Here is a 45,927-nt window from a genome sequence, read left to right on the forward strand (position 1 = left end):
GACGAAATTGAACACCTTGTCGTTCTTGCCGATGAACGCAAAGGGAATCGGATTGTTGTGCATCAACGGATTATCCGTGGCGACGATGGTCGAGCGCTGCTCCACGACATTGTTGTCCTGGTCGTAGAAAGTGATGATCACCTTGATGTTCCGCAGCGGCAGGTCTTTCGTCAAATTGACGACTTTGCCGCTGATGGTGTAGTTGCCGACTTCGTCGATGGTCCAATCGACGTCTACGATGTCGATGGCTTTCGTGTTTTGATCGGCCAGTTCCTGGCGCATCTGGCGCTCTTGCGAACGGCTGCGGACTTCATCTTTAGGAAGGTAGCCCTCCAAGCCGTTGATCGAATCGGAATCGGCGGAAACGACGTGCACTTTGTACCAATTCTTACGGTTGTCGTTCATGATCAGCAGGCGCGTGTCCCGCGGCAGCTTGGCCAACACCTTGGCGGTCGGCAACGGGTCGGCGAGCAGCTCAGTGGTTTCGGCCAAGACCGTCGCCGACTCGATAAAGTGCGGCAAGACTTTTTCGGAGGGATGCCAACTGTGGGTCACTTTGATGCCGAGAAGGATGATGAAGAGCACGATGATAACCAATCCCAACGCCGCCAGTAAATTGCTGGAGCGTTTCAGGTGCCGGATATCAGCCTCGATTTCCTTGTCAACCGCTTGCGCGTTCGAATCGGGCTGCTTAGTGTTCTCTTCGGTCATCCCCATTCCTCCCCAAGCATGAGCGAAACCCGCGGGCCATCACGATGGCATCGGAGTCTCTATTGCTTGCGTATATCCACGAACTTGCCGTTCACCAATACTTCCACACGCTCACGACCGTCGTCCACCACCGAACGATAGTCAATCTCGCCGTCGTGGTCGAGGTCGTACTCTAATTTAACAGGCTGACCGTCCCGATACACCACGAACGCATCAAACCGGCCGTCGGCATTGGTGTCCTCACGAGCCGCCAAGAGAGTACCTTGCTCCCATTGTTCGATCAAATCCTGCCGGCCATCACGGTCGAAATCATACGCTATTTCACCGTCTTTCACCAACGAAATTTTCGAGACGACCCATCCCGGACGGGCGGCAACCACGGAAATCGCGGCGAAAGTTAAAACCAATAAAACCGTGAGAACGCGTTGCTGCACTTTCGGGGCCGTCCATCGTTGTTCGGCGTATGTCAAATTGCTCCTGCCATTAGAGCTACAGGATGAACGATACCACGGCGCAAAGTCAAGTATCCGTCCGCTCTGACCCGATTGAGGTTGACACCTTTCGCGGCTCCGTGTTAGCCAAGCAAATCACGGCTCGGGGGGGCGATGAGCGCAGAAAAGAAACACAATTTCGGGATTATCGAGGATGCGGTCGATTGGCTCGCCTCGCTGTCGGTGACGGTTTACAGCCTCATCGCTCTTGGCGTCGGTACATTAATCGGCACCGTATTCCCCCAAGTCGGCATCACGATCCCCGCGCAGGTGTTGACGCAGAAACTCGAATATCCGGTTTGGCGAATTCTGCACCTGCTGGGATTTACCGACGTTTTTCACAGCTTCTGGTTTCTCTTCCTCGTCGCCCTGCTGATGCTCAACCTGATCGCCTGCACGTGGCGTTACATCAAACGCGTGCGCCGGCTGTTGGCGAGCGGGGGCGAAGTGCTCGACGAAAGCACGGAGCGCGGCGCCCACAGTATCGTTCGGATCAAAACCGCGGCGGTCGACCAAAAGGGCATCACGGCGTCGCTGGGTTCTCTCGGCCGCGTGCGAAGCACGGCGCAAGGCGACCAAACCCATTTGTTTGTCGATAGCCGGCCCTGGGCGCGTTATGGAATCGTGGTGGTTCACCTGAGCGTTTTGCTGATTCTGGCCGGCGCAATGGTGAAGTTGATGGCCGCTGTGGAAGGGCACATCATGCTTCCCGAGGGCGGCAGTCTCAGTCTGTTCCGCTCCGACGACAACGACTTGCTGCGTCTGCCCTTCGACATCGAGTGCCGACGTTTCCAAGTGGATTTCTATGAAGGTTCCCAGCGGCCGAAGGAATTCGTGAGCGACCTTGTCGTCTGGAAGGACGGCGTCGAGCAGATGGCGAAGACGATACAAGTTAACGACCCGCTGGGGATTGGGGGTTTTCGTTTTTTCCAAGCCACTTACGGTAAAGAGCGCTTTCCGATCATCGACATCACTGTCGGCGGCGCCCAGCGGGAACTGCCTGTGGTGTTCGGGCAGATTCAATCGATTCCCGGTACGCGGGACGGTTTTATTCTCAACCACTCCCGCAACAACGAAGGGACGACCGAACTGCACATTCAAGTTCAGTCCGGCGGCGAAAGCTTCGACGGTTGGCTGCGGCAGGGTGGCGAGACCGTGCAGCTCGGTGAATTCGGCTTCGCGTTTCGGGGCGTGAAGGAGGGCTATTACACGGGCTTGCTTGTCTCCGCCGACCCGAGCATCTCGTTTCTCTGGGCGGGTTTCAGTTTATTTTTCATCGGCCTGTTTTGGGTGATGTATTTTTCCCATCGCCGCATTTGGGTACGTATCGGTCCGCGGGAGACGGTTGTGGCGGCCTCGTCGTCGCGCAACCGCGAGGCCTTGGCAAGGTGGTTGGAAGCGGAATCCGCCACGTGGAAGAAGGGCTGATTAATGGGCGCGTTACTTCGCGAGATCATCTCGGGTTTAAGCAGCGGCAAGGCGTATCCCACAAGCGCAGCCCTTTTCGATCTGGCGTTTCTGGTGTTCGTCGTTGCGACGGTCGGCTACCTCGTGTACGTCGCCACACGGCGCGAGGCCGCTTGGAAAACAGGCTTTGGTTTCGGCTTGCTGGCGGCGTTGGCTCTGACTCTCGCGTTGATGTTTCGCTGGATCGCCGCGGGCTGGGCTCACCCGCCGTTCACCAATCTTTATGAATCACTCGTATTCTTTGTGTGGGGCATCATTGTCGTATATCTCTTTGTAGAGTGGCGTTACCAGGTGAAGATCGCGGGGGCGTTTGTCGTGCCGCTGGCGTGTTTGGCGATGGGGCTGGCGAGCCTTTCGCCCAACAAGGGAATCGAACCGCTGGTACCGGCGCTGCAATCGGTGTGGCTGCACTTGCACGTCGCGGTGGCCAGCATCGGCTACGCGGCCTTTTTGACGGCCTTTGTATTCGCCGCGCTCTTTTTGCTCAAAGATAGGGTTCGACTGAACTGGTTTATCGCGGTCGCGGCGGGTTTCGCGATATTCGCGGCCTTAGCGGCAACCCGGGGACAAGTGCTGTTCGGCGTTTTCCCCATGACCAAGATCGTGTCGCACGGCGCCGAATGGATGCCGGTTCCCTTGGAAGGCGGCACGCCCGGCCAATACGAGCAGATCAACCTGCCGGTTGCGGGCATCTTTCTGCTGTTCTCCTTGTTACCCTTTTTGTTTGCGTTATTGGCCACGATCCCGGCCTTGCTCACCAACGAGCAGCGCGCGCAGGAACGGTTGCCGCTGATCGGCCTGGCGACCGCTTGGGTCTTGCTCACCGGCGTGCTCGTGGGGATTCCGGTGCTGGTTTCCGGACGGTTCGACACGCACATGGCGGCGAATCCGTACTCTTACGCGATGCTGGTGTCGGCTTGGCTCTTCGCGTTACTGGTGCTCCTTTTTTGCTGGCGGTATGAAGAATTGCTGGCCGCTTTACCCGACGCCAAAACCCTTGATCGCCTGGGTTACAACTCGATCATGGTCGGCTTTCCGCTGATGACGTTGGTGATCGTGACCGGCGCCATCTGGGCCAATAAGGCCTGGGGCCGCCCATGGGGATGGGACCCCAAAGAGACCGCCAGCCTCGTGACGTGGATCATCTACCTGCTTTACTTGCACACCCGTTTGACCGCCGGGTGGTCCGGCCGGCGCAGCAACCTGGTCGCGATCGTCGGTTTTCTCTCGGTCGTTTTCACTTACCTGGGCGTCAATCTGCTATTGTCCGGATTGCATGCATACGCCACGGGGTAAGCGATGCGAATACACGAAGCGACCTTTTTGACCAGCGCCGTCGACCCGGGGGGATACCCGCCCGCCGACCGGCCGGAAATCGCTTTCGCCGGTCGCAGCAACGTCGGCAAAAGCACGCTGATCAATGCGCTCTGCGGCCGCAAGGCGTTGGCGAAAGTCAGCCAGACGCCGGGCAAGACGCGGCTGATTAACTTCTTCGACATCGACGAACGCTTCTACTTGGTCGACCTACCGGGCTTCGGCTACGCGAAGGTTTCCAAAATCGAACGACGCAAGTGGGCGCCGATGATGGGGCGCTATCTCGAATCGCGCGATACAATTTGCGCCGTCGTGTTGTTGGTCGATTTGCGGCGCGGTCTTGGTGACCTCGATCTACAATTGCTGGACTACCTCGACGGCCTGGGCCGCCAGGTCGTGTTGACCTTCACCAAAGCCGACAAGCTCAAAGGCAACGCACGTCGCAACCAAGTGCAGAAAGTCTGTCGCGAAGCCGGTCTCACGCCGGATGTCGCGGTCATCACATCGGGCTCCCGACGCGAGGGGCTCGAGGCGCTCTGGCAGCGGCTGGAAGCGTACCTGTAAGGGGAATCATGGCCTTCTCCCCCCGCCGCTGGCGACGACGTTTGGTGGCGGTCGCTTTCGGCATTGTCCTTGGATTCTTGGTGATGGACGTCGCGGTGCGGCTCGGCGGCTACGACTGGGAATTGATCGAGCAGATCCTCTACTACCAGAACGCCGATTTACTCAGCCAACGGATGGTGGACGACCCGCAACTGATCTATCGCCTCCGACCGGGGCAACACCATTACCGTCAGACGCCGCACAGCCAGGTCGGCTACACGGTCACCGTGAACTCGCTGGGCGCGCGGGGGGCGGAGATCGCCGCGGAGAAGCCGCCGCAAGTTTTTCGCGTCGTGACTTTGGGCGGCTCCAACGTGTACGGCCTCGGGCTGTCGGACGAGGATACCTGGCCCGCTCAACTCGAGCAGGTGCTCGATCGCGATTACGACGGCGACTTCGAGGTGGTCAATTTCGGCGCCCCGGCTTACGTGCCGCAGCAGATGGTCGCGCTTGGTCGTGAGGCGTTGGAGAAACTCGACCCCGATGTGATCCTTTTTGGGCTCAGTAACCTTGGCCCGCCGCCCTTTGTTCAAGGGGAACCGGTCGCGCCCTATTTTCGACGCGATGGCGAACTGTACGAAGGTCTTCTTAGCAAGGATTGCCCGCCGCCGCCACGAATCCTGCCGCGCGGCGTGCTTCTGACGGCGCTCCGCCATTCCGCGTTGGCCCGCTTCTTTCACGCCCGGCATTTGGTTGAAGCGGAGTGCGACTGGAACGGCAACTACGATCTGGAAGAGCGCAACATCCGCCTGGCCAGGGAATTCTTCGCCGACAGCGCGGCACGCGGCGTGCCGGTCGTCGTTTTTTTGTTCCCCGGTTATGCCCGCAACGCGTTCGACTACAACCGTTACACCGTGGACACGTCGGTGCCTGTGCTCACGCTGGAGGCGGAAGACCGCGGGCCGGAATACCGAAACATTCATCCGCCGAAATACGTTTTTACGTGGTATGCGCAAAGCATTGCGGCGTGGTTGGCCGGACGCGGGTTGCTCGATTAGCCGCCGCACACCGGGCAGGCAGGCTGTCGTTTGAGGGCGAGCGTTTCGTAACGTTTTTCCCAAATATCAAACAGGCGCATGACACTGCAGTCGACCGGTTCCCCAAGCAGGAGGCGCAGCGCCTCCGTGGCCTGCTGAGCCGCGACGATGGCGGGCAGGGTGCCGATAATGCCGTTTCGGCTGCTGTGCGGAATTGCGGACTCGTCTGGGTCCTGCGGGTAAACGCAGCGCAGACAGGGGCCGTCACGCGGCACGATCACCATGACGCTGCCGGAGGTGCCCACCGCGCCGCCGTAAATCCAGGGCACGTTGCGCCGCACGCAAGCCTCATTGAGGGCGAAGCGGGTGGGGAAGTTGTCGGTGGCGTCGACGACCAGATCGATGCCGTCCAGCAGGTTCTCCAAGCTTTGCGCGTTGATTTCCTCGACCCGCGCATCGACGACGATGTCGGAATTAGCCCGACGCACCACGTCGGCCGCCGCAACCGCCTTCGCCGTGCCGTCGCGCACGTCCTGCTCGAAAAAGAGAACCTGCCGGTGGAGGTTGCTCAGTTCCGGCGTGTCGTGGTCGACCAATCGCATATGGCCCACGCCGGCCCGCGCCAACAAGGTCGCCGCGTGGCCGCCCAACCCGCCGCACCCGGCGATCAGCACTGCCGATTTCGCGAGGCGCTCCTGACCGCCGGAACCCCAGAAGGGCAGCAATTCCTGTGCGTGATATCGTCCTTTGCCTGCGGTCATGGCGGTCAATATGGCATTAAAGCGCGCGGTCGATCCAGCCGCCGGCCAACACTCGCTCGTCGTCGTAGAGCACCGCCGCCTGGCCGGGCGTCACGGCGCGTTGGGGCTCAGCAAACTCCACGCGAAACCGGTCGTCATCCAGCGGCGTCACCCGCGCCGGTACCGCCTTGTGGCGATAGCGAATCTGTACCTGGCAATCCCGGGCTTCCGGCGTCGCCAGCCAACGCGCTCCCGCGGTTTCCAAACCCCGAGCCATCAACGCGTTGGCGTCCGTCGTCAGTACGACGCGGCGCTGCACGGCATCGATTTCGCGGACCCAAGCTCGCTCGCCAAGAGCGATTCCCAGCCCGTGGCGTTGGCCGATGGTGTACTGGTGCAGCCCCGTGTGTTGTCCCACGACGTTGCCCTCGTCATCGAGGACCGGTCCGGCTTGCGCCGGTTCGTCGAAAAAGCGTCGCAACTCTTCGGGGAAGGTTCGATCATTGGTGGCAAAGCAGGCGTCCTGGCTGTCGGATCGCTCGGCGCTCATCAAGCCGCGCTCGCGGGCAATGTCCCGCACTTGTTGCTTGGTCAACGCGCCCAGCAGCATCAGACAGGCGGCGCGCTGCGCTTCGCTCAGGGCGAACAAGAAGTACGATTGATCTTTTTCGCGCGAGAGGCCGCGCCACAATTCGACCGCGCCGTTTTTCGCCGGTCGCAGGCGGGCGTAATGTCCGGTGGCGATCAGGGGGATGCCCAAGCTGCGGGCGAATTCCGAGAGCAATCCGAATTTGATTTCTTCGTTGCAGATAACACACGGATTAGGCGTGCGGCCGCGGGCGTATTCCTGCCATGCCGGGCGCAGAACCTTCTCTGCAAAGCGTTCGCGACCGTCCACGACGTGATGCGCGATGCCGAGTTGCTCCGCTACACCGCGGGCTGCGGAAATCGCTTCCGGTGCGCCGCACTGGCCGGTGTCGAACAGTTGCAGCGTGACGCCGACGCACTCGTAACCTTCCTCAAGCAACAGATGCGTGGCCACGCTGCTGTCCACACCGCCGCTCATGGCCACAGCCACGCGCTGCTTAGTCGACATCGGCATCCTCCTTGGGATGGCGCAGCGTTTCATTCATGGCGCCGGTGCGGTAGCCCTCGAGGTCGAAGGCCACGAAGGCGTATCCAAGGGCCTTCAATTCGGCGACGAGCGAGGTACGTCGCAAGGGGGCGAGCAACGCGGTAAATAGCTCGGGATCGGTTTCCACACGCAACAGGTCGCCGTGGTCGCGAGCCCGCGCGGGCCAGATATCGGCGGCGCGCAGTGTCTCTTCGGCCGCCTCGATTCGCCGCAGGCGCGCCTCGGTGATTTCGGTGTCGTAGGGCAGGCGGGAGATCAAGCACGCGGCGGCGGGCTTGTTCCACACCGGCAGGTTGCGAGCCTTCGCCATCCGGCGGATTTCGGTTTTACCGATATCGAGTTCGTAGAAGGGCGAGCGCACACCCAGTTCCCGCACCGCCTGGAAGCCGGGCCGGTAGTCGCCGCGGTCGTCGGCGTTGGTGCCCTCGACGACGGTGGGCAATCCCGCGGCGGCAGCGGCTTCCATAATGGTGCTGAACAGAACCTTCTTGCAGTGATAGCAGCGCCGGCGGTCGTTGGCCTGCATGCCCGGATCGTTCAGGGGATCCACGTGGATGAGTTGGGTCTCAACGCCGAGTTGTGCGGCCAGCGTCAGCGCTTCGTCGATTTCCCGAGCGGTGTGGCTGGGTGCGTGGCAGATGACCGCCAGCACGCGGTCGCCCAGAACCTCGCACGCCACCGATAGCAGCACCGTGCTGTCCACGCCTCCGGAGAAGGCGACGGTCACGCCGTCCAGGGTGGCGAAATGCGATTTGAGTCGCTCGATTGTCGATACGGAATCGGGTTCTTTTTTCATACTTATTCTCAATAAGCGACGTGTTTTTTGGTGCCGCTCGGCCTGTGAATTAAGTGCTCTGTGGCCGTTTGCGAGCCACCCCTCCTTTGGATAATATACACCGTCGATTCGGCCAAGGAGGTTATCGCTTTGCCGCGAAAAAAACAAATTTCAGTGGCGCGTCTAAAAGTCATAAGTTCACAACACTGGTTCTCGCTGATTGTTTTCATTTGCTTACCGGCGATGCTGATACTCGCCAGTTGCGCCGACAGCGCCGACAACAACAACGACGACGGGATTGCCGACGACGACAGCGCATTGGTCGACGACGATGATAGCGCGCCCGTCGACGACGACGCCACCGACGACGACACATTTGCCGATGACGACGATGACTCGCCGCCGGTTGTTTATCCGGCGCTGCTGCCGGGTCCGGGCGAGCCGGGGTATGACGCCGAGCTCGAAGCCAAGGCTCGCATGTACGACCGCTCGCACTTGGTATTCAACTGCGCCGGCCACGGCATCAATGCCGACGTGTCGGTCAACCTTGAAGACGAGGAAGACCGGCTGCTCATCGAAGAGTTCATTCAGGAAACCGACGGCTGGGATTTCGAAGCGTTTTCGGGCAAGACCGTAGACGAAGTCGTCGACACCTTCCACAAAGTCGCCGGCCTTTACGGTGGAGTGGGCATTGCAGCCGACGCCTACCGCTACGGCGTGATGCGCGACCAAGGCTACACCGAGGACGAGGTCGACTTGGCGCGCGGCTTTTTGCAGCGCGACATCGAAACCATGTTCATCGCCTTTGAGATCACCGGTATCCCGGGCATCATTCCCCGCGGCATCTGCAAAATCGACACACCCGGCTACTGCGCCGACTTGGAGACCACGCCGCTGTTTGACGAGTTCGGCGATCCACTTCCCGAAGAGAAAAACAACGGCACGTGGCGCGAAGATAACACGCCCGATAACCGCTACCCCGGTTACAAGTGGGAAGACTCGTGCTCCCGCGATATGTACCTCGGTTGGGCCAACGCGGTCGGCGCGGTGTGGGAAGTCATTCAAGACGATCCGACTTTCGCCCAGGAAGATAAGGACAAACTCCAGCAATTCGCCGGCGACATGGGACGCGAACTCATGAAGCTTCGCCCCGCGCCGCCGTGGGGTGAGTTCGACCTGGAAATCTACGACGCGGACGGTCGCACGACGTACCACGGTTACTTGAACGAAAACGCCTACGACCGAGTGTACCTGCCGTTTATTCCCCTGAAAGACGGCTTGTTCGCCACGATGGCCGTGGGCATTGTCTCCGCACTGACCTACGTGTCGGAAGACCCGGTACTCGTCGACTATCTATACGACCATCTGCTCGGCGAGCGGGGACTCGACCGCGTTATTCAGAACCATCAACTCGGTCTGAACCTCTGGTGGCAAACGAACTTCAGCGGCTCGAATATGGCCTTCGAGGGGGCGCTTATGGCGGCGCGCTATGTCGCCACGTCGGAGGCGCGCGACCGCATTCGCTGGTCGATCAAGGTTCACATGTACGAGAACGGCCTGTTGCTGCTGAGCCGCCAGCCGGAAGAGTACGCCTACAGTCTCTTCGATTTCGTATACGCCGCGGCGATCGGTGGCTCCTCGGCTTACGCGCCCGCGTTGGAGCCGGCCGATTACGACGCCGTGGCTCGCGGTGTCCAAACCCTGCGCGAGTTTCCGGATCCGCCGTTTTGGGATTACGAAGTCGTCAACTGCGACGAAGACGAACTGGCGGCGCATTTGTGTGAACTCAACGACGGCACGATCGTCCATCCGCTGGGTGAGGTGGGGCGCAAGGGAACATTGATTTGCCAAGAGCCGATTCCACAACGCGTGCGGCCGCCGAGCAATTACCGTTGGCGCTCGGATCCTTACACGCCCAACGGCGGCGGCGACGGCAGCGGCATGCTTCCCGGCGTCGATTTCCGCTGGGCTTATTGGTACGCTCGCTGGGTGAAGTAACAAGAATCTGAAATAGAAAAGGCCGGGCACGAAGCCCGGCCTTTTTTGTTTGTGTTGTTGCGGTTACTAGCAGCCGCACCCGCCCTCATCGTCGTTATCATCATCATCGTCGGCCGGCGGATTAATGTCACCGGCGTCATCGTCGCCACTATCGGTGTCGTCGTCGTCACCGTCGGTGTCGTCATCAGCGTCATCGTCGTCAGTATTAGCGGCTATTTTGTACGAAACGGTGTCGCCGTCATCTTCCTGGCCATCGCTTACCGTGAGTTCGAAGGTGTATTCACCCGCTTCGATCGGCACGAAGGACGTGAGGTCCACCGCGGTGTCGGCGATATCGACGTTGGGGCCGTCAAACAGCGTCCACACGTACGTCAGCGGATCATCGTCGTAGTCCATCGACGCGGAGCCGTCCAGCGTCATCGTGTCGCCGACGGCGCCTTCCTGGTCCTCGCCCGCGTTGGCGAAGGGCCGCACGTTCGTTTGTGTGTACCGGAATACCGAAAGGTCGATGCCAACCGAATAGGCGATTTTCGGGTTGGCCCATTTAAGCTGGAAGATCGGGTTGCCGAGTTCCTCGATGGTTTCATCGTAATTCCAGGTATCCCCGCCGTCGTCGGTATAAAGGAGCACGGGCAAGAAGCTGATGAAGCTTTGGCCGGCGCCGCCGACGAAGCCCACATCGCCGATTTCGGGCTGGAACGACAAGGCCGCAGCCGCCCACTTCTGCACGTTGCCCATGTCTTGGGGCAGCGTATCGGAGACGTCTTCCCAGTTTTCGCCGTCGGTGGTGCGCCAGAGCGCCAGGGGCGTCGCGCCCGAGTGCGGCTCGCCGATGATGAAGCCGTTGTCGCTATCGATCATCTCGATGTTCAGGAAGCTGTAGTTCGGTTGACTCAGCATCAGGGTCCAGGTGGCGCCGCCGTCGTCGGTTCGCCATGCCATGCCCGCCGTGCCTTTGCTTGCGGAAGCGTTTTGCTCCCGATATTCCATGCGATACACCGGGTCCTTGGCCAGCCGGGCCATGTGCAGCAAATATTCGACCCGTTGCTGCGGGTCTTCGATCGATAGGGCGTCCTTTTCGTCCTCGGGCAATCCCGAAGCTAGAAAGCCGGTGTCTTGATCGAGGAATTTTACCGCGTTGAAGAAGGTCAGCAGGTTGCCGGGGGCGCTGATTTTATTCCACGTGGCGCCGCCGTCCTGCGTGCGTACCAACAAATGCGGCATACCGGCTGCGTATCCGACGGATTCATCCACGAAGTCCATCATCATGATCATGTTGAACATGGCCGGGCCGTTGAGTTCGGCTTCGTTAAAGGTCTGGCCGCCGTCTTCGGTGTAAAGAATATACGGCTTCATTTGAAAGATGCACTTGAACAAGCACTCGGGTGCGGGCGTATTTTCGATGCACTCATCATCGACGCCGAAACCGGCGTACGCGGCGCGGTCAGGCGAAGCGGCGTCGTTGGCGAGCGTGAAGGAAAACAATTCAAGTATGGAGCATTCGTTGCCGCCGCCGACCGAGGTCTGAATGATCGGATCCCAATTCGAGCCCCCGTCGACGCTCTTCCAGCCGCTGTCCATATCGAAGCCGCCGACTTGCTGCAAGCCTGCGGTGTACAGGTTGTCGATGTCGCCGATTCCCAAGCTCAAGAACACGGCATTGGATAATCCTGGAGGCCCTCCAAGCGAGTGCAGCTTCTCCCACTCGCCGTATTCGGCCTGCGCCGTCGTGGCGGCGGTGAGGGCAATCATCAAGAAAATCAAGAACGCATATTTTTTCATCATGGCTCCTTCGGTGCGACCAAGAGGTGGTCGTAAAGCGCATTCAAAACGGTGCCATTTACCGGTAAAAGCGGCGGAAAGTCAAATAAACGATGTCTCAATCGTTTCTATTATTGAGATTCGGCCGTGGCAGGTCGGCGTCCCAAAAGGCGTCGTCGCGATCCAGACTTGCGTTGGCGAAACGCGCGGCGGCAAAAAGAAAGTCGCTGGAACGATTAATGAATTTCTGCACCAGGGGGTCCACATCTTCAGCGGCGGCGAGGGTGACAATCAGCCGCTCGGCGCGGCGGCAGACGGTGCGGGCCACGTGCAGAAACGCCGCGCATTGTGAGCCGCCGGGCAGAATAAAGCGCGACAGCGGGCCGGTCGTCTTTTCGAAATGGTCGATGGCCTCTTCCAAGAAAGCGACGTCTTCCGGCGCAATTCCGGGAGGCGTAATGTCTGAGTCGGGCGGTGTGGCCAGGTTGGACGAACAATTGAAGAAGCGGTTTTGCAGATAGGTCAGCGCGGGGCCGAGGGTCGAATCTTGGGTACAAGCCCGCGCCACACCCACCCACGAATTGGCCTCGTCGATGGTGCCGTAGGCTTGGACGCGCAGGGAATCCTTGGAAACGCGGCGGTTATCCACGAGCGATGTTTGCCCCTTGTCACCCTTGCGCGTGTAGATTTGCGATCCCATGGCATCCTCGCGGTTTCGGTTGCATTCGAAATGTAGTGGGCTCGCGCGGGCAGTCAAGTAAGCGTGATGTTCGGTGCGGCTTTATCCGGCGCGGGACGCGGCTGGGTCAACGCGAGCCCGACGGCCAAGAGGATCACCGCCCTGGCTCCATGTCGGTCTTTCGCCGACCCAGGCCCAGGAAACGAGGATCCCCACCACAGGTTGGATGAAGATGGTGATGGCGACCTTCGAGGTCGTGTCTTCCCGCAGCGCGATGTACCACCAGGTGTAGCCGCCGACCGTGCAAATGAGTGACAGATACACGACAAGAACAAACCAATCGACTGACGTGAGTGCGCCGAGCTTCGGCCAAAAGCCGAGAAAAGATAGGGCGATGCCATTTACGAGCGAGCCGCTCAGCAAGGCGTAAGTAACGATCTTCAGCGGCGGATTTCGATACAACAGCTCTTTACCGAGAACGGAGAAGATCGCCTCGAAGAAAACGCCGCCGGCGATGAGAAAAACCGACAACGGATTGATCGCACCGCCGGTGCGCCAAAATTCCGAGAGCGTGATCGCGCCGCCGAAAGCGATCAGCAACGCGACCGCGGTGCGCCGGCCGACCTTTTCACGCAAGTACAAATAAGCGCCAAGCGAAACGAGCAGGGGCTCCGCCGAGGTGAGAATCGCCGCGTCCGACGACCGGCCCATGCTGACGCCGGTGTACATTAACAGGGGGCAGAGGGTGAAAGTCGAAACGCCGATGACGACGCACCGCCCGAAATCGCCCAGGGTGATGCCTAGCCCGCCGCGGGCGTACGTGATCAGCAGCAACGGCACGACGGCGACCAGGTAACGCGTCGAGGTGACCAGGAAGTACGGCGCGTGCTGCATCAAGTCTTTGGTGCCCGCGTAGGTCCCGGCCCACAGGACGTTCATCAGCACGAGCATGAGGAGGGTGGAGCGCTTCACGATAGTTTGCGGCGCGCGCGGTTAGAGTTTATCGAAAGAACTTTTGGCCGCGTAGCAAATCGGACACGTCCAGTTATCCGGCAGGTTCTCGAACGCGGTGCCGGGCGGGAAGCCGCGCGCGGGGTCGCCTTTTGCCGGGTCGTAGACATAGCCGCAATTCACGCAGACATATTTTTCAGGCATACGGTCTCCTAATCCTGAATGACCGCCAACGCCGTGTTGACGTTGCCGAAAGGCGCACTGACCTGAATGCCCGCCACATGATCGCGCATCGCATCGCGCAGTTCACGGGCGATCGTGATGCCGACGGCGCGGGCTTCTTCCTTGGTAGCGGCGCCGGCCATACGCTTCATAACGGCTTCGGGCACGTGCACGCCGGGCACTTCATTGTTCATGAACTCGGCGTTGCGAAGGCTGGCAAGCGGCCAGATCCCGGCGAGGATCGGGATGCGCGAATCGCCGACGCGTTCCACGAAACGCAGCAGAACTTCCGGGTCGAAAACCGGTTGGGTGATGCAATACTCGGCCCCCGCTTCAATCTTCTGGTGAAAACGATCGACCTCGCGTTCTTGATCCAAATGGGTCGGATCCGTGCCCACGCCGATGATGAAGCACGTAGGCGGCCGCACCGGGTGGCCGCCGATATCCACGCCGCGATTAAGCCGCGCGGCGATCTTCGTGTAGCCGATCGAATCCAGGTCGAAAACCGCCGTTGCGAAAGGGTAGTCGCCAAGCTTCGGCGGGTCGCCAGTGATGATCAAAATATTGTTAATGCCCGCCGCGGCGCAGCCCAACAGGTCCGATTGCATGCCGATCACGTTGCGGTCGCGGCAAGTCAGGTGCAGGATCACCTCGATGCCGACGTTCTGTTGAATCTGCATCGCGGCGATCAGCGGGCTGACGCGGCTGGAGGCGCGCGGCCCGTCGGGAATGTTGATGGCGTCCACGCCCTGGATGTGGCACGTCCTTGCCCGTTCGATGGTGCGGGTCAAGTCGTATCCCAGCGGGGGGACGATCTCTACGGTGGTTACCCACTGGCCATGGGCGATCTTCCACGCGAAACGCGATTTCTCCTCGGTGGCGCAGGCGTCGACGAGTTCCACGTCCGCCTCGGGTTTCTCGACAATCTCCACGTGCTTCTTGTGCATCGTCTTGACGCTCGACGCCAATTCTCGAATGTGTTCCGGAGCGGTGCCGCAGCAGCCGCCGACGGCGCGCGCGCCGACCTGCACGAAATGCAGCGCGTAGGTCATGAAGTACTCGGGGCTGGTCATGTAGATCAGGCGGTCGTCGACGGTCTTTGGGAACCCGGCGTTGGGTTGCACGAGCACCGGGTAAGGCGACCGGGGGATGAATTGCTCCAGAAACTCCAGCCATTCGGCGGGGCCCACGCCGCAGTTGAAGCCCAGCATGATCGGTTCCGGCAAATCCTCTGGGAAGGGCGCGTAGATCATGTCGATTGTTTCGCCGTAGCGTGTGATGCCCTGCTCGCCGACGGTGATGCTCGGAATGTAGGGCATGTCGTGTTGCGCGGCGGCGCGAATGGCGGCCAGCAGCGTTTCGCGCCGGCTGAAGGTTTCGATGATCAAGAAGTCGACGCCGCCCGCTTTCAAACCGCCGATCGATTCGGCGAACATCTCGATGGCTTTTTCGGGCTCCAACCCGCCGAGGCCGACCGCGACGCCCAAGGGACCGACGCTGCCGGCGACCAGGCAGTCGTCGCCGGCCACTTCACGCGCGATTTCCGCCGCCGCTTTGTTGATGGCGAAGGTTTGATCGGCAAGCAGAAAAGGCGTCAGCTTGCGGCGATTGGCCCCGAAGCTGTTGGTCGTAAGCACGTCGGCGCCCGCGCGCTTGTTGGCTTCGTGTACTTCGCGGATCATTTCCGGCTTCGTCAGGTTGAGCTGATCGTAACAAACGTTGACGAACTGGTGCCGCTTGTACAGTTCCGTGCCCATTGCGCCGTCAAAGACGACGACCCGCTCCGCCAACAGTTCCCGCAATGTTTTCTCTGCCATGTTGCAACCTCGCTGATTTGGTATTGTAGCCAGTCCTTTGCAGTTGGTACAGGTGCCACCCGCCAGACCGGGTCGGGCATCGCGATTGAACGTGGCGTGGATCAACGGCCTTTTTCGGGGAAAAGTGACAGTGTGCCGCAAATTCGTTACAGTGGTTTCATGGCGGAAAATGAGAAAAGCGGAATTGCCGCGTGGTGAAACGCCTCGCGATTGGGCTGGCCGTGGTCGGCGCCGTCGCCGGCTTATGGATCGGGCTTTTGGTGCAGTCACAACAGAACCGCGCCTCGGCGCCGCGTCCATCTCCCATCGTGCATCGCTTCGAGGTCGATCGGGTTTGGACATGTGAAAAGGCGGACACCGAGAACGGAAAATTCTACAAGCGTTGCCGGTGCGACGAAGATTACTTCCGGCGCCTGTTTTCGAAGATACCCCCGGGCGGAGTCGATAGCACGCCTCACGCAATTGGCGGCGAGACGGTGTTGATTCAATCTAAGCAAGCAGCCCCGTTGGTGGACCGGCCATCGGTCGATCAGATGAAAGCCGAAGTGACACGCCGGCTCGCAATCGAAACGGTATTCGGCGCGGGTGTTGAAAAAGACATGACCGTCATTGAAACCAGGCGTTGGCGGCAGAACGGGAGTGAAGCCCGAGAGATTCTTCTCGTCGACGATCTTGTCGGCGAAATAAAAATCATCCTCCTGGTTCCCAACGGGCTAACGCCAATCGGTGGATTTCCGGCCGTCATCGGCCTCCATGGCCACCCGGGTTGCGCCGAGGATTTTCTTCATAATTTCAACGGTGACAAGCTCGCAAGGCAAGGGTTCGTCGTTTTGATGCCGTCTTTCCGTGTCATGTGCGCCGACGGCAACGAATCACGTCTTGCAAAAAGCGCACTTCAGCACGGCACCTCGCTGTTGGCGATTCGCGTTTATGAGACGATCCGAGCGCTGACATATTTGAAGACGCTCGATTACGTGAACCCGACCCGGATTTCCCTGATCGGGCATTCCGGCGGCGGGAGCATCGCCAATGTCATGCGGTGGTTAGACGTTGGCCTTGCGGCTGTGTGTCTTGATGATTGGCCCGCAAAATACTTCCAAGTTGGTCAAGTTCTTTCCGTTGTCCCAGGTGACGCGATGCCGGCACTTCCAGACATTTCACGTTTTCTCATAAGCGATGTTGAAAAATTTTCCCCCATCCCGACCAAAGTGTTTCCATACGGATTTCCGGAAGGCGTGGAACCTATTGTCAGTTTTTTGCGTTCTGGCCGGCGGGGTAGATGAGGCGTGGGCAGCTCGGATTCGCACGGCCGGTGCCTCACACCGCGAAGTACTTCGCCTGCGGGTGGTGGATGACGATGGCCGCCGTCGAGTACTCGGGCACCATTTGATATCCCTCGCCGAGGGTGACACCGATGCGTTCCGGGTCGAGCATGTCCCAAACAAGTTCATGAGCCGCCAGGTCCGGGCAGGCCGGGTAACCGAAGCCATAGCGACTGCCCCGATAAGCCAGGGTGACCAACTCCTGCCAGTTGAGACGCCGGTCTTCGCCGATGCCGATTTCGTGGCGCATCATCGCGTGGGCGTACTCGGCAAGTGCGTCGGTCGTTTCAACGGCGAGCCCGTGGAGCAGGTAGTAATCGAGGTACGCGTCTTTTTCGAAAATTTCACGTCCGCGAGTAACGGCGCCGTCGCCAAGAGTGACGACGAAAAAGCCGACAACGTCCCCGTCCGGCTTGACGAAATCGCCGATGCCGACTTCCGGTTCGAAGCGCCGCCGGGGGAAGTTGAAGCGCCATTGCCTTCCTTCGTGCTGGACAATCACGTCCGAGCCCTCGCCGCGCGCCGGGTACCAGCCGTAGACGATCTGCGGATCAAAGAGTTTCTCGGCTTTGACCACGCGCACCAGTTCGCGGTAACGCGGGCGCACATCCTCACGCATGAGACGGTCGAATTCATCCTTGGGTAATTCGCCGCGCCGATAGCCCCACCGGCCGCGGTACAACGCGATTTTGTTGACGTAGGAAAGCACCGGTTCCAGCTTGACGCCGCGTACCACCCGGCTGCCGTAAAAAGGCGGAGTCGGCGCGTCCAATCCGTCGATGTCGATCATGCGGGGGCGAAAAGAATCGGGCGGCAGTTCCGAGGCGATATTCCGCTCCGGTTCGCTCGGTGCGCGTCCGGCGGCGATGTCCTGCATGGCTTCCAAACCGGCGAAAGCGTCCGGGCAATAGGTGACCGTGCCGCTACCGTAAGCGGGCTTGAGCGTGTCGCGCACGAATTCGGGCGTCAGCGCCGCACCGCCGACCAGCACCGGCACATCCAGCCCGGCATCAGTCATGGCGCGCAGGTTTTCGGCCATGATCATCGCCGAAGTCACGAGCAACCCGGACATCCCGAGGGCCGCGGGGCGTTCTTCCTGCACGGCGTGGATAATCTCCTGCACCGGCACCTTGATGCCCAGGTTGCGCACGTCGAAGCCGTTGTTGGAAACGATGATGTCCACCAGGTTCTTGCCGATGTCGTGCACGTCGCCGCGTACCGTGGCGATGACCAGCTTCTTCATCGGCCCCGCCGCGCCGGTTCCCCGAAAGTGCGGTTTGATGAAATCCACGGCCTTTTTCATCGTCTCGGCGCTTTTGAGCACAAAAGGCAACTGCATCTTTCCGGCACCGAACAACTCGCCCACGTGTTTCATGGCCGGGACGAGAACGCCGTTCAGAATGTCCTCGGCGCTACGTTCCCGCAGCAAGAGGGGCAGGTTGCTCAATGCCAATTTGGTTTTGCCGCGAACGACCGCCTCGCGTACGGCCTCCTCCGGCGCCAGGGCGGCTTCGGCTTCGGGGTCGTCCTCGTCGGGTCGCCCGGCGAAGTGATGGATGAAAGCTTCGAGCGGATCTACGCCCTCGACGGGCCGGTTGTAGATGACATCCAGCGCGCGGGCCACGTCGGTTTCGTCCAGTTGCGCGAGTGGGACGATGTGCTTCGGGTTTAGGATCGCGGCGTCGAGTCCGGCCGCGAGACAGCGGTCGAGAAACACCGAATTCAATACGCGGCGCGATTTCATTGACAGGCCGAAGCTCACGTTTGACAGGCCCAACAACGTGGAGACGCCGGGAATCTCTTTCTTGATGCGGGCGATCGCCGCCAGCGTTTGGGCCGCGGCGTCCTTCAACGTCGCGTCGCCGGAACCGACGGTGAAGGTCAGCGCGTCGATCAGGAGGTCTTGCCGCCGCAAGCCGTATTTCGTTTCACAAAGCTCAACGAGGCGCTTGGCAATCGCGACCTTGCGATCGGCGGTCATCGCCATGCCTTCTTCATCGATGGTCAGGCAAATCAAACCGGCGCCGAAACGCTTGGCCAGCGGTCCGACGATATCGGCACGCTTGCCGCCGTCTTCCAGATTGATCGAATTGATGACCGCGCGGCCGGGGTAACGTTTGAGCGCCAGTTCGGCCGACTCAGCCAGATTCGTGTCGATGAACAGCGGCAGTTGGCATTCCTTCGCGGCACGCCGAACCAGGCTCTCCATATGGTGCAACTCATCTTGTCCGGCATAAGCGACCGAGAGGTCGGCGCAGTGGCTGCCGTGCTCGACTTGCTCCACCAGGATATCAAACGCGGTGTCGTGGTCACCGGCCAGGATCGCCTCGCGAAAGGCCTTGCTGCCGGTCGCGTTGGCCCGTTCGCCAATAAACAGCGGCGGTGGGTCTTGGTGAATCGTGACCGCGCCGAATAGGGAAGCAACCGAGGGCGCGAATTCCGCCTGACGTTCCCGCGGTGTGCGGCCTGCGATGATCTCGGCGAAGCGTGCGATGTGCTCCGGCGTTGTGCCGCAGCAGCCGCCGATAAAGTGGATCGGCAGTTCGTCGAGGTAACGCGCCAGCACGTCGGCCATGCCCTCCGGCGTCTCCGGGTAGCAGACTCCCGTGGCGCAGGGCACCGGCAAACCGGCGTTCGGATAAAGGCCGATGCGGCGCGGCCAATGTCGAGCCAACTCTTCCAAGTACGGTCGCATCGCCACGGGCCCGGTGGCGCAGTTCAAGCCGAGCACGTCGACGGCGAAGGGCTCGAAAATTGCGATGGCGGCTTGGATGTCGGTGCCGGTCAACAGGGTGCCGGTCTGTTCGACGGTGACCGAAACATACACTGGCACTTCGCGGGAGTGGGCCATCACGTCGAAGGCCGCGGCGAGGGCGGCTTTGGCTTGCAGCGGATCCTGCACGGTTTCGATGTTGAGCATATCCACGCCGCCGGCAATCAAACCTTCGATCTGCCGGCGGTGTCCCGCGTAGAGTTCCTCGAAAGTGATTTGCCCCAACGAAGCGAGTTTCGTGCCCGGGCCGATGGAACCGGTGACGAAGCGCGGCTTTTCGGTTGTCGTGAATTCGTCGGCCGCGGCGCGGGCCAACTTCGCCGCCGTTTCGTTGATGTGTTCGACTCGGTCGTCCAAGCCGTATTCAGCCAGAACCTGAGCGACCCCGCCGAAGGTATTGGTCTCCACGATATCCGCGCCCGCCGCGAGATACGCGCGGTGAATTTCATGAATTTTGTCGGGGACCGTCAGGTTCAGGACTTCCGGACATCCTTCGCGCCCGTCATAGGTTTCCAGCGGCAGATTCAGATTTTGAATCTGCGTTCCCATCGCGCCGTCGAGCAGCAAGATGCGGGTCTTGGCGATGTCCAGAAGGTTCACGGGGTGATCTCCTTTGCGTTTCGAAGTTAAACACGGAAACCACCCTGTTTGGCAAGGCTAATATCGTCGATAGTGCGAGGGCCTCCTATAACGATAGTAGCGGTCGTGGTGATGCTTTTTGTACGACGCGGTCGGCAGATCGAACGTGACGCCGATCTGCACAAACACGCCGTGCGCGCCGTTGGTCGCGTCGGTGCCGATCAGGGCGTCGCCGAAATCGACAAAACCGTACCGATACCCCGCTCGCAGGTTGACGTTGAACGTATGGGTACGCAGCAATTCGATTCCGGCATATGCCCCGATGCTGAACAACCAGTACGTGTCGTCGTATTCGAAGCTTGAGGAGGTCTCATTCGTGTAGACGGAGCTTTGCTTTTCCTCCGTCCTCGGATTGGTGAACAGCAGGTGCGCGCCGAACGTCGCACCCAGAAAAGGCGAGATGTCCGCATTCATGAGATAGTAATGGACGGAAATCTCCAGCGGTATCGCGCCCAGCGAATACCCTGCCGCGGTTTGGTCAGCGTAGTAGTAGCCCGTCTCGCCTTCGATGGCGATTTGCGCGATTTCATAGCGGAAGCGGGGCAGGATGCCCACCAAATAATCCGCTCCTAGATAGGTGTCGGATAGCGGGGCGATCATGCCCAGCGCGAAGCCGAGCTTCCACATGCCGTGCACCTTGTTTTTGTACGGATACATTTCGGCTTCGGAAACCGAATCGACGCCGCGCGCGGACTCGTAGCTTTTACGGTCGCGTATGGCTTTGGCCAAACGCCCGACGATCTTGGTGAATTCCCCCGTACTCTCCAATTGCTCGCTGTAGTGAAACACGTCGTCGTCCCACACGGCATCGACCAGCAATTGCAGTTCTCCGCCCAGTGTCGTCAATTCGCCGATCACGACGGCATCCACGTCGCGCGCCCGCCGAATTTTCTTGGCGGCGCTAAGCGAATTGCACGACTTACCCTGCGTGCCCAAAACCTTTGTGTCATCCTGAGCGTCGATTTCATTGCGCAGCAGGCGCGACATCACGCGGGCGTCGTGCTCGTAGGTCTCGGTGGTTTGGATGGGAAACACGATGAAAGTTTTGGCGGCGTGCGCCGCTCCCGCGGGCAGCAGCAGCGCCGCGGTTATCGTCAGCAGCATGGCCCAAGTGTGTTTCATCTTCGTGCTCCGGCGTCTCATGCGATCAGCCGCTAGTTGCCGCCGAAGGTCACGCCGACCTGAAAGAAGACCCCGTGGGCGCCGTTCTTGACGTCATCGGGCGCGGCGTCCGCTTCGTCGAAGTTGACGAAACCGTACTGGTATCCGGCACGGAAATTGATGTTGAAAGTATGCGTCCGCAGCAGTTCCACACCGAGATACGGCGCGACGGTGAACATCCAGTAGTCTTGGCGGTCATCATCCACGCTGTAGTAGTCGTCGGTGTCGCGATGGTCGAGGAAAATCGCGTGCGCGCCGAATTTGGCCCCGAGGAAGGGGGAGATGTCGGAGTTCATGAAATAGTAGTGCGCGCCCAGTTCAATGGGTATCTCGCTCGCCTTCAAGCCGTGCGCGAGGTTGCTGCTGCCGTAATACCCGCCCGCGCCTTCGATACCGACGTTGGCGATTTCATACCGAAAGCCCAGCTTGCCGCCGATCAGGTAGTCGGCGCCCAGATAGGTGTCGGACATCGGCGCCACCATTCCCATCGCCAGACCGAACTTCCACATGCCGTGAACTTTGTTGCGATAGGGGTGGGTTTCATCCTGCGCCACGGAATCCACACCGCGACCGCCGGCCCAGTCGTCTCGATTACGGATCGCTTTGGCGAGGCGGCCCCGCAGCTTCTTGAACTCGGTGACATCCGCCAGGCCGGTGTCGTAGCTGTACACTTCATCGGCCCACGCGGCGTCCAGCAGCAAGGTGAGTTGTCCGCCCAGCGTCGTCAGTTCGCCGACGATCACCGCGTCCACGCCCCGTTTCTTGCGGATTTGCTTGGCGCAGCCCACGTCTGAGCAGGATTCGCCCTGCGTGCCGTAGACTTTGGTTTGGGGCAGGTTTTCCAGTTCGTTGCGCAGCAGTTTGGTCATCACCCGCGCGTCGTTGCGATATTTGGCCGAAGCCTTGATGGGAAAAATGACAAATGTTTCCGCCGTAGCCGGCGCCGCAAAGGCGAGCGTCAGCAAGGCGACAAAAACGATTAGAAAATAATGCCGTTGCATCGCAAGCTCCTTTCTCGGTTGGTGCGGAATTCCGCGCCACATAGAAAGGAAAGCAAGGAGAGTGCCAAATGTAAAGCCATAAAATCAATTAGTTACGTTTTCTTGGATGAACCTGGGGCGAGGGTTTTTCGGGTATATCGATCAGATATTTGACGGATTTAACCAGTGATTCCCATCGGGTGTCGCGTGTCGCCTCTCCCGCGATTTGTGGAAATACTCACAGTTCGGAAATCGGACCGCCGAGGCCGATGCGAGCCGCCACGTCGGAATCGCCCTTGCGAAAAAAGTAGACTTGGGCGACATTGTTACAAAGAACTAAACGATTATGTCTTTGCAGGAGTGTGGGATGAGTATCGATTATTCGAAATTGCCGGAGCGCGTCATTGATATGCTTGACTGGACGTGGGACGAGTTCGCACCTTTTTATCAAGAACTCGCCCAGCGACCACTGACGGCCGATAGCTTGAACCAATGGATGGTCGATTGGTCGGCGGTGATGGATCGCGTGGATGAAGTCTTTTCGCGGCTGCACGTGGCGCACACCGTCGATACCACCGACGAAGACGCCGAGCGTGCGTATAACGATTTCCTCGAACACATCGTTCCGCCGGCACGCCAGGCCGCACAGGAATTGAAGGAAAGATTCCTGGCCTCGGGTTTGGAGCCGGAAAACTTCGCCGCGCCGCTGCGAAACATGAAGGCCGAGGCGGAGGTTTTCCGCAGTGAAAACCTGCCGCTTTTCACCGACGAACGAAAGCTTTCCAGCGAGTACGACAAAATCGTCGGTGCGCAAACCGTCGAGTGGGAAGGGCGGGAATTGACGATTCGCCAACTGCTGCCCATGGCGCAGGATTCCGATCGGACCCGGCGTGAAGAAGCCTGGCGCCTTTCGGCCCAGCGCCAGCTTGCCGACCGCGAAGCGATCAACGCCTTGTGGCGGCGGTTTATGAACCTTCGGCGAACTCTCGCAGCCAACGCCCAATGCGGTGACTACCGCGATTTTTGTTGGCGACAATTGTTGCGATTTGATTACACGCCCGCCGATTGCGAGACTTTCCACGCCGCGATCGAACAGGTTGTGGTGCCCGCCGCGAGCCGGATTTACGAGAAACGCCGCCGGCAGCTCGATCTGGATTCATTGCGGCCCTGGGATCTGGCCGTTGATCCGCTCCATCGAGAACCGCTGCGACCTTTCGCCGACGTGAGCGAACTGGACGCGAAGTGCGAAACGATCTTCCACCGAGTCGCCCCGCGACTCGGGGAGTATTTCGCCACGATGCGAAGCGAAGGCCTGCTCGACCTGCCCAATCGCAAAGGCAAGGCCCCAGGTGGATACTGCGCGACGTTCGCCCACACCGGGCACCCCTTCATCTTCATGAACGCGGTGGGCATTCACGACGACGTCCAAACGATGCTGCACGAAGCCGGGCACGCATTTCACGTGTTTGAGTCAAACCATTTGCCCTTGTCTCAGCAGAAAGAAGGGCCGATGGAATTCGCCGAGGTAGCCTCCATGTCGATGGAATTGTTGGCCGGGCCCTATCTGTCGGCGGAATTCGGCGGCTTTTACGACCCGGCGGAGGCGGCTCGCGCCCGCATCGAGCATCTGGAAAAAGACCTGCTTTTCTGGCCCTACATGGCGGTTGTCGACGCCTTCCAGCATTGGGTTTATACGCACCACGACGCGGCGACCGACGCGGCGGCCTGCGACGCGAAGTGGGGAGAACTGTGGGATCGCTTCATGCCGGGAGTCGATTATGACGGCTTCGAGGACGTGAAGGTTACCGGTTGGCATCGCAAACTGCATATCCATCGCTACCCGTTCTATTATGTAGAATACGGTTTGGCCCAACTGGGCGCGGTGCTGGTTTGGCGCAATTCGCTCGCCGACCAGGAAAACGCGATCGCGGCCTACCGCAAGGCGTTGTCGCTTGGCGGCACGGCGTCTTTGCCGGAACTCTTTGCCGCGGCCGGAGCGCGCTTCGCCTTCGATGCGAATACGTTGCAGGAGGCGGTTGATCTGATGACGGGCACGATTGAAGAATTGGAACAGTCCTGAGCCCAGGAGCGGCCCGGTGCAGGAAAAGACGCCAAACTCGAGGTAACCAACGATGCAAACGAACACGGAACCGACACCAACCACGGTCTGGATTCTCTGGTTCGCGCTGCTGAGCAGTGTAGCGGCTTACGCGGTTATCGGCGTCTTTTTGCGGCAAATGAACGGCGCCGACGCCGCGGCTCCCGACGGCATCGCCGTGATGCGATACGCGCTGCTGGGCGTGGCATTCGCGGTCACCTGCATAAATTTCCTTGCTCCCCGCCTATTCGGGCCGAAATTTAATTTCATGCAATTTTGCATCATTCGTTGGGCGCTGGCGGAAGCAGTGGCGATTTTCGGACTGGTTTTGATCATCCTGGGGGAGGAATTGCCGGTTCTGCTTATTTTTGTCGCGTGGTCGATAGCACTTTTCATGATTCTAGCCCCGACCGAAGGTGCCAAGCGCCGGCATGACGAGTCGCGAATGTCCACGCCGAGCATCGGCTGACCGAACCCGCGCGTGAACTAAAGTATTTCCTGAGATATACCCATACAAATAGTTGTAATAAAGGAAATATAACGCTAATGGCATCCGGTCGCTGATTGATCGGCGGGCCGACGCGACAGGTTTAGATTTTCGCTTTTAGCTGCTCGACCCAATTGTGAATACGCGTGGCCGTCAAGTCTTGTTGGGAGTCGTCGTCCAAAGCCAGGCCGACGAATTTCCCATCGACCAGTGCGGCGGAATCGGTAAACGAGTAGCCTTCGGTCGAAGTCATTCCGATAATCTCCGCACCGCGGGCGCGCAGGCGGTCGTACAAAAGTCCGAGCGCGCCTTGAAAGCGATCGGGGTAATCGTCCTGGTCGCCCAAACCGAACAGCGCGAACTTTGTGTTTGCGGTTTGAATGGCGCCCAGGCGTCCGATGAAGTCGTCCCACTCATCGATTTCGCCGATGTGCCAGGTGGATGTTCCCAGAATCAGCAAGTCGTAATCATTCAGTTGTATGGGTTCGATGGCGGAGATGTCCCCCGTGGCCACGTCGTTACCGAATTCGCGAGCAATTGCCTCGGCGATTTGTTTAGAATTGCCGGTTATCGTTCCGAAAAAAACGCCCACTCGTGTCATGACAGAATCCTTTTTAATCAGTTTGCATCACGGGGCGACGCTTCTAAAGGCGTCACCTCATCGATCATTGCCCACTTCGAGAATATTCGACCGCAATACCAGAAGGTCAAGTCACGGATCGGCGATTTGTGGTTGCTGATCCGGATACGCCCGGCGAATCACGATGCTTGCAGGCACAGCACGATTCGCGTAAGGTTTTGCCTTCTCAACAGGATGTTGACCGACAGGAATTCGCCAGTTTATTTTCGGGGAACACGTTCATGCCCAGAAAACCCTTCGAGCAACTATCAGCTCGGCAAAAGACGAAAATCTATAAAGTGTGCCTGGAATTGTTTGCCGCCAACGGCTACAACCACACCAGCGTCAAGATGATCACCAGCCGTCTGAAAGTCGCTGACGGATACTTGCACTACTACTTCAAGGGCAAAGAAGATTTGGCGATGTGGGCGATTGAAATCGCGCTCGACGATTGGAAAGCCCACTTCGAAAAACATGTCGGCGAGAAGAACCCAGAGGATATTTATAGCCTGTTCAAAATGTCGGTATTGCAGATGATCCGCTTTACGCATGATCACCGCGAAGCCTTTGCAGCCTATATGAGGCTGGTCAATGAGCCCAACTTCCCGCTCGCCGAATTCCTCGCCGAGAGGATAACTTGGATCGACAAACGCTATTTGGACGCCATCGAGAAGGAAATCGACGCCGGAAGATTGCGCAGCGACCTGCCGCCGACCCTCGTGGCCTTCTTGATAGACGTGCTCAACACGCGCATCCAAGAATTTTTCTACAACGCCGCGCTGGATCCCATCGGAATATCCCAGATGGACGATCATGAGATCAACCGGTGGCTCGATACCCTCCTATCGGTTGTGCGCAACGGCATCCGGAGCTAAAAAGCCAGCAATAACAGTTGAATAGTAAACACACCAAAACCTGTAGGGTAAGGCGATTATGTGTTGACGATGCCCGGATAATGAGTATATTAGCAATAACCTACCAAAAAAGTAGGTTATCGATTTGAATAAGGAATACACCTTGATGAAGCCGACTTATCTCGACCACAACGCGACGACTCCGTTAGACCCGCGAGTTCTCGAGGCCATGATGCCGTATCTGACCGAACACTTCGGCAACGCCAGTTCCATCCACCAATTCGGGGCACCGGCCAAAAAAGGCGTCGACGAGGCGCGGGCGATCGTGGCCGCGCATCTTGGTTGCGAGGAGCGAGAAGTCATATTTACATCCGGTGCAACTGAAAGCGATAACCATGTTCTGTTCGGCGTGGCCGAGGCACTGCGTCGCCGCGGCAGTCACATCGTGACCAGCGCGATCGAGCACCCGGCAGTCCTCTCGGCCGTGCAAAAACTGGAACGCGCCGGGTTCGAAATCACCCGGGTAAAACCGGACTCCGACGGCGTTATTCATGCTGACACAGTGCGCGAGGCGTTGCGCGAGGACACGATCCTGGTTTCGATCATGTTCGCCAACAACGAAACCGGCGCCGTGCAACCGATCAGCGAGATCGGACGCGTGGTCAAGGAACGCGGTATTCAGTTCCATACCGACGCCGTGCAGGCGGCCGGCAAGTTCCCGCTGAATGTGGACGAACTGGGCGTCGACTTCATGAGCCTGTCCGGCCACAAGATCTACGGCCCGAAAGGCGTCGGCGTGCTGTACATCCGGCGCGGGTCCTTCATCCGGTCGCACATGGTTGGTGGCCACCACGAGTTCAACCGCCGGGCGGGTACGGAGAACGTGCCGGGAATCGTTGGGTTCGCCAAGGCGCTGCAATTGTCGCAGGACCTCATGAGCGAAGAAAACGAACGCCTAGCGGCCATGCGCGACAGGCTTCAGGCCCGACTCCTGGAGACGATTCCGAATATCTACATCACTTCGCAGCACGCGCCCCGTACGCCGAACACCCTGCACGTGCTCTTTCATTTCGTCGAAGGCGAAGGCCTGATGATGAAGCTCTCCATGCTGCACGGCATCGGCGTGAGCACCGGCAGCGCGTGCACCTCGGGAACATTGGAACCCAGTCACGTTCTGGGCGCGATGGGCATTTCCAAGCAGTTGGGTAACAGCGGCATACGCATTTCGTTGGGTCGCGGCAATCGGATGGACGAGATCGACACGATTGCCGACGCCTTTGCTAAAGAAGTCGGGTTCCTTCGCGACATGAGTCCGTTGCAGGACGCATTCGCCGACGGCCGTCTATCCGACGCCGATCTGCTCGACTATCAAACGTGGCTAACGACGCCGGCTTGACCGGCGATTTTCACGCCGAAAGGGTAAATGATGGCGATTAAGATTTCTACGAAAGGGCGATACGGATTGCGGGCGTTGATCGATTTGGCGATGAATTCGACGGGCCGTCCGATTTTGTTGGGCGATATCGCCAACCGCCAGGGGATCAGCAAACGCTACCTGGAACGCTTGTTTACACAGCTTCGGTCCGGAGGCGTGATTCGCAGCGTGCGCGGTGCATCCGGCGGTTACATTCTTAATCGCGAGCCCAAGGACATCCGGGTTTCCGAAGTCGTTGAGATTCTGGAAGGCCCCATCAAACCGGTGGATTGCATCACAAACAGCCAGATTTGCACGCGGCAGACGCAGTGTGTTACGCACGCGCTCTGGGAAAAGCTCGGCGTATTGATTCGCGAGGAACTTGCGCACGTGACGTTGGAAGAACTACGCGCCAAGCAGGTCGAAATTTCCGACGCGGAAGCCGGGATGTACTACATATAGCGACGAGCCGAAGACATCGGCCAAGGCTTGAGGAGCCGCCATGTATAGCGAAAAAGTAATGGATCATTTCAGCAACCCGCGCAACGTAGGCGTGATTGAGCAGGCCGACGGTATCGGCGAAGAAGGCAACCCCGTCTGCGGCGACATGATGACCTTCTACATCAAGGTCGAAGACGGCCGTCTCGTTGACGTGAAATACAAAACCTTCGGCTGCGGCGCGGCCATCGCCGTCTCGAGCATCTTGTCCACCATGGCCATCGGTAAAACCTTGGTCGAAGCCCTGCAAATCGGCCGCAACGACGTCGCCGACGAACTGGACGGCCTGCCCAAACAGAAAATGCATTGCTCCAATCTCGGCTCCGATGCGCTCCACAAAGCCATCGAAGATTACCTCAGTCGCCACCCGGAAATCGCCGCGACGCTCGACCGGCCGGAAAAACCGCGGGAAGAAGTGTACGCAGAACGCTTCGCGGGAGTTGTCGCCGCCAAAACCGAAGGCCAGGCGGGCGGTTCGGCTTGCGGCGCCGTGTCCGGTATGGCCTGCTGCCCCTATTGCGACGCCGAAATTCCGGCCGACAGCGAACTCTGCGAACCCTGCGGCCACGAACTGGCGCATTGCCCGCAATGCAACGGCATCGTTCCCAGAAACGCGCACGACTGCCCGAGTTGCGGTGCGGACCTGGAACACTAAAAGTCATCGTGAGTGATGGCGGGGCGCGGCCTGGTTAGTCGCGCTGAATTTCCCTGACGATATTCGTCGTCGATTTACCCTCGACAAGCGGGATGCGGACAACTCGACCGCCGTTGGCTTCTACGACGTCCCGGCCGACGATCTGGTCCGGGCCCCAATCGCCGCCTTTTACCAGTACCTCGGGTTTGATTTGCTCGATGATTGCCAGCGGCGTGTCTTCTTCGAAAACCGTGACGTAGTCCACCGCCGCGAACGCCGCCAGCAATTCGGCGCGCTCGCTCTGGCCGTGAATCGGTCGGTTCTCGCCCTTGTTGAGGCGGCGTACCGACGCGTCCGAGTTGATCGCCACCACGAGTCGATCGCCGGTAGCGCGAGCGAGACCGAGCAGGCGCACATGGCCGACGTGCAGGATATCGAAGCAGCCGTTCGTGAACACGATTTGCTCGCCATTCTTGCGGTGCTCGGCAAGCAGAGGCAGCAACGTCTCCAGCGAATGGATTTTTCGTTCAGGATCGTTCATGGCAGGTAGATAATGAAGTTAATGCGTTCGTTCTTGCGGCGTCCGGCATAGGTGTCGGTACCCGCGATCGGGCGCGAACTGCCGAATCCCAGCGCCTTCAAGCGCGTCTCGAGCACGCCGAATTCGACCAGCACTTGTTTGATTTTTTCGGCGCGTTGTTTTGTCAGGACTACCAACGCTTCCTCGTCGCCGTGACGCCCGGCGGCGTGGCTTTCGATGCGTACGTGCAACTCCGAATTCTTCATGAGCTTGGTCGCGAAGCGGCCGAGACTCGCCTTGGAAGCTCCGGTCATGTATACCGTGCCGCCGAGAAAATCGACCTGCGGCAGGGCGATGAATTTCCGCTTTTTGGGCAATTGATCGGGGCAGCCGTCGTCGTCAAGGAATCCGTTGATGGTTTCCGGATGGTCGGGGCAGGCGTCTTCCGAATCGGGAAACTTGTCGTTGTCATTGTCGGAATCGGGGCAACCGTCGTCGTCTTCCCAGCCGTCGATGTCTTCGGCCTCGCCGGGACACAGATCCTTATCGTCAGGAACCCCGTCGTAATCGTTGTCGTTGTCGGGGCAGCCGTCATGGTCTTCGAAGTCATCGAAGTCTTCGGGATCCTGCGGGCAGCGATCTTCGCCGTCGAGAAAACCATCGCCGTCGTTGTCGTCTTCGGGCGCGCCGTCCTCATCCTCAAAACCGTCGAAGTCTTCAGCGCGATACGGGTCGTCATCATGAACGTCGATGACACGGTCGCCGTCCAAGTCGGATTGGCACATTTCTTCGTCCGCACTAGCCACGGCGAGGTTTTCTTTTGCCAGGGCCAACAGTTCGTCGACTTGGGCGCGGTTACCCAATTCGTACGACTCTGCCGCGAAATCCAGGTAGGCTTCGGCGGCGGCGAATTCGCGCGGATGGCAAAACGGAGCGCCGCGTTCCCGCGCGGATTCCAGTTGTTTGCGCATCGGGTCGACTTTCGGATGCTTGGCGGCGCCGCAGGCATTCAGCAGCACCAAGGCGCCGAGCAGCAACGGCAGAAGTCGGTAAAAAGCGCGGATCACTTGGCCTTCCGGAATTTGCGGGCGTTTTCGTACGCGGTTCGGGCCATTTCATAGGCCTTTTGGAGATTTTTCCGCGCCGTGGCAAGATTTCCTTGCGATCGCTCGGCGATAGCCCGCTGGTAATAAAACTCGGCGCTGTAGAATTCATAGGGACTTTTGAGTTCGGCGCCGGAGAAACGCGCGGCGTCGAGCGTTTTCTTGACTTGGCTTTCACTGATCTCCGGCCTGGGCGTCACCGTCGCACAGCCGACGATGAGCGCAGCCAGCAGCAACGTAGCTAAAGTGAGGGCAATGAGTTTCGGCAATCTCCCGGCACCTTTTCGAAAGTCCGCCATTAAGCTACAGGCTCAAACAAGGGGAAGCAAGAGGATGCGCAAGCTACGAGCCGGGCGGCCCTGCGGCGCAACGAACCGGCCTTTAAGGGAAATACAGTGACAAGTCGAAGGAAAAACCGATGTTTTTCACTTCATCGACATCGGATTGGAACGAGCCGCCCAGGGCCCCGAAGCCGTCGACGTACGCCAGGCCCAGCGACCAAGCGCGCGTACTGCTGACCTGGTCCCAGTTGTAACCGCCACGCAGGGCCAGCACTTTGGCCGGCTTGCCCTCGACTCCCACACCGAAATTGAAGGTTCCCGGCACATCCACAACGTCGAACACCTTGGTGCCTTCCACGCTGATCGTCGCGTACTCCAAGGCGTGGCCGGCCACACCCAGCGCCACTTCACGACGCACGACCATCTCATCCTCGGCGCCGAGCAGATTGCGGCCGACAATGCCCACGCCGATGATGCCCACCGCGTCGAGCAGAATGCCCAGGTCCATATCGAATTCGCCGGCCGATTCTTCGTGCACGTCGAAATACTTGAAGTTGCCGCCCCAGGAGAAAATGCCTGCGATGTTGTTGGCGATAGCCAAATCGACTTCGTAGTCGGACCCTTCACTGAAAGTGTGCATCGGGAAATTCAGGCCCGTGAAGGCGATGCCGACGGTCATGAGAGGCCAAACGTAGCCGTCGGCGAGGGCGAAGTGCAGGTAATCGCGGGCCATATGCTTATCGAGATCGACGTTGGTTTCGTCGTTGAAAAAGACGTCGCCGCCGAAATCGTCGTCACCGTTTTCGTCTTCGAATTCTTCTGGGTACAGAAACTGGTAGTCGCCAAGTCTGTGCTGATATCGCTCGTAATTGAACAGAAAGCCCATTTGTTTTCGTTCGTTCAAAAACGCCAATCCGGCCGGGTTCCAGTGGATCGTGTTGACGTCGTCGGCGACGGCGGAATACGCGCCGCCCATCGCCAGGGGTTTCTCACCCCAATAGCGAAAGGCATGCGCCGGATTAGAGGCGGCCAACAGTAGCCCGAAGGCTGCCAGGAGAATCAAAGTTCTTTTCATCAAAATCCTCGAAGGTATCGGCAGGCACGCTAGCGAATTTGCTGTGCCTTGTCAAAACAGACAACGATGGAACCCCGGCGGTTCAATCGCTTTGGGCGCGGTGGCCGGGGCGGGAGCCGCCTTTACACATGGCGGCCTGGGCATTAGTGTTTAGCCAAGCAAGCTCGCTGAACATAACCTCTAGAAAACAAGCCGGTTTACGCGAAAGGAGCGAACGTGAAAGTACGCAAAGCCGTGATTCCGGTGGCGGGGCTCGGGACGCGATTTCTTCCCGCGACGAAGTCGATTCCGAAAGAGCTTTTTCCGATCGTCGACCGCCCAAGCATTCATTACATTGTGGAAGAAGCGTGGCGCGCGGGCATCAAGGACATCGTGTTCGTTACCGCCTCGGGCAAGTCGTCGATTGAAGATTATTTCGATATTCAACCCGGCTTGGTCGCCGCACTGCGGGAAAAGAACGACCACGAGCGCTTGGCGATCGTCGAAGAAATCAGCCGTATGGTGGAAGTTCACTCCGTGCGCCAAAAAGAGGCGCTGGGGTTGGGCCACGCGGTGTTGACGGCGAAAAACTTCGTGGGTGACGAACCCTTCGCCGTGTTGCTGGGCGATGACTTGGTTGACTCCGAGGTTCCATGCATCGGCCAGATGATGGAAGTCGCCGAGAAATACAGCGCGCCCGTGATCGCCGCCTTCCGCGTTCCGGAAGACAAGGTGCATCGCTATGGGATCATCGATCCGGAACCCGAGCCCGTGGCCGAGCGCGTCTGGAAATGTCGCTCGCTGGTTGAGAAGCCGAAGGAAAACGCGCCGTCGAACATCGCGATCATCGGCCGTTATGTGTTGCCGGGCAAGATATTCGGCATTCTGGAGCGGACGCAGAAGGGCGTCGGCGGCGAAATTCAACTCACCGACGCACTGCTCACGCTCAACCAAAGCAACCAAATCCTGGCCTACGAATTCGCCGGCGACCGCTACGACGCGGGTGATATCTACGGGTTCCTGGAAGCGAACCTTTGCCTCGGCATGAAAGACCCCGAACTGGCCGCGAAACTCAAAGTGTTGATGCGTCGTATCCTGGGGAGCGAATGACCAAGCGGGCGGAAGACCACGGCTCCATCGCGGAAGTCGCGGTTGGTTTGCCCGTATCCGGCACGTTCCACTACCGCGTCCCGCCGGAACTGCGCCCCGAGGCGAAAGTCGGCGTGCGGGTTCAGGTCCCCTTCGGCAAGCGGAAAATGGTGACCGGCTTTATCCTGTCGCTGCCCGACCGCGCGCCCGAGGGGATCGAACTGCGCGACGTGGCCGACATACCCGACCGCGAGCCGCTTTTCGTCGCGAGCCATATTCCTTTCTATCGATTCATCAGCGACTACTATTTCGCGCCACTTGGCGAGGTCCTTCGCACCGCGCTACCGGCGGGGCTGTTCAGCGGCAGCCGGCAAGTGTTGGCGATCACCCCGGCGGGCAAGAAGGCGCTTCGCTCGTCGCTGACCGACGATATCGACCGCCGCATCGTGGCGGCGCTGGCCGGTGGCGAGGAACTGACCGTCGCGGCGTTGGATGCGCGATTGGAGCGGCAAGTCAATCGCGAGGCACAGCGGCTTGTGCGCTGGGGGTGGCTGGAGAAACGGTATCGACTCTCGCCGTTGACCGCCAAGCGCAAGTACGAAACCTGCTGGCGTCTGGCGGAAAAGCTGGCCCTCGACGACGCCATCGGAATGTTGTCGCGACGGTCGGAAAAACGCGAGAGGCTACTTCGCTTCCTGGCCGACAAGGGCGCGTGGGCGAGCCTCGGCGAGATCAAGGACGAAGTCGACAATCCGCGGCCGACGCTGAACCTGCTGGTCTCGGCCGGCGTGGTCGAGGCAACCGATCGCGAAGTCTACCGAGCTATCGGCGGCGAGCTTGTGGAGCCGAAAAAGGAGGAGGTGGAGCTCACCGACGAGCAGCAAACGGCGATCGACCGCGTCGGCGCAACGATGGAGCAGGGGGCCTATCGAGCCTTTTGCCTGCACGGCGTAACCGGATCGGGCAAAACGGAAATTTACATTCGGCTGACGCAGCGGGTGTTGGAATCCGGTCGGAACGCGATCGTACTCGTGCCCGAAATCTCGCTGACACCTCAGTTCCTGGGCCGTTTCATGGCCCGACTGGGCAACGTTGTGGCCCCCTATCACAGCGGCTTATCCAACGGCGAGCGCTACGACCAATGGCGTCGCATGCAGCGCGGCGAGGCGAAAGTCGTCGTCGGCGCGCGTAGCGCCCTTTTCGCGCCCTTCGAAAAAGTGGGGCTGATCGTCGTGGACGAAGAGCACGAACACAGCTTCAAGCAGGATGACGGCGTGCCCTATCACGCCCGCGACATGGCCCTCAAGCTGGCCACGATGCACCGGTGCCCCGTGGTGCTCGGGTCGGCGACCCCCAGTCTGGAAACCTACTCCGCCGCCCAAACCGGCCGGTACGAATTGCTCGAACTGACGCGGCGCCCCACCGGCGCGTCCATGCCCGTCGTGAACGTCGTGGATATGCGTCAGGAAATGGAATGGCGACGCCGCGAGCGCAAGCCCAAAAAGGAAGCCGAGCAGGAAGAGCAAGGCGAGCAGCGCTTGCTCACCAGCGAACGACGTGTACTCTCGACCGCCCTGGCTCAAGCTCTGACCGAAACCCACGAAGCGGGCGAGCAGGCGATCCTCTTTCTAAACCGTCGCGGTTTTTCCACCTATTTGTTTTGCCTCGAGTGTGGCGAACCGATTGTCTGTCCGCTATGCGACATTTCCTTGACCTACTACGAAAGAGAAGACGTCTTACGCTGCCATTATTGCGAGCACGTCCAAAAGCCGCCCAAGACGTGCCCGAAATGCGCGTCGCCGTTCCTCTTTTATGGCGGCATGGGCACCGAGCGGCTGGCGCAGGAAGTCGGCAAGCTTTTGCCGAACGCCACGATCGCCCGCTTGGACCGCGACGCCGTACGGGGCAAACACGATCTGTACAAGGTGCTTTCGGCCTTTGCAGCCGGTGAAGCGGAAATTCTGGTCGGCACGCAGATGGTGGCCAAGGGGCACGACTTCCCCCGCGTGACTCTCGTGGGCGTCGTGGATGCCGACGCGGCGTTAATGATGCCGGATTTTCGCGCGGCGGAGCGGGCGTTTTCGCTGATCAGCCAGGTCGCGGGACGGGCCGGGCGGGCCGATCGCCCCGGGCGGGTTGTTTTGCAGAGCTTTCAGCCCGAGCACTACGCCGTCGCCACGGCGGCAAAGCATGACTTCCACGCGTTTTTCAAAGAGGAAGTCAAACGACGTGAGGCGCTGCAATACCCACCCGCGGCGCGACTTGCCGTGTTGAAAATCGTCACGCCAAACTCCCGAATGGGCGTCGACGCGTGCCTTCTGACGCGCCGGGTGGCGGCCGAGATCACGCGGCGGGGCGATATCGAGGGAGCCGAGTTGTTGGGGCCGGCACCCGCGCTGCTGCACCGCGTGCACGGTAAATATCGCTGGAATCTATTGATTAAGGCGAAGAAAGCGACGGGGTTGCATCAGTTGGCGGCTCGGTTATTACGAGGTCTCGGGCGGGAGAAATTCCCCGCCGGCACCTTCCGGTTGGATATAGATCCCGCGGCGGTGATGTAGTCCGGATTCTCTTGCCAGCAAGGTTTCTAACCTGTTACCCTAAGATTGCAGAGGGGGGCTGTTCGGGATGGAGCAGGTTGACGACCTACAAAAACGCCTTTCCGGCGATCGCGGCCGCGACGGTCAACACCATATCCTTATCGTAGACGACGAAGAGGAAAATCTCGACCTGTTGGCCGCGAGTTTGCGCCGCGGCAATAAAATCTTTAAAGCGAGCACGGCCGAACAAGCTCTCGAGCTGATGCAAACCAAAGAAATCCACTTGGTTATCACCGACCAGAAAATGCCCGGCATGAAAGGCACGGAGTTATTGGCGATTCTGCAGGAATCGCACCCTTACGTGGGGCGCATTCTGGTGACCGGCTTCGGCGATCTGGAGGTGGCGATCGATGCGATCAACCGGGGCAAGGTACATCGCTTCGCCACGAAACCCTGGGACCCGGACGATATCAAGCAGATGGTCATTGAGGAGTTGGAACGCTACGACCTCTTGGTCAGCCACCGCCGCTTGACCGCTGATTTGATTCAAAAGAACGACGAGTTGCAGCACGCAAACGAGCAACTGGCGCTCCAGAAAGCGGAGATTCAGAATCTGGCCGATGAGTATCTCCAACAACGGGAGTTGGCGATCGAAATGAGCGAAAAGTTCGCCCACGCCAACCTCGAACTCATCAACGCGCAGGAAGAGATCAACCAAAAGAACCTCAAACTTGAAGCGGCTAACAAAAAGCTGGCGCAACTAAGCATCACCGACGGTCTGACGGGTTTCTACAACCACCGGCATATGAACACGGTCCTCGACAGTGAAATCGGCCGCGCGAAGCGGTATCGTCTTTTTCTCTCGTTGCTGATGGTCGATTTGGACAACTTCAAGGAAATCAACGACACCTACGGACACCTGTTCGGGGATACGGTACTGCGAACCGCCACCGAGATCATTCGCCGAAATATCCGCGAAACCGACCTGCCCACGCGTTACGGCGGCGACGAGTTTCTCGTTATCTTGCCGCATACAGGTATTGATCGGGCGTCTTTCTTGGCCAAACGGATACATTTTGACCTGCGAAACTACGTCTTCTATGCGCCCAATGGCAACAAAGTGAAGCAATCGGTTAGTATCGGCATCGCTTTCTTCCCGCACGCCAAGGCGAAGGATCGCGAGAGCCTGATCGCCTTGGCCGACCAGGCCATGTATGACGCCAAACAACAAGGACGCGACCGCATTGTGGTCATCTCGCCCTAGCGGAATAACGCGATGAGATCCTTCCCGATCACCGGCAAGATTGTTTTGTGGTTCGCCGCACTGGCCGCGATTTCAGGGCTCCTCGTGTTGGTTTCGTTCGTCGTTGGCGGAAACGTGGACTTCTGGCTGGTCGCCGCCCTGTTTGCCACCTTCCTGCTGTTTTTTCTCGCGAGCCTCCATTACACGCGGGGCGTTGTACGGCGATGGAACATGGTCGTGCAACGCCTTGAGAGTATCGCGCGGGGCAGGGTGAACGCGGTCGAGCCGCCGGCGAACCTGGATCCCGAATTGCTGGAATTATGGGACGGCTTGGAACGTGTCGCCGCAGTCATCGATCGCCGGCGCAACGAGTTAGAAAACATCGTTCGCGATCATCTGGAAAGCGAGATCACCGCCGAAAAGCAACAACTGGAAGCCTTTTTACGCGGCATCGGCGACGGCGTGAGCATCGTCGATCCCAACATGAACATCGTTTTCATGAACGATACGATGCGCAAGATTTTCGGCGATCACGTCGGCGACAAATGTTACCGGGTATACGAGAACAAGAAAGAAGTGTGCCCGGGGTGCCCCGTCAGACAGGCGATGCTCACGGGCGAGGTACACCACAGCCTTCGGCGCGTGTACGACCAACACGGCAACCTCTTGTATTACGAATCGACCGGCAGCCCGATCCGCGACCACACGGGGCGGATCATCGCCGGGCTGGAATTGGCGCGTGATGCCACGCAACGCATCAAGTTGGAGCGCAACGTGGAAATCCGGTCGAGGCAGTTGGCGGCGGCCAATGCCGAATTGCGCCGCGCCAATGAGCAACTCGCCCGCGCCTACGAGGAATTGCAGCAGGCGCAAATCCATCGCGCCCACGCGGAAAAAATGGCCTCGCTCGGCGTGCTGGTTTCGGGCGTTGCGCACGAGATCAACAATCCGCTTAATTTTGTCGCCGGATCGCAGAAACTGCTGCAGGAAAACGTGGAACGTCTGCGACGCATGTTGGAGGAATTCGAACGCCTCGAACTGGGCGAAGGTAATCGCGAGCGCTTGGACGAACTCAAGAAAAGTTACGAATACGATTACATTTTGGAAGACTTGAAAACGATCGTTCGCAACATCGGCACCGGCGCGGCACGCATGAAGCAGATCGTTCAAAATCTGCGGGCGTTTTCGCGGATGGATCGCGGACAGCGCGAGGAATTCAACGTTTGCGAGGGCATCGAGTCGACACTGCAGATCTTGCACCACCAGTATAAGGATCGCATTACCATCGAACGCGATTACCGCAACGTACCGCCGATCATTTGCACTCCCGGCCAGATCAATCAAGTTTTTATGAATATTTTGCACAACGCGATCCAAGCCCTCGAAGGCGCGGGAAGAATCGTCATCTCGGTGCGTGCCGTGGGAGACTGGCTGCAAGTTTCCGTCGCCGACGACGGACCCGGCATCGCCGACGACGACCTGTTGCACGTGTTCGACCCCTTTTTCACGACGAAAAAAGTCGGCAAGGGCACTGGACTGGGGTTGTCGATTAGTTATGGTATTGTCCAAGACCACGGAGGACGTCTATGGGTCGAAAGTGAACAGGGAAACGGCTCGACGTTCCATCTGAAATTGCCACTCAACGACGATGCGGGAAGAAACGAGGAAGAGTAAATGGCGCTACTGGGCATCCACACCTATCCCGACCCGATTCTGAGGGAGAAAGCGGAATCCATTACCGAATTCAACGAAGACTTGCGTAAATTCGCGCGGGACATGGCCGAAACGTTGTACGCCGCGCCCGGCATCGGCCTGGCGGCCAACCAAGTCGGTGTCGCCAAGCAAGTTGCGGTCATCGATGTGCGCGACGACGAAAACGAGTCACTCACCGGCCTGTTGACGTTGATCAACCCGAAGATCGTGGAGACCGAGGGCGAGTTCGTGATGGAGGAAGGCTGCCTCTCCCTGCCGGAGGAACGCGCCGAGGTCCTGCGGGCGCAACGCGTCGTCGTACAAGCGCAGGATCTGGACGGGGACCTGGTGGAATATGAAGCCGAAGACCTCCTGGCTGTCGTGTTTCAACACGAAATCGACCACCTTAACGGTACGTTGTTTTTCGATCACATCAGTGCGCTCAAACGGAGCGCAATGAAAAAGCGGCTGAAAAAGCTCAAGCAACAGCAGCAGGAAGTCGCCAACGGTTAGTCCATGCGATTGATCTTCATGGGAACGCCGCCCTACGCGGCCACGATTCTTCAGTACATGATCGCCGAGGGCTTGGTACCGACATTGGTCGTCGCTCAGCCGGATCGCCCTGCGGGCCGCAACCGGAAGGTGATGGCCCCGGCCGTGAAACTCGCCGCGCAAGCCGCCGATATTCCCGTGTTCCAGCCGGAAAAAATCACCCACGAGGCCCGCGAGCGAATCATCGCGGAAAAGCCCGAAGTCATTATCGTCGCCGCCTACGGCAAAATCCTGCGTCCGGCGCTGCTGGAAGCCCCGCCGCTGGGCTGCCTGAATGCCCATGCCAGTCTGCTCCCAGTCTACCGTGGCGCCGCGCCGGTCAATTGGGCGATCGTGAACGGCGAATCGGTGACCGGTGTTTCCATCATGAAAATGGACGAGGGGGTCGACACCGGCCCGGTGCTTGCCCAGCGGTCGGTGCCGATCGCCGCGGACGACACTACGGGTAGTCTTCTGGAAAAGCTGGCCGCCGTGGCCGGACCGCTGATCCTGGACACCTTGCGGCAATGGGCCGCGGGGCAAATCGAACCCGTGCCGCAAAACGACGGCGACTCCAGCTACGCGCCCATGCTCTCCAAAGACGAGGGCCGTATCGATTGGCGCAAGCCGGCAACCGAACTGGTCAATCATTTGCGCGGCATGTCGCCCTGGCCGGGTGGCTTTACTTTTCTGGACGAGAGGCTCCTCAAAATCCTCACCGCCGAGGCGGTGCCGGGTGAAGGAGCGCCAGGCGAGATCGTACGGGCGAAAAAGGAACTGCTGGTCGGTACGGGGCTTGGTTTGCTGCGGCTGGATCGACTCCAATTGCAGGGGAAAAAGGCGATGGACGCCGCGGCTTTTCTAAACGGCGTCAAGCTCGCGGTCGGCGACCGTCTGGGGGATTCCTAGTTGGCGAACAACGCCCGCGAAATCGCCCTGCGCGTCTTGCGCCGGGTTCACTTCGACAACGCCTATTCGGACCTGGCGCTATCCAGCGAGTTGAATCAAACCGACCTCCAGGATGCCGATCGAGCCTTGGTCACCGAGTTGACCTACGGCGTCCTACGCCATCGCACGTATTTGGACTGGCTGATCAATCAGGCCTCGCACACCACGGCGGACAAGATGGAACTACGGGTGCTCGACGCGCTTCGCCTCGGCATCTACCAACTGTTTTTTCTTGACCGCGTGCCTGACTACGCAGCGGTGAGCGAGTCGGTTGCGCTCGTACCGCGACGCGCCGCGGGTTTGGTCAACGCCGTCTTGCGGCGGTTGCAGCGCGACCGCGGCAACCGGCCGAAACCGCGCACGAACGACCCGTTGAGTCGAGCCGAAATTTTGCACTCGCACCCGCGGTGGATCCTCGACATGTGGGAAAAGCAGTTCGGCGTCGACGAGACATTGGCCTTGGCGCGCGTCAACCAAAACACGCCGCCGGCCGTCTTGCGCGTCAATCTGTCGAGCAAGTCCCGCGACGAGGTTATCGAGCAGTTGACCGAAGCGGGCGCGGCCCCGACGCCTTATTCGCCGTGGGGCGTGGTCGTGGAAAAAATCGGCCCGGCACTCCGGCACCCGCTCTTCGCGATGGGTGTGCTCACCGTGCAAAGCGAAGCCTCGCAACTCGTCGGCGAGTTGACCGGCGCCCAACCGGGCGAACGCGTGCTCGACGTTTGTGCGGCGCCCGGCGGCAAGGCGACACACGTGGCGGAGTTGGTGGGTCCGGGCGGTCGCGTGCTGGCGTTGGACGTGCGGCCTAACCGGCTGCGTCTGATCAACAGCAACGTCAAGCGGATGGGAATCGGCAACGTGGCCGCCAAGGTGCGCGATGCCAACGTGCCGTGGAAGAAAGCCGAGATCGGGGAGGGTTTCGATCGCGTTCTGGTTGACGCGCCTTGCACGTCGCTCGGCACGTTAGCCAAGCAACCCGAACTCAAATGGCGTCTCGGCCCGACCGACCCCTCGCGTCTGGCCGAGGTACAACGCGAAATTCTACTCCACTCCGCCGACGCCGTGCGCCCGGGCGGCACACTGCTGTATTCAGTTTGCACGCTGACGCGGGAAGAAACCAGCGGCGTCGTCGATTTCTTCCTGCGCGAACGCGATGATTTCGAGCTGGACGATTTGCGCCGCGACTTCGCTCCGCGGTATGATGTGTTTCTTCGAGAAGACGGCACCTTTCAGTCTTTACCGTCGCGCACGGGTACCGAGGGAATGTACGCGGCCCGTTTCGTGAGGAGGTGACATGATCATCGCACCGAGCATTTTGTCGGCTGATTTCTCGCGCCTGGCCGAGGAGGTCGCGGCTGTGGAAAAAGCCGGCGCCGATTGGATTCACATCGACGTGATGGATGGCGCATTCGTGCCCAACATCACGATAGGGCAGCCGGTCGTTCGTGCGGTTCGCGCTGTGACCAAACTGCCGCTCGACGTGCACCTGATGATCGAGAAACCGGGCCGTTACGTCGAGGAATTCGCCGAATCGGGTGCCGACATCATCACCGTGCACCAAGAGGCCTGCCTGCATCTGCACCGGGTGATTCAGCAGATCAAGGCGGCGGGCAAGAAGGCGGGCGTCAGTCTCAATCCGGCGACACCGCCCGAGACGCTGACGCACGTACTCGAGGATATCGATCTAGTGCTGATCATGAGCGTTAACCCGGGATTCGGCGGCCAGAAGTTCATCCCGCAGACCCTGGATAAGATCAAGCAGATGAGGAAAGAGCTCGACGCCGCCGGGCGTGCCGACGTCATCATCGAGGTTGACGGCGGGGTGGGGCCGGGCAACATCGCGCGGATTGCGGCCGCCGGCTGCGGCGCGGTAGTAGCCGGCAACGCCGTATTCTCACAGGAGGATTACGCCGCCCCGATCGACGCGATGCGCGAGGCGACGGCGGGCATCGGCTGACGATACAAAAATCCTTGACAACGTAGTGGAATTCCACTATTCAATGTTGCCCGTTTCGGGATGTGGCTCAGCCTGGTAGAGCACACGGTTCGGGACCGTGGGGTCGCTGGTTCAAATCCAGTCATCCCGACCAAACCTGATGGCCCGCAAGTTATTGAACTTGCGGGCCTTTTTGTTATTCATTCTTGGCAATTTTGAGGCGCGGAGGCTCCGTTGCCACCTCCGTTGCCACTTTCTTGCCAGTCTTATCGCAAGATAACCTCTGCTGCCATACCTCAAGCGGCTCCTTCGGCACTACGATGGATTCCAACGCCTCATGGCGGGTTGAAGGGGCGATGTGCGCGTAAATCCGAGTCGTGCTGATCTCCGTGTGCCCCAGTTCTTCTTGAACAACGATGAGGTTGCCGGTTTTGGCGACGATGTTGCTCGCGAATGAGTGCCTGATGTCGTGTCGTCGCAACGCTCGAAGTCCGGCTTTTCTGCACAGCCACTTGAAGACCTTATAGCCGCCGTTGATGTCCAGTTTCGTCCCTGCCGAGTTGTGAAACACATACTCACCATCGAGATGTCGGTGGGCCATCAATGCCTCATACACGACCGAATTCATCGTGACGGTACGAGATCGACGACCCTTTGGGCACTTCTCGTTTCCCTCTCGATCACGAGTACGCCGGATGCGGATGATCTTCGTGGCGAACTGGATGTCCTCCCACTTCAAGCCTGCGAGCTCTCCCATGCGGGCACCTGTGTGGAACGCCACCATGAAAAAGCAGTACCATTCGGGTCGGTACCGTTCACAGGTCGCAAGAAAAAGCTCGCGTTCCTCGATTGAGTACCAGTCGGGATCGCGTTTCTCCAACCGGAAAGCCTTCACCTTCGGAATGGCTTTTAGGTAGCCCCATTCCTCGGCGACGTTCAGCATCTTCCGAAGGGTTCCAAGGTGTTTGTTGATGGAGTTTTCGCTTACAGGTTTTCCCGTTCTTCTTGACCTCTTCTTCTTCGCCTTCGGCGGCCCCGCTTTTACTTTCTTCTTCATGTGGGCCTTGAATCCGGCGATCATCTCACCGTCGATAAGACGGATGTCGGTGTCCTTGAAGTACGGAACAAGATGGACTCGCAGATGGCTTTCCTTGTTTCGTTGTTCGCTACGACTATTTTCCACGAGCACATAGTTCTTGAAGAACTTTTCGGCAAATCCGCTGAACGTGAAGACCTGCTCCACCTCGGGTTCAGGTACTGGATCGTTGTGACCAGGTACGAAACCATTACGGTCAGCTTGTCGTTTCAGTTCAGCTACCTGCATCTCGACCTCTCGTCTTGTCCCGTTTGAAGAAATCCGACGGCGGAAGCGAATCCTTTCTCCGCTCTGGTTCGTGTACCAAAACCGTCCCTGCCAGCCGCCCCCCTTGAGGCGCATTACTCTTGGTTCTGGCTCTCGTTTCATATTGCTCCTCCTTTCCGCGAGAGCCACCAACGCTTCGTTGCCGGTGACACTCTAACACATCCGATAATCGAAACCTCCAGGATCGTCCGTACTTGACGCCTGGAAGCTGGCCTTTGGCCGACAATCGCTGGACGGTTTTCACGTGAAGTCCGAACATCTCGGCAACCTCATCTGCCGTCAGGAAGCGGTCCTGCGTCGGATCAAATGATTTGAGGTTGTTGCGTTCGTCGCTCACGTTCGGCTGTCCTCGCGGTCAATTCGGCTTCTAATTCAACTTACCAGCGACGACGAAATCCCGAATTTCGTCTGCGACGAGGATAGGAAGCACATGCCGAAGATAAGCTATAGGAAGGATGATTCACGCTTGAGATGATCCCAAGGAGGTTCAGATGACGTTGCGGAGATTGCAGCCGCCAGAGGTGCTAGTCGATTTGCTCGGCATGAAACGAAACACGATCACTTTCCTTGCGAGAAAGGGTGTGTTGCCGTGCGTAAAGATTGGAAAATCTTACAGATTTTCCCTTGTTGACGTAGTGCGGCATCTCGGAATTGAGCATGTGCCCGAAGTGAAAGATGCCATGAGTCGCTACTCAGAGGAAGACTGGGGTAAAGCTGAAAATGGCGGCAGTGTTGAAGCGAAAAATTAGTAAGAGCGTCGCTCGTACTCGGGATTAGTTCGAGCGACGCTCTCAATTCTGCGATGAGGCTTTGGAGTTCGGCCGTCGGCCGAACTCCCTATCGTGGATAGTCCGAAGTAGGAAGCCTTGTAGTGCCGTTTTGTGTTGAATGTATCTGTGGCGGAGTCGGCCAACACATCGGATTACAAGTCCTTTTCGGCGCAACCAAGGGTGCATCCCTTTGTCACAAGACGATAATACGCCTACATTAGGCAAAAAGACAGAGGAAAAGTCCGGTGTTGTTGACAACACACCGATACCCTTCCTCTGCTCACACCGGCATGTCGGCCTCGATGGTCGGGTGTCCGCGATGTCCGTCGATACGATGAGCATTTGTGATAACGACCGCCACTTGAACCCCGACGATACAACCTCTATCCAACAGGGCCCGATCCCGCACAACCGGCTCCATGAACAGGATGGATGGCATTCACGCAACATCGGAAAGCCGAATTGGGTCACTGGCAAACAGGGAAAAGTCTACTACAACACAAAGGGCATGGCGGTCAGATGCACGTATTACAAAGAAGGCAAACTAGATGGCGTAAACCTTTGCTCGTTTGAAGTACCTCGAATTCTTTCAGGTACGCCGTTCAACTGGCTCCCCACCGACCCTTACGACTTGCTCGACCTACCGGATCGCCTAGAACCCCATTTGGCCGTATTACGCAATACAGAGATTCTTGAATACGGTACGGTCAGCAGATTCGACTTCAATGTTCAGGTGCTGATTAAAAGCGAGCGTGAGTCCCAACGGGTCATCCGGTTTCTCGATGATCTCCGGCAGTATCGTGGTTATAGGGACTGTTCGATTCCAAAGAAGAAAGCCCTCCCGCTTCCCCTGCAAGGAGCGAAAAGAACCGGCATCGGTATGGTTTCAACCCATCGGCCAAATCCAAACCGGAAAAAGGAAGCGAAGGACTTTTGGTCAATCGTTGCGTACCGTTTAGATAAAAAACCGGACGACGACTGGGTGGAGCGCCAGACCCTCTGCACGCGGGTCATGAGGTTGGAATTCCGATCCTTAGGTGGGGCAACAGTCGCAAAATTCCTGCCCGTCGGGATGCGCCGAACGCTGAAAAATGTCATTCACCATTTCGACTTTTTCGTCGCGGCCAACTGGTTCCTGGAAGAAAAACTCGGCATTCATAACGTGGCCGATCCTTCGTTTTCGGACGACGAGATCATCAAGTATTCAGATCATCAGGAATCGATCAAGAAGCGTCTTCAGACGCTGTTGACCGCTTGCAGAAAGACCAGTTTTCCCGAATTGCAACAGAATTTGCCCACCGTTTACGCCAATAACCCAGAAATGCTTGACGCCGACCTTCGGCGTTTGGACGTCTTGGGCATCTTGCCATACTCTGATGACCGTGAGATCGCCGTCATGCTGCGCGAGGCGATTTTCGGCGCGGCTCTACGGTTCCAGCAGGACATCGAGGCGGCTCGTCGATCATACGCCGAGGCTCGGATGTACACGGTAGCTGAGGTCGCGCAACAGACCGATACACAAAACGGCTGTTGCCGCCGACACGTCTACCGGTATCGTCTGTGGGCGTGGATCACGCCCGTATCACTCCCCGTCAGGATATGCCTCATCTGCGCCGACGGGGAGGAGCGACGTACGACAACGATGGACGGCAGTTCGTCCCAAAGTCGTGCACCGCCGCCCGTGCCAGTGACGTCATAGCGCCTCGCAGGGCGACGTCATCGCAAAAGGGCTAAGGC

General features: G+C 59.0%; 41 protein-coding genes, 1 tRNA gene and 1 pseudogene (1 of these 43 running past the window's edge). 24 read left to right on the plus strand and 19 right to left on the minus strand.

Translation table 11 applies throughout. The features are described from left to right. Both P9L99_04050 and P9L99_04055 read right to left on the minus strand, forming a co-directional pair. Positions 1-711, minus strand: the 5' portion of a protein-coding gene (locus P9L99_04050; protein ID MDP8222509.1) for a hypothetical protein. Its footprint begins 39 nt before the window's first position; the window shows 711 of its 750 coding nt (coding positions 1-711); its start codon is at positions 709-711; its stop codon lies beyond the left edge, outside the window. A 59-nt stretch (positions 712-770) separates the two neighbouring features. Then, the gene (locus P9L99_04055) at positions 771-1,145 is read right to left on the minus strand and encodes a hypothetical protein (GenBank protein ID MDP8222510.1); all 375 of its coding nucleotides are present in this window, start codon (positions 1,143-1,145) and stop codon (positions 771-773) included. 171 nt (positions 1,146-1,316) lie between these two features. On the opposite strand from P9L99_04055, the gene P9L99_04060 reads away from it, so the two are divergent. The 4 genes from P9L99_04060 to P9L99_04075 are packed head-to-tail and all read left to right on the plus strand — an operon-like array spanning position 1,317 to position 5,584. Then, positions 1,317-2,630: a cytochrome c biogenesis protein ResB gene (locus P9L99_04060; protein MDP8222511.1), complete on the plus strand. Its 1,314-nt coding sequence runs from the start codon at positions 1,317-1,319 to the stop codon at positions 2,628-2,630. A gap of 3 nt (positions 2,631-2,633) precedes the next feature. Beyond that, positions 2,634-3,965, plus strand: coding sequence for a cytochrome c biogenesis protein CcsA (ccsA, locus tag P9L99_04065; protein ID MDP8222512.1), 1,332 nt, complete (start codon positions 2,634-2,636; stop codon positions 3,963-3,965). A 3-nt stretch (positions 3,966-3,968) separates the two neighbouring features. Then, positions 3,969-4,547: a ribosome biogenesis GTP-binding protein YihA/YsxC gene (gene yihA, locus P9L99_04070; GenBank protein ID MDP8222513.1), complete on the plus strand. Its 579-nt coding sequence runs from the start codon at positions 3,969-3,971 to the stop codon at positions 4,545-4,547. Positions 4,548-4,555: 8 nt separating this feature from the next. Continuing rightward, the gene (locus P9L99_04075; GenBank protein ID MDP8222514.1) at positions 4,556-5,584 is read left to right on the plus strand and encodes an SGNH/GDSL hydrolase family protein; all 1,029 of its coding nucleotides are present in this window, start codon (positions 4,556-4,558) and stop codon (positions 5,582-5,584) included. On the opposite strand, the gene P9L99_04080 is transcribed toward P9L99_04075, so the two are convergent. Genes P9L99_04080 through larE form a run of 3 tightly spaced genes read right to left on the minus strand, consistent with a single transcriptional unit; the run spans position 5,581 to position 8,234 of the window. Then, the gene (locus P9L99_04080; GenBank protein ID MDP8222515.1) at positions 5,581-6,324 is read right to left on the minus strand and encodes a HesA/MoeB/ThiF family protein; all 744 of its coding nucleotides are present in this window, start codon (positions 6,322-6,324) and stop codon (positions 5,581-5,583) included. The genes P9L99_04075 and P9L99_04080 overlap by 4 nt on opposite strands. Positions 6,325-6,340: 16 nt before the next feature. Further along, on the minus strand, positions 6,341-7,399 hold the full coding sequence (gene mnmA, locus P9L99_04085; GenBank protein ID MDP8222516.1) for a tRNA 2-thiouridine(34) synthase MnmA: 1,059 nt from the start codon (positions 7,397-7,399) through the stop codon (positions 6,341-6,343). Next, a complete protein-coding gene (larE, locus tag P9L99_04090; GenBank protein MDP8222517.1) occupies positions 7,389-8,234 on the minus strand; it encodes an ATP-dependent sacrificial sulfur transferase LarE in 846 nt (281 codons plus the stop codon). The genes mnmA and larE overlap by 11 nt, the downstream gene beginning before the upstream one ends. Positions 8,235-8,363: 129 nt before the next feature. Between larE and P9L99_04095 the strand changes: the two genes are divergently transcribed. Further along, positions 8,364-10,211 carry a hypothetical protein gene (locus P9L99_04095; GenBank protein MDP8222518.1) on the plus strand — a complete coding sequence of 616 codons (1,848 nt, stop codon included), beginning with the start codon at positions 8,364-8,366 and terminating at the stop codon, positions 10,209-10,211. 66 nt (positions 10,212-10,277) lie between these two features. Here the strand turns inward: P9L99_04095 and P9L99_04100 are convergent, their stop codons facing one another. From P9L99_04100 to P9L99_04120, 5 genes are all read right to left on the minus strand, one after another. Further along, the gene (locus P9L99_04100; protein ID MDP8222519.1) at positions 10,278-11,993 is read right to left on the minus strand and encodes a YCF48-related protein; all 1,716 of its coding nucleotides are present in this window, start codon (positions 11,991-11,993) and stop codon (positions 10,278-10,280) included. A 97-nt stretch (positions 11,994-12,090) separates the two neighbouring features. After that, positions 12,091-12,672 carry a cob(I)yrinic acid a,c-diamide adenosyltransferase gene (locus P9L99_04105; GenBank protein MDP8222520.1) on the minus strand — a complete coding sequence of 194 codons (582 nt, stop codon included), beginning with the start codon at positions 12,670-12,672 and terminating at the stop codon, positions 12,091-12,093. Between the two features lie 81 nt (positions 12,673-12,753). Beyond that, on the minus strand, positions 12,754-13,623 hold the full coding sequence (locus tag P9L99_04110) for a DMT family transporter (protein ID MDP8222521.1): 870 nt from the start codon (positions 13,621-13,623) through the stop codon (positions 12,754-12,756). Positions 13,624-13,644: 21 nt separating this feature from the next. Continuing rightward, positions 13,645-13,806 carry a rubredoxin gene (locus P9L99_04115; GenBank protein ID MDP8222522.1) on the minus strand — a complete coding sequence of 54 codons (162 nt, stop codon included), beginning with the start codon at positions 13,804-13,806 and terminating at the stop codon, positions 13,645-13,647. An 8-nt stretch (positions 13,807-13,814) separates the two neighbouring features. Continuing rightward, positions 13,815-15,641 (minus strand): bifunctional homocysteine S-methyltransferase/methylenetetrahydrofolate reductase, encoded by a 1,827-nt coding sequence (locus tag P9L99_04120; GenBank protein MDP8222523.1) that lies wholly within the window; start codon positions 15,639-15,641, stop codon positions 13,815-13,817. A gap of 191 nt (positions 15,642-15,832) precedes the next feature. Between P9L99_04120 and P9L99_04125 the strand changes: the two genes are divergently transcribed. Continuing rightward, complete coding sequence (locus P9L99_04125) at positions 15,833-16,924, plus strand: dienelactone hydrolase family protein (GenBank protein MDP8222524.1); 1,092 nt, start codon at positions 15,833-15,835, stop codon at positions 16,922-16,924. Positions 16,925-16,958: 34 nt separating this feature from the next. On the opposite strand, the gene metH is transcribed toward P9L99_04125, so the two are convergent. The 3 genes from metH to P9L99_04140 are packed head-to-tail and all read right to left on the minus strand — an operon-like array spanning position 16,959 to position 22,537. Continuing rightward, positions 16,959-20,336, minus strand: a complete 3,378-nt coding sequence (gene metH / locus P9L99_04130) for a methionine synthase (GenBank protein ID MDP8222525.1) — start codon at positions 20,334-20,336, stop codon at positions 16,959-16,961. A 57-nt stretch (positions 20,337-20,393) separates the two neighbouring features. Further along, positions 20,394-21,497, minus strand: coding sequence for a hypothetical protein (locus tag P9L99_04135; protein ID MDP8222526.1), 1,104 nt, complete (start codon positions 21,495-21,497; stop codon positions 20,394-20,396). 32 nt (positions 21,498-21,529) lie between these two features. Continuing rightward, complete coding sequence (locus tag P9L99_04140) at positions 21,530-22,537, minus strand: hypothetical protein (GenBank protein MDP8222527.1); 1,008 nt, start codon at positions 22,535-22,537, stop codon at positions 21,530-21,532. A gap of 346 nt (positions 22,538-22,883) precedes the next feature. Between P9L99_04140 and P9L99_04145 the strand changes: the two genes are divergently transcribed. Together P9L99_04145 and P9L99_04150 are read left to right on the plus strand one after the other, a co-directional pair. Beyond that, positions 22,884-24,596, plus strand: a complete 1,713-nt coding sequence (locus P9L99_04145) for a M3 family oligoendopeptidase (protein MDP8222528.1) — start codon at positions 22,884-22,886, stop codon at positions 24,594-24,596. 52 nt (positions 24,597-24,648) lie between these two features. After that, positions 24,649-25,083, plus strand: a complete 435-nt coding sequence (locus P9L99_04150; GenBank protein MDP8222529.1) for a hypothetical protein — start codon at positions 24,649-24,651, stop codon at positions 25,081-25,083. A 121-nt stretch (positions 25,084-25,204) separates the two neighbouring features. On the opposite strand, the gene P9L99_04155 is transcribed toward P9L99_04150, so the two are convergent. Next, positions 25,205-25,702 carry a flavodoxin gene (locus tag P9L99_04155; protein ID MDP8222530.1) on the minus strand — a complete coding sequence of 166 codons (498 nt, stop codon included), beginning with the start codon at positions 25,700-25,702 and terminating at the stop codon, positions 25,205-25,207. A gap of 260 nt (positions 25,703-25,962) precedes the next feature. On the opposite strand from P9L99_04155, the gene P9L99_04160 reads away from it, so the two are divergent. The 5 genes and pseudogenes from P9L99_04160 (at position 25,963) to P9L99_04180 (ending at position 29,141) form a co-directional block, all read left to right on the plus strand. Continuing rightward, positions 25,963-26,595: a TetR/AcrR family transcriptional regulator gene (locus P9L99_04160; protein ID MDP8222531.1), complete on the plus strand. Its 633-nt coding sequence runs from the start codon at positions 25,963-25,965 to the stop codon at positions 26,593-26,595. Positions 26,596-26,740: 145 nt separating this feature from the next. Beyond that, entirely contained in the window at positions 26,741-27,970 is a 1,230-nt protein-coding gene (locus P9L99_04165) for a cysteine desulfurase family protein (GenBank protein MDP8222532.1), read from the plus strand. Positions 27,971-28,000: 30 nt separating this feature from the next. Continuing rightward, positions 28,001-28,450 carry an Rrf2 family transcriptional regulator gene (locus P9L99_04170; protein MDP8222533.1) on the plus strand — a complete coding sequence of 150 codons (450 nt, stop codon included), beginning with the start codon at positions 28,001-28,003 and terminating at the stop codon, positions 28,448-28,450. 40 nt (positions 28,451-28,490) lie between these two features. Continuing rightward, positions 28,491-28,850, plus strand: a pseudogene (gene nifU / locus P9L99_04175) (Fe-S cluster assembly scaffold protein NifU). 135 nt (positions 28,851-28,985) lie between these two features. Then, a complete protein-coding gene (locus tag P9L99_04180) occupies positions 28,986-29,141 on the plus strand; it encodes a zinc ribbon domain-containing protein (GenBank protein MDP8222534.1) in 156 nt (51 codons plus the stop codon). A 34-nt stretch (positions 29,142-29,175) separates the two neighbouring features. Here P9L99_04180 and rfaE2 read toward each other — a convergent pair whose 3' ends face one another. From rfaE2 to P9L99_04200, 4 genes are all read right to left on the minus strand, one after another. After that, positions 29,176-29,661, minus strand: coding sequence for a D-glycero-beta-D-manno-heptose 1-phosphate adenylyltransferase (gene rfaE2 / locus P9L99_04185; protein ID MDP8222535.1), 486 nt, complete (start codon positions 29,659-29,661; stop codon positions 29,176-29,178). Beyond that, positions 29,658-30,707, minus strand: coding sequence for an OmpA family protein (locus P9L99_04190; protein MDP8222536.1), 1,050 nt, complete (start codon positions 30,705-30,707; stop codon positions 29,658-29,660). Before P9L99_04190 ends, rfaE2 begins: the two co-directional genes overlap by 4 nt. Beyond that, complete coding sequence (locus P9L99_04195) at positions 30,704-31,012, minus strand: hypothetical protein (protein ID MDP8222537.1); 309 nt, start codon at positions 31,010-31,012, stop codon at positions 30,704-30,706. The genes P9L99_04190 and P9L99_04195 overlap by 4 nt, the downstream gene beginning before the upstream one ends. Before the next feature lie 112 nt (positions 31,013-31,124). Continuing rightward, entirely contained in the window at positions 31,125-32,099 is a 975-nt protein-coding gene (locus P9L99_04200; GenBank protein ID MDP8222538.1) for a hypothetical protein, read from the minus strand. 216 nt (positions 32,100-32,315) lie between these two features. Between P9L99_04200 and galU the strand changes: the two genes are divergently transcribed. The 9 genes from galU (at position 32,316) to P9L99_04245 (ending at position 42,211) form a co-directional block, all read left to right on the plus strand. After that, positions 32,316-33,188, plus strand: a complete 873-nt coding sequence (gene galU, locus P9L99_04205) for a UTP--glucose-1-phosphate uridylyltransferase GalU (protein ID MDP8222539.1) — start codon at positions 32,316-32,318, stop codon at positions 33,186-33,188. Then, a complete protein-coding gene (gene priA, locus P9L99_04210; protein MDP8222540.1) occupies positions 33,185-35,728 on the plus strand; it encodes a primosomal protein N' in 2,544 nt (847 codons plus the stop codon). Before galU ends, priA begins: the two co-directional genes overlap by 4 nt. Positions 35,729-35,795: 67 nt before the next feature. Beyond that, positions 35,796-36,971 (plus strand): diguanylate cyclase, encoded by a 1,176-nt coding sequence (locus P9L99_04215; GenBank protein ID MDP8222541.1) that lies wholly within the window; start codon positions 35,796-35,798, stop codon positions 36,969-36,971. 12 nt (positions 36,972-36,983) lie between these two features. Then, the gene (locus P9L99_04220; protein ID MDP8222542.1) at positions 36,984-38,624 is read left to right on the plus strand and encodes an ATP-binding protein; all 1,641 of its coding nucleotides are present in this window, start codon (positions 36,984-36,986) and stop codon (positions 38,622-38,624) included. Then, positions 38,625-39,155, plus strand: a complete 531-nt coding sequence (gene def / locus P9L99_04225) for a peptide deformylase (GenBank protein ID MDP8222543.1) — start codon at positions 38,625-38,627, stop codon at positions 39,153-39,155. It begins immediately after the preceding gene. Positions 39,156-39,158: 3 nt separating this feature from the next. Then, entirely contained in the window at positions 39,159-40,082 is a 924-nt protein-coding gene (fmt, locus tag P9L99_04230) for a methionyl-tRNA formyltransferase (GenBank protein ID MDP8222544.1), read from the plus strand. Further along, positions 40,083-41,414, plus strand: coding sequence for a 16S rRNA (cytosine(967)-C(5))-methyltransferase RsmB (gene rsmB / locus P9L99_04235; protein MDP8222545.1), 1,332 nt, complete (start codon positions 40,083-40,085; stop codon positions 41,412-41,414). 1 nt (position 41,415) lies between these two features. Next, complete coding sequence (rpe, locus tag P9L99_04240) at positions 41,416-42,078, plus strand: ribulose-phosphate 3-epimerase (protein ID MDP8222546.1); 663 nt, start codon at positions 41,416-41,418, stop codon at positions 42,076-42,078. Between the two features lie 56 nt (positions 42,079-42,134). Then, positions 42,135-42,211, plus strand: a tRNA-Pro gene (locus P9L99_04245). 42 nt (positions 42,212-42,253) lie between these two features. On the opposite strand, the gene P9L99_04250 is transcribed toward P9L99_04245, so the two are convergent. Beyond that, positions 42,254-43,522 carry a site-specific integrase gene (locus tag P9L99_04250; protein MDP8222547.1) on the minus strand — a complete coding sequence of 423 codons (1,269 nt, stop codon included), beginning with the start codon at positions 43,520-43,522 and terminating at the stop codon, positions 42,254-42,256. A gap of 389 nt (positions 43,523-43,911) precedes the next feature. Here P9L99_04250 and P9L99_04255 point away from each other — a divergent pair, with 389 nt between their 5' ends. Both P9L99_04255 and P9L99_04260 read left to right on the plus strand, forming a co-directional pair. Beyond that, entirely contained in the window at positions 43,912-44,169 is a 258-nt protein-coding gene (locus P9L99_04255; GenBank protein MDP8222548.1) for a helix-turn-helix domain-containing protein, read from the plus strand. A gap of 211 nt (positions 44,170-44,380) precedes the next feature. After that, positions 44,381-45,889, plus strand: a complete 1,509-nt coding sequence (locus P9L99_04260; protein ID MDP8222549.1) for a hypothetical protein — start codon at positions 44,381-44,383, stop codon at positions 45,887-45,889. Positions 45,890-45,927 lie beyond the last annotated feature (38 nt).

This window comes from Candidatus Lernaella stagnicola, assembly GCA_030765525.1.
Lineage (GTDB): Bacteria > Lernaellota > Lernaellaia > Lernaellales > Lernaellaceae > Lernaella > Lernaella stagnicola.

What these genes read in the sequence shown, in the direction of transcription:
- yihA (MDP8222513.1), top strand. Translation starts at nt 3,969, where the DNA reads ATGCGAATACACGAAGCGACCTTTTTGACCAGCGCCGTCGACCCGGGG.
- P9L99_04140 (MDP8222527.1), bottom strand. Translation starts at nt 22,537, where the DNA reads ATGCAACGGCATTATTTTCTAATCGTTTTTGTCGCCTTGCTGACGCTC.
- P9L99_04075 (MDP8222514.1), top strand. Translation starts at nt 4,556, where the DNA reads ATGGCCTTCTCCCCCCGCCGCTGGCGACGACGTTTGGTGGCGGTCGCT.
- rpe (MDP8222546.1), top strand. Translation starts at nt 41,416, where the DNA reads ATGATCATCGCACCGAGCATTTTGTCGGCTGATTTCTCGCGCCTGGCC.
- P9L99_04105 (MDP8222520.1), bottom strand. Translation starts at nt 12,672, where the DNA reads ATGGGATCGCAAATCTACACGCGCAAGGGTGACAAGGGGCAAACATCG.
- P9L99_04170 (MDP8222533.1), top strand. Translation starts at nt 28,001, where the DNA reads ATGGCGATTAAGATTTCTACGAAAGGGCGATACGGATTGCGGGCGTTG.
- larE (MDP8222517.1), bottom strand. Translation starts at nt 8,234, where the DNA reads ATGAAAAAAGAACCCGATTCCGTATCGACAATCGAGCGACTCAAATCG.
- P9L99_04220 (MDP8222542.1), top strand. Translation starts at nt 36,984, where the DNA reads ATGAGATCCTTCCCGATCACCGGCAAGATTGTTTTGTGGTTCGCCGCA.
- P9L99_04080 (MDP8222515.1), bottom strand. Translation starts at nt 6,324, where the DNA reads ATGACCGCAGGCAAAGGACGATATCACGCACAGGAATTGCTGCCCTTC.
- P9L99_04060 (MDP8222511.1), top strand. Translation starts at nt 1,317, where the DNA reads ATGAGCGCAGAAAAGAAACACAATTTCGGGATTATCGAGGATGCGGTC.
- P9L99_04155 (MDP8222530.1), bottom strand. Translation starts at nt 25,702, where the DNA reads ATGACACGAGTGGGCGTTTTTTTCGGAACGATAACCGGCAATTCTAAA.
- P9L99_04180 (MDP8222534.1), top strand. Translation starts at nt 28,986, where the DNA reads ATGGCCTGCTGCCCCTATTGCGACGCCGAAATTCCGGCCGACAGCGAA.
- mnmA (MDP8222516.1), bottom strand. Translation starts at nt 7,399, where the DNA reads ATGTCGACTAAGCAGCGCGTGGCTGTGGCCATGAGCGGCGGTGTGGAC.
- P9L99_04250 (MDP8222547.1), bottom strand. Translation starts at nt 43,522, where the DNA reads ATGAAACGAGAGCCAGAACCAAGAGTAATGCGCCTCAAGGGGGGCGGC.
- P9L99_04100 (MDP8222519.1), bottom strand. Translation starts at nt 11,993, where the DNA reads ATGAAAAAATATGCGTTCTTGATTTTCTTGATGATTGCCCTCACCGCC.
- P9L99_04115 (MDP8222522.1), bottom strand. Translation starts at nt 13,806, where the DNA reads ATGCCTGAAAAATATGTCTGCGTGAATTGCGGCTATGTCTACGACCCG.
- P9L99_04165 (MDP8222532.1), top strand. Translation starts at nt 26,741, where the DNA reads ATGAAGCCGACTTATCTCGACCACAACGCGACGACTCCGTTAGACCCG.
- P9L99_04145 (MDP8222528.1), top strand. Translation starts at nt 22,884, where the DNA reads ATGAGTATCGATTATTCGAAATTGCCGGAGCGCGTCATTGATATGCTT.
- P9L99_04160 (MDP8222531.1), top strand. Translation starts at nt 25,963, where the DNA reads ATGCCCAGAAAACCCTTCGAGCAACTATCAGCTCGGCAAAAGACGAAA.
- P9L99_04200 (MDP8222538.1), bottom strand. Translation starts at nt 32,099, where the DNA reads ATGAAAAGAACTTTGATTCTCCTGGCAGCCTTCGGGCTACTGTTGGCC.
- P9L99_04135 (MDP8222526.1), bottom strand. Translation starts at nt 21,497, where the DNA reads ATGAAACACACTTGGGCCATGCTGCTGACGATAACCGCGGCGCTGCTG.
- P9L99_04150 (MDP8222529.1), top strand. Translation starts at nt 24,649, where the DNA reads ATGCAAACGAACACGGAACCGACACCAACCACGGTCTGGATTCTCTGG.
- priA (MDP8222540.1), top strand. Translation starts at nt 33,185, where the DNA reads ATGACCAAGCGGGCGGAAGACCACGGCTCCATCGCGGAAGTCGCGGTT.
- ccsA (MDP8222512.1), top strand. Translation starts at nt 2,634, where the DNA reads ATGGGCGCGTTACTTCGCGAGATCATCTCGGGTTTAAGCAGCGGCAAG.
- P9L99_04120 (MDP8222523.1), bottom strand. Translation starts at nt 15,641, where the DNA reads ATGGCAGAGAAAACATTGCGGGAACTGTTGGCGGAGCGGGTCGTCGTC.
- fmt (MDP8222544.1), top strand. Translation starts at nt 39,159, where the DNA reads ATGCGATTGATCTTCATGGGAACGCCGCCCTACGCGGCCACGATTCTT.
- P9L99_04255 (MDP8222548.1), top strand. Translation starts at nt 43,912, where the DNA reads ATGACGTTGCGGAGATTGCAGCCGCCAGAGGTGCTAGTCGATTTGCTC.
- rfaE2 (MDP8222535.1), bottom strand. Translation starts at nt 29,661, where the DNA reads ATGAACGATCCTGAACGAAAAATCCATTCGCTGGAGACGTTGCTGCCT.
- def (MDP8222543.1), top strand. Translation starts at nt 38,625, where the DNA reads ATGGCGCTACTGGGCATCCACACCTATCCCGACCCGATTCTGAGGGAG.
- P9L99_04215 (MDP8222541.1), top strand. Translation starts at nt 35,796, where the DNA reads ATGGAGCAGGTTGACGACCTACAAAAACGCCTTTCCGGCGATCGCGGC.